The organism is Streptomyces sp. NPDC048411, assembly GCF_040704695.1.
Lineage (GTDB): Bacteria > Actinomycetota > Actinomycetes > Streptomycetales > Streptomycetaceae > Streptomyces.
Genome location: NZ_JBEZKL010000044.1, coordinates 1 through 55177, shown reverse-complemented (window position 1 = coordinate 55177; position 55177 = coordinate 1). Strand labels below are relative to the sequence as shown.

Annotated in this window: 53 protein-coding genes and 2 pseudogenes (1 of these 55 cut by a window edge); 25 read left to right on the top strand and 30 right to left on the bottom strand. The window is 69.4% G+C overall.

The genetic code is table 11. The features are described from left to right. The 3 genes in view from AB0915_RS17950 to AB0915_RS17940 are tightly spaced (at most 15 nt apart) and all read left to right on the top strand, a layout consistent with a single transcriptional unit that may run on beyond the window. Window positions 1-1850 carry the 3' portion of an FHA domain-containing protein gene (locus AB0915_RS17950; RefSeq protein WP_366691993.1) on the top strand. 505 nt of this gene lie to the left of the window's left edge, so only the last 1850 of its 2355 coding nucleotides appear in the window; the start codon falls outside the window, past its left edge; it ends in the stop codon at window positions 1848-1850. 15 nt (window positions 1851-1865) lie between these two features. Further along, window positions 1866-2555, top strand: a complete 690-nt coding sequence (locus AB0915_RS17945; RefSeq protein WP_366691992.1) for a hypothetical protein — start codon at window positions 1866-1868, stop codon at window positions 2553-2555. Further along, on the top strand, window positions 2555-3664 hold the full coding sequence (locus AB0915_RS17940) for a serine/threonine-protein kinase (RefSeq protein WP_366691991.1): 1110 nt from the start codon (window positions 2555-2557) through the stop codon (window positions 3662-3664). The genes AB0915_RS17945 and AB0915_RS17940 overlap by 1 nt, the downstream gene beginning before the upstream one ends. Here the strand turns inward: AB0915_RS17940 and AB0915_RS17935 are convergent. Continuing rightward, window positions 3623-4903 (bottom strand): streptophobe family protein, encoded by a 1281-nt coding sequence (locus tag AB0915_RS17935; protein WP_366691990.1) that lies wholly within the window; start codon window positions 4901-4903, stop codon window positions 3623-3625. The genes AB0915_RS17940 and AB0915_RS17935 overlap by 42 nt on opposite strands. A 144-nt stretch (window positions 4904-5047) precedes the next feature. On the opposite strand from AB0915_RS17935, the gene AB0915_RS17930 reads away from it, so the two are divergent. Further along, entirely contained in the window at window positions 5048-6208 is a 1161-nt protein-coding gene (locus AB0915_RS17930; protein ID WP_366691989.1) for a DUF6777 domain-containing protein, read from the top strand. A 335-nt stretch (window positions 6209-6543) separates the two neighbouring features. On the opposite strand, the gene AB0915_RS17925 is transcribed toward AB0915_RS17930, so the two are convergent. Beyond that, window positions 6544-7179 (bottom strand): hypothetical protein, encoded by a 636-nt coding sequence (locus AB0915_RS17925; protein ID WP_366691988.1) that lies wholly within the window; start codon window positions 7177-7179, stop codon window positions 6544-6546. A gap of 487 nt (window positions 7180-7666) precedes the next feature. Between AB0915_RS17925 and AB0915_RS17920 the strand changes: the two genes are divergently transcribed. Further along, a complete protein-coding gene (locus tag AB0915_RS17920; protein ID WP_366691987.1) occupies window positions 7667-8278 on the top strand; it encodes a TetR/AcrR family transcriptional regulator in 612 nt (203 codons plus the stop codon). A gap of 74 nt (window positions 8279-8352) precedes the next feature. After that, window positions 8353-10053: an acyl-CoA dehydrogenase family protein gene (locus AB0915_RS17915; RefSeq protein ID WP_366691986.1), complete on the top strand. Its 1701-nt coding sequence runs from the start codon at window positions 8353-8355 to the stop codon at window positions 10051-10053. Between the two features lie 124 nt (window positions 10054-10177). Here the strand turns inward: AB0915_RS17915 and AB0915_RS17910 are convergent. From AB0915_RS17910 to AB0915_RS17890, 5 genes and pseudogenes are all read right to left on the bottom strand, one after another. Continuing rightward, window positions 10178-10390: pseudogene (locus tag AB0915_RS17910) on the bottom strand (DUF6629 family protein); the annotation flags it as partial. A 19-nt stretch (window positions 10391-10409) separates the two neighbouring features. After that, window positions 10410-11069, bottom strand: a complete 660-nt coding sequence (locus AB0915_RS17905) for an SRPBCC family protein (RefSeq protein ID WP_366691985.1) — start codon at window positions 11067-11069, stop codon at window positions 10410-10412. 10 nt (window positions 11070-11079) lie between these two features. Continuing rightward, on the bottom strand, window positions 11080-12192 hold the full coding sequence (locus AB0915_RS17900) for an XdhC/CoxI family protein (RefSeq protein WP_366691984.1): 1113 nt from the start codon (window positions 12190-12192) through the stop codon (window positions 11080-11082). After that, complete coding sequence (locus tag AB0915_RS17895) at window positions 12185-12601, bottom strand: VWA domain-containing protein (RefSeq protein ID WP_366691983.1); 417 nt, start codon at window positions 12599-12601, stop codon at window positions 12185-12187. Before AB0915_RS17895 ends, AB0915_RS17900 begins: the two co-directional genes overlap by 8 nt. 250 nt (window positions 12602-12851) lie before the next feature. Continuing rightward, complete coding sequence (locus tag AB0915_RS17890; RefSeq protein ID WP_366134816.1) at window positions 12852-13151, bottom strand: DUF1876 domain-containing protein; 300 nt, start codon at window positions 13149-13151, stop codon at window positions 12852-12854. Window positions 13152-13417: 266 nt separating this feature from the next. Here AB0915_RS17890 and AB0915_RS17885 point away from each other — a divergent pair, with 266 nt between their 5' ends. Together AB0915_RS17885 and AB0915_RS17880 are read left to right on the top strand one after the other, a co-directional pair. Beyond that, entirely contained in the window at window positions 13418-14260 is an 843-nt protein-coding gene (locus AB0915_RS17885) for a PP2C family protein-serine/threonine phosphatase (RefSeq protein ID WP_366691982.1), read from the top strand. A gap of 82 nt (window positions 14261-14342) precedes the next feature. Further along, on the top strand, window positions 14343-15338 hold the full coding sequence (locus AB0915_RS17880; protein WP_366691996.1) for an MASE1 domain-containing protein: 996 nt from the start codon (window positions 14343-14345) through the stop codon (window positions 15336-15338). Between the two features lie 15 nt (window positions 15339-15353). Here the strand turns inward: AB0915_RS17880 and AB0915_RS17875 are convergent. Beyond that, window positions 15354-15850 (bottom strand): annotated as a pseudogene (locus AB0915_RS17875) (D-arabinono-1,4-lactone oxidase); the annotation flags it as partial. A 342-nt stretch (window positions 15851-16192) separates the two neighbouring features. On the opposite strand from AB0915_RS17875, the gene AB0915_RS17870 reads away from it, so the two are divergent. Beyond that, complete coding sequence (locus AB0915_RS17870; RefSeq protein WP_366691995.1) at window positions 16193-17743, top strand: sugar transferase; 1551 nt, start codon at window positions 16193-16195, stop codon at window positions 17741-17743. Between the two features lie 91 nt (window positions 17744-17834). On the opposite strand, the gene AB0915_RS17865 is transcribed toward AB0915_RS17870, so the two are convergent. Further along, window positions 17835-18818, bottom strand: a complete 984-nt coding sequence (locus tag AB0915_RS17865; protein ID WP_366691981.1) for a GDP-L-fucose synthase — start codon at window positions 18816-18818, stop codon at window positions 17835-17837. 113 nt (window positions 18819-18931) lie between these two features. Here AB0915_RS17865 and gmd point away from each other — a divergent pair, with 113 nt between their 5' ends. The 5 genes from gmd to AB0915_RS17840 are packed head-to-tail and all read left to right on the top strand — an operon-like array spanning window position 18932 to window position 26496. Then, on the top strand, window positions 18932-19945 hold the full coding sequence (gmd, locus tag AB0915_RS17860) for a GDP-mannose 4,6-dehydratase (RefSeq protein WP_366691980.1): 1014 nt from the start codon (window positions 18932-18934) through the stop codon (window positions 19943-19945). Further along, the gene (locus AB0915_RS17855; RefSeq protein WP_366691979.1) at window positions 19942-22725 is read left to right on the top strand and encodes a LamG-like jellyroll fold domain-containing protein; all 2784 of its coding nucleotides are present in this window, start codon (window positions 19942-19944) and stop codon (window positions 22723-22725) included. Before gmd ends, AB0915_RS17855 begins: the two co-directional genes overlap by 4 nt. Then, complete coding sequence (locus AB0915_RS17850; RefSeq protein ID WP_366691978.1) at window positions 22725-24977, top strand: LamG domain-containing protein; 2253 nt, start codon at window positions 22725-22727, stop codon at window positions 24975-24977. Before AB0915_RS17855 ends, AB0915_RS17850 begins: the two co-directional genes overlap by 1 nt. Then, the gene (locus tag AB0915_RS17845; protein WP_366691977.1) at window positions 24974-25672 is read left to right on the top strand and encodes a hypothetical protein; all 699 of its coding nucleotides are present in this window, start codon (window positions 24974-24976) and stop codon (window positions 25670-25672) included. Before AB0915_RS17850 ends, AB0915_RS17845 begins: the two co-directional genes overlap by 4 nt. Further along, window positions 25669-26496 (top strand): glycosyltransferase family 2 protein, encoded by an 828-nt coding sequence (locus AB0915_RS17840; RefSeq protein WP_366691976.1) that lies wholly within the window; start codon window positions 25669-25671, stop codon window positions 26494-26496. The genes AB0915_RS17845 and AB0915_RS17840 overlap by 4 nt, the downstream gene beginning before the upstream one ends. 22 nt (window positions 26497-26518) lie before the next feature. Here AB0915_RS17840 and AB0915_RS17835 read toward each other — a convergent pair whose 3' ends face one another. After that, complete coding sequence (locus AB0915_RS17835; RefSeq protein ID WP_366691975.1) at window positions 26519-27685, bottom strand: glycosyltransferase; 1167 nt, start codon at window positions 27683-27685, stop codon at window positions 26519-26521. Between the two features lie 190 nt (window positions 27686-27875). On the opposite strand from AB0915_RS17835, the gene AB0915_RS17830 reads away from it, so the two are divergent. Next, complete coding sequence (locus AB0915_RS17830) at window positions 27876-29306, top strand: hypothetical protein (protein ID WP_366691994.1); 1431 nt, start codon at window positions 27876-27878, stop codon at window positions 29304-29306. Here the strand turns inward: AB0915_RS17830 and AB0915_RS17825 are convergent. The 3 genes from AB0915_RS17825 to AB0915_RS17815 are packed head-to-tail and all read right to left on the bottom strand — an operon-like array spanning window position 29275 to window position 33460. Next, window positions 29275-30519 carry a hypothetical protein gene (locus AB0915_RS17825; RefSeq protein WP_366691974.1) on the bottom strand — a complete coding sequence of 415 codons (1245 nt, stop codon included), beginning with the start codon at window positions 30517-30519 and terminating at the stop codon, window positions 29275-29277. The two genes, AB0915_RS17830 and AB0915_RS17825, sit on opposite strands and share 32 nt — an antisense overlap. Beyond that, window positions 30516-32201, bottom strand: coding sequence for a lipopolysaccharide biosynthesis protein (locus AB0915_RS17820; protein WP_366691973.1), 1686 nt, complete (start codon window positions 32199-32201; stop codon window positions 30516-30518). Before AB0915_RS17820 ends, AB0915_RS17825 begins: the two co-directional genes overlap by 4 nt. Continuing rightward, the gene (locus AB0915_RS17815) at window positions 32198-33460 is read right to left on the bottom strand and encodes a glycosyltransferase (protein WP_366691972.1); all 1263 of its coding nucleotides are present in this window, start codon (window positions 33458-33460) and stop codon (window positions 32198-32200) included. Before AB0915_RS17815 ends, AB0915_RS17820 begins: the two co-directional genes overlap by 4 nt. Before the next feature lie 212 nt (window positions 33461-33672). On the opposite strand from AB0915_RS17815, the gene AB0915_RS17810 reads away from it, so the two are divergent. Next, window positions 33673-34122 carry an adenylyltransferase/cytidyltransferase family protein gene (locus AB0915_RS17810; protein ID WP_266989053.1) on the top strand — a complete coding sequence of 150 codons (450 nt, stop codon included), beginning with the start codon at window positions 33673-33675 and terminating at the stop codon, window positions 34120-34122. Here AB0915_RS17810 and AB0915_RS17805 read toward each other — a convergent pair. Both AB0915_RS17805 and AB0915_RS17800 read right to left on the bottom strand, forming a co-directional pair. After that, a complete protein-coding gene (locus AB0915_RS17805; protein ID WP_366691971.1) occupies window positions 34088-34825 on the bottom strand; it encodes a CDP-alcohol phosphatidyltransferase family protein in 738 nt (245 codons plus the stop codon). The two genes, AB0915_RS17810 and AB0915_RS17805, sit on opposite strands and share 35 nt — an antisense overlap. 133 nt (window positions 34826-34958) lie before the next feature. Then, window positions 34959-35654, bottom strand: coding sequence for a ribonuclease H (locus AB0915_RS17800; RefSeq protein WP_366691970.1), 696 nt, complete (start codon window positions 35652-35654; stop codon window positions 34959-34961). Between the two features lie 140 nt (window positions 35655-35794). Here AB0915_RS17800 and AB0915_RS17795 point away from each other — a divergent pair, with 140 nt between their 5' ends. Then, entirely contained in the window at window positions 35795-35986 is a 192-nt protein-coding gene (locus AB0915_RS17795) for a DUF6381 family protein (protein ID WP_358862302.1), read from the top strand. An 88-nt stretch (window positions 35987-36074) separates the two neighbouring features. Here AB0915_RS17795 and AB0915_RS17790 read toward each other — a convergent pair whose 3' ends face one another. After that, window positions 36075-36203 (bottom strand): hypothetical protein, encoded by a 129-nt coding sequence (locus tag AB0915_RS17790; protein WP_366691969.1) that lies wholly within the window; start codon window positions 36201-36203, stop codon window positions 36075-36077. 510 nt (window positions 36204-36713) lie between these two features. Here AB0915_RS17790 and AB0915_RS17785 point away from each other — a divergent pair. Both AB0915_RS17785 and AB0915_RS17780 read left to right on the top strand, forming a co-directional pair. Then, a complete protein-coding gene (locus tag AB0915_RS17785) occupies window positions 36714-37010 on the top strand; it encodes a hypothetical protein (RefSeq protein WP_366691968.1) in 297 nt (98 codons plus the stop codon). Between the two features lie 147 nt (window positions 37011-37157). Then, window positions 37158-37637: a VOC family protein gene (locus AB0915_RS17780; protein ID WP_366691967.1), complete on the top strand. Its 480-nt coding sequence runs from the start codon at window positions 37158-37160 to the stop codon at window positions 37635-37637. 33 nt (window positions 37638-37670) lie between these two features. Here AB0915_RS17780 and AB0915_RS17775 read toward each other — a convergent pair whose 3' ends face one another. From AB0915_RS17775 to AB0915_RS17750, 6 genes are all read right to left on the bottom strand, one after another. Continuing rightward, a complete protein-coding gene (locus tag AB0915_RS17775) occupies window positions 37671-37910 on the bottom strand; it encodes a DUF6296 family protein (protein WP_366691966.1) in 240 nt (79 codons plus the stop codon). Between the two features lie 293 nt (window positions 37911-38203). Further along, window positions 38204-38713: a DUF664 domain-containing protein gene (locus AB0915_RS17770; protein ID WP_366691965.1), complete on the bottom strand. Its 510-nt coding sequence runs from the start codon at window positions 38711-38713 to the stop codon at window positions 38204-38206. Between the two features lie 84 nt (window positions 38714-38797). After that, window positions 38798-39262 carry a hypothetical protein gene (locus AB0915_RS17765; protein ID WP_366691964.1) on the bottom strand — a complete coding sequence of 155 codons (465 nt, stop codon included), beginning with the start codon at window positions 39260-39262 and terminating at the stop codon, window positions 38798-38800. A 345-nt stretch (window positions 39263-39607) separates the two neighbouring features. Further along, the gene (locus AB0915_RS17760; RefSeq protein ID WP_366691963.1) at window positions 39608-40645 is read right to left on the bottom strand and encodes an ABC transporter substrate-binding protein; all 1038 of its coding nucleotides are present in this window, start codon (window positions 40643-40645) and stop codon (window positions 39608-39610) included. Between the two features lie 45 nt (window positions 40646-40690). Continuing rightward, the gene (locus tag AB0915_RS17755) at window positions 40691-41554 is read right to left on the bottom strand and encodes an ABC transporter permease (protein ID WP_366691962.1); all 864 of its coding nucleotides are present in this window, start codon (window positions 41552-41554) and stop codon (window positions 40691-40693) included. After that, complete coding sequence (locus AB0915_RS17750; RefSeq protein ID WP_037693453.1) at window positions 41544-42359, bottom strand: ABC transporter ATP-binding protein; 816 nt, start codon at window positions 42357-42359, stop codon at window positions 41544-41546. The genes AB0915_RS17755 and AB0915_RS17750 overlap by 11 nt, the downstream gene beginning before the upstream one ends. A 218-nt stretch (window positions 42360-42577) precedes the next feature. Between AB0915_RS17750 and AB0915_RS17745 the strand changes: the two genes are divergently transcribed. Together AB0915_RS17745 and AB0915_RS17740 are read left to right on the top strand one after the other, a co-directional pair. Continuing rightward, window positions 42578-44176: a sensor histidine kinase gene (locus tag AB0915_RS17745; RefSeq protein WP_366691961.1), complete on the top strand. Its 1599-nt coding sequence runs from the start codon at window positions 42578-42580 to the stop codon at window positions 44174-44176. Then, the gene (locus tag AB0915_RS17740) at window positions 44173-44871 is read left to right on the top strand and encodes a response regulator (RefSeq protein ID WP_366691960.1); all 699 of its coding nucleotides are present in this window, start codon (window positions 44173-44175) and stop codon (window positions 44869-44871) included. Before AB0915_RS17745 ends, AB0915_RS17740 begins: the two co-directional genes overlap by 4 nt. Window positions 44872-44877: 6 nt before the next feature. Here AB0915_RS17740 and AB0915_RS17735 read toward each other — a convergent pair whose 3' ends face one another. Genes AB0915_RS17735 through AB0915_RS17710 form a run of 6 tightly spaced genes read right to left on the bottom strand, consistent with a single transcriptional unit; the run spans window position 44878 to window position 50525 of the window. Continuing rightward, window positions 44878-45639, bottom strand: coding sequence for an ABC transporter ATP-binding protein (locus AB0915_RS17735; protein ID WP_366691959.1), 762 nt, complete (start codon window positions 45637-45639; stop codon window positions 44878-44880). Next, entirely contained in the window at window positions 45639-46436 is a 798-nt protein-coding gene (locus AB0915_RS17730; protein ID WP_366691958.1) for an ABC transporter ATP-binding protein, read from the bottom strand. Before AB0915_RS17730 ends, AB0915_RS17735 begins: the two co-directional genes overlap by 1 nt. After that, window positions 46433-47260 carry an ABC transporter permease gene (locus tag AB0915_RS17725; RefSeq protein ID WP_366691957.1) on the bottom strand — a complete coding sequence of 276 codons (828 nt, stop codon included), beginning with the start codon at window positions 47258-47260 and terminating at the stop codon, window positions 46433-46435. Before AB0915_RS17725 ends, AB0915_RS17730 begins: the two co-directional genes overlap by 4 nt. Further along, complete coding sequence (locus AB0915_RS17720) at window positions 47257-48222, bottom strand: ABC transporter permease (RefSeq protein WP_366691956.1); 966 nt, start codon at window positions 48220-48222, stop codon at window positions 47257-47259. Before AB0915_RS17720 ends, AB0915_RS17725 begins: the two co-directional genes overlap by 4 nt. Next, on the bottom strand, window positions 48222-49739 hold the full coding sequence (locus AB0915_RS17715; RefSeq protein WP_366691955.1) for an ABC transporter substrate-binding protein: 1518 nt from the start codon (window positions 49737-49739) through the stop codon (window positions 48222-48224). Before AB0915_RS17715 ends, AB0915_RS17720 begins: the two co-directional genes overlap by 1 nt. Window positions 49740-49787: 48 nt before the next feature. Further along, a complete protein-coding gene (locus tag AB0915_RS17710; RefSeq protein ID WP_366691954.1) occupies window positions 49788-50525 on the bottom strand; it encodes a DUF1684 domain-containing protein in 738 nt (245 codons plus the stop codon). Window positions 50526-51252: 727 nt separating this feature from the next. Here AB0915_RS17710 and AB0915_RS17705 point away from each other — a divergent pair. Both AB0915_RS17705 and AB0915_RS17700 read left to right on the top strand, forming a co-directional pair. Continuing rightward, on the top strand, window positions 51253-51552 hold the full coding sequence (locus AB0915_RS17705; RefSeq protein ID WP_366691953.1) for a hypothetical protein: 300 nt from the start codon (window positions 51253-51255) through the stop codon (window positions 51550-51552). 214 nt (window positions 51553-51766) lie between these two features. Next, window positions 51767-52201, top strand: a complete 435-nt coding sequence (locus AB0915_RS17700; protein ID WP_366691952.1) for a CBS domain-containing protein — start codon at window positions 51767-51769, stop codon at window positions 52199-52201. 8 nt (window positions 52202-52209) lie between these two features. Here AB0915_RS17700 and AB0915_RS17695 read toward each other — a convergent pair whose 3' ends face one another. After that, window positions 52210-52911 (bottom strand): hypothetical protein, encoded by a 702-nt coding sequence (locus tag AB0915_RS17695; RefSeq protein WP_366691951.1) that lies wholly within the window; start codon window positions 52909-52911, stop codon window positions 52210-52212. Beyond that, complete coding sequence (locus AB0915_RS17690; RefSeq protein ID WP_366691950.1) at window positions 52904-53488, bottom strand: RNA polymerase sigma factor; 585 nt, start codon at window positions 53486-53488, stop codon at window positions 52904-52906. The genes AB0915_RS17695 and AB0915_RS17690 overlap by 8 nt, the downstream gene beginning before the upstream one ends. Before the next feature lie 330 nt (window positions 53489-53818). Between AB0915_RS17690 and AB0915_RS17685 the strand changes: the two genes are divergently transcribed. Both AB0915_RS17685 and AB0915_RS17680 read left to right on the top strand, forming a co-directional pair. Continuing rightward, complete coding sequence (locus AB0915_RS17685) at window positions 53819-54262, top strand: hypothetical protein (RefSeq protein ID WP_366691949.1); 444 nt, start codon at window positions 53819-53821, stop codon at window positions 54260-54262. Between the two features lie 274 nt (window positions 54263-54536). Continuing rightward, window positions 54537-54977, top strand: a complete 441-nt coding sequence (locus tag AB0915_RS17680) for a hypothetical protein (protein ID WP_366691948.1) — start codon at window positions 54537-54539, stop codon at window positions 54975-54977. Window positions 54978-55177 lie beyond the last annotated feature (200 nt).

Below are 55177 nucleotides of genomic sequence, written 5' to 3'. Positions count from 1 at the left end.
TGCAGGCGCATCCGGACGGCACATACGAGATCGTCGACCTCGGCTCACACAACGGGACGTATCTCAACGGCCAACAGGTCGGCCGCGCCCCGGTCGCCGCCGGTGACATCGTCGGTATCGGTCACTCCGAGTTCTCTCTGGTCGGCGACGTGCTGCAGGAGTTCGTCGACACCGGTGAGGTCTCGCTCGATGTGCAGGACCTGGCGGTCACCGTGGACCGGGGCCGCAAGACGCTGCTCGACAGGATCTCCTTCCCGGTGGGCGAGAAGTGCCTGCTCGGCGTGGTGGGCCCGAGCGGCTCGGGCAAGTCCACCCTGCTCAACGCACTGACCGGCCTCCGCCCGGCCGACGAGGGCAGCGTCCTCTACGACGGCCGCGACCTCTACCACGACTACGCCGAGCTGCGCCACCGCATCGGGCTCGTCCCGCAAGAGGACATCCTGCACTCCCAGCTGACCGTGCGCCGCGCCCTCGGGTACGCCGCCGAGCTCCGCTTCCCGCACGACACGGCCCCGGAGGAACGACGGGCCAGGGTCACCGAAGTAATCCGTGAGCTGGGTCTGGAAAAGCGGACGGAACAGTCGATCCACAGCCTCTCCGGCGGCCAGCGCAAGCGCGTCAGCGTCGCGCTGGAGTTGCTGACGAGGCCGTCGCTGCTCTTCCTCGACGAGCCGACCTCGGGACTCGACCCCGGTATGGACCGCTCGGTCATGCATATGCTCCGCAAGCTCGCCGACGACGGGCGTACGGTCATCGTCGTCACGCACAGTGTGCTCAGCCTCGATGTCTGCCACCGGCTGCTGGTCCTGGCCCCCGGCGGGAAGACCGCCTTCTACGGGCCGCCGGACGACGCGCTCGCCTTCTTCGGGTTCGAGCAGTGGCCCGAGGCGTTCGAGGCATTCGAGAACGACCGGGACCGGAAATGGTCGGCGGAGTACCGCGCCTCCCCGTTCCACCGGCAGTACATCGCGAACTCCAGCGCGCAGCCCCGGCTGCCGCACGCCGCGGCCGCCCCGGTCGCGCCGCCGCCGAAGACCCGGAGCAGGGAGGCTCAGCTGTGGACGCTGGTCCGCCGGTACGCCGCCGCGCTGAGCGCCGACCGGACCTTCCTCGCCATCATGATCGCTCTGCCGTTCGTGATGGGCGCGATGACCCGGGCCCTGGCCGGTAGCCGGCTGACCCAGGACACGGCGATCAACGCGCTGCTGATCCTCTGTGTGGGCAGCGTGCTGACCGGCGCCGCCAATGCCGTACGGGAACTGGTCAAGGAGCGGGCGATCTACCAGCGGGAGCGGGCCGTCGGACTGTCCAGACAGGCGTATCTGATGTCCAAAGTGGTTGTCCTGGGCACCGTCACGGTGCTCCAGGCGGTGGTGCTGACCCTGGTCGGTCTGGTGGGCGTCGATCTGAACGCCCCCGGCGGCAAAGGCGTTCTCCTGCCACCACTGGTCGAAATCACGCTGGCCGTGGCCCTGTTGTCGTTCACGGCGATGATGCTCGGTCTGGTCGTCTCCGCGCTGGTGCGCAAGGAGGAGGTCACCATGCCGCTGCTGGTGCTCCTCGCCATCGTCCAGGTCGTGTTCTGCGGTGCGCTGCTGAAACTGCACGGGGTGCCCGGGTTGGAGCAGCTGGCGTGGCTGGTGCCGTCCCGGTGGGCGCTCGCGGCGATGGGCGGGACCATCGGGCTCGCCAGGATCGTGCCGGGAAAGGTGAGCTCGGATCCGCTGTTCGATCACTCCGCGGAGGCGTGGCTGCTGAACATGGGCATGCTGGTGGTGCTGTCGGTCGTCTTCGGACTGGTGGTGGCGCGGCTGCTCCGCCGGCACGAGCCCGTCATCATGCGGAAGTAGCGGAGGCGGGAGCCCATGGCGACACCGGAATTCCGCCCCACACACGTGGTCCCGCCGGACGGGATGTCCGCCTGGGAAGCGCCCGACGTGGCCCGGCCCACCGAGCCGCTCGACCCGCTGCTTCCCGTCCAGCTGCTCAGCCGGCGGGGCGACTGGGGACAGATCCTCTGCGCCAACGGCTGGTCGGCATGGGTCGACGGCCGGCTGCTCGTCTCCGTCCCCCACGGCCCACCGGAGTCCGGACAGCCGCTCGCGCGCACCGCGGACCCCCGGCCGCTGATGGCGCGGGTCCAGGAGTCGCTGACCCAGTACCGGCGCGCCTCGGAGGAGCTGGCCGAGGGCCGGATCGACGGGGAGACCTTCCGCCGCCGGACCCAGGGGCTGCGGGTGGGCATGGTCGCCGACGGCGAGGCGATGTGGCTGTACGACGCCGAGCACGAACGCTGGGTGTACTGCGACGGCACCCAGCTGACTACGTACGCGGCCTCGGAGGGTCCCGGTCGGCCGAGCAGTGCCCCCACGGACCGCGGAGCGGGCGAGGCGCACGCACCGGAGCCCGAGCCGACGCGGATCGTCGACCCCGCGCGGGTGGCCCCGTACCGCCCGGCGGATCCCGCCGATGCCGAGCCGACACAGCTCCTGCGGCCCGTCGACCGGTCCGGGGCGGACACCACGCATCCACCCACCCGGACGGGTAACGCGTGATGTCCCCCGCACCCGCGCTGGGCCCCTCGCACTCCCCCGCCCCCCGGCAGGACACGGCGCTGCCCGTGGGCCGCCCGTCCGATCTGCTCGGCAGACAGATCGCCGGCTACCGGGTGGAGGGCGAGATCGGCCGCGGCGGCATGGCCGTTGTGTACCGGGCCAGGGATCTGCGACTGGACCGCACGGTCGCCCTCAAGCTGCTCGCCCCGGAACTCGCCCGCAACGACACCTTCCGCAAGCGGTTCACCCATGAGTCGCGGGTGGCCGCCGCGATCGATCATCCGCATATCGTGCCGGTCTTCGAGGCCGGGGAGACCGAGGGCATCCTCTACATCGCGATGCGTTACGTCGCCGGGCAGGACCTGCGCGCCCTCATCGACCGTCAGGGGCCGCTGCCGATCGGGACGGCGGTCCGGATCGCCACGCAGGTGGCGTCCGCGCTCGATGCCGCCCACGACCACGATCTGGTGCACCGGGACGTCAAACCCGGCAACATACTGGTCGCCGCGGGCACGGACAGCGATCACCCGGAGCATGTGTACCTCACGGACTTCGGGCTGACGAAGAAGTCGCTGTCGCTGACCGGGTTCACCTCGGTGGGCCAGTTCGTCGGCACGCTCGACTATGTGGCGCCTGAACAGATCTCCGGCCGCCCGGTGGACGGCCGATGCGATGTCTACAGCCTGGCCTGTGTCGTGTACGAGACGATGGCCGGTATGCCGCCCTTCCAGCGCGACGACGACATGGCACTGCTGTGGGCCCATCAGTTCGACCCGCCGCCACCACTGACCGGACGGCGCCCCGATCTCCCGGCCACCGTCGACGAGGTACTGGCGAAGGCCCTGGCCAAGAGCCCGGACGACCGGTACGACTCGTGTCTGCAGTTCGTGGCGGCACTGCGCGGTGCGGCCCGGGGCGCGGTGCAGAAGAACCATCCGCCGACGCAGGTGGACATGCGGATCGGTGCCTGGGCCGCGGGGGCAGGGGCCGAACCACCACCGGCGCCGCCGCGGTGGGCCCTGCCCGTGTTCCCCGGGCTGGTACAGGAGGCGAAGTCCGTCACCGCCTCAGCCGTCCGCCGGGACTTCTCCCCGCCGGTGGATCCTTGAGGCGAGCAGGCCGCCGAGGAAGCCGGTGACCAGCCCCCACGCGACGGCGACGACGAGCGCGGATCCCAGTCGCGGACGCAGCGTCACCTCGCCGCCGAGACCGCCGCCGAGGTCCCCGATGCCCAGCAGTGACAGGCCGTAGTGTGCCGAGACCCTGGCGACGAGACAGACGGTCAGCACGGTGAGGAGGAGCGCCACCGCCATGTGTACGGCGTGCTGCCACGGCCGCATCCGGCCGGGCGAGCGGACCGCCATGAGAAAGGCGGCAGCCAGGGTCAGCACGGCTGCGACGACGACCAGCCACCAGGCCCGACTGTCGTGGTCGGCGAGCGTGGAGACGCTGAGGACGGAAAGGTCCGGCGTGCGCAGAACCGAGTCCAGCACCTGGGGCATGGGCAGCCCGAACGGCCCGTCCACCCTCCCCTCCCAGATTGCCCCGAGCCCGAGCGTGTACGCGAGCCAGACGAGGTTCGGCAGCCCCAGGAGGATCACGGCGACCGTCTCGGCCGGGTGGCCCCGGGTCACCATGACGACGAGTCCGACGATCACGCCCAGGACGACGTACGCGAGCAGCAGCGCCACCATCGCGTACGCGGCCGGGCGCACCGACTCCTGGAAGCGCAGCAGGCGGGCCGGGAGCGGGGCGCTGCGCGACACGGCGAGAGCCAGGACGAGGACGCCCACCAGCCAGAGCAGACCGAGGAGCAGGGTGAGCGGGACGTCGGTCCTGAATCCGACCTTCGGCGAGGCGTCCGGCAGGTCACCGATGACAGCCCCGGTCGGATTCTGGACAGGAATCTCGAAACTCTGACGGGCCAGGAGCGACAGGCCGATCAGGACCAGCGCCCACAGCACCGCCACCCGGGCGGCCCAGCCGGCCAGTTCGCGTGCGCCCGCGACCGCCCGGTGGCGCAGGGGCCGCAGAAAGCCGGCGGCGATGACCAGGGCCCCGGCCAGAGTCACGGACAGGGGAAGCACCGAGAATTCCGCATGGGTCCTGACCAGTTCCCCGGCGTTTCCCGAGAGGGAGACGGAACCGCCGGCCGCCATCACCACGACGGCCGCGACGACACGTGCGAACGCGCCCCCGGGGAGACCGCTCGCACCTGCCGCCCAGAGACCGAGGGCAGCGGTGGCTGCCATGACCACGAGACCGGCGAGCACGGCCAGGACAGCTTCACCCCAGCCGTGCGCGGCGCGCGGCACTCCGCTGCGGTCGATGGATCCCTGGTGGCTCACGCTGCCACGCTAGGCAGGAGCGCGGCCGTCCGCCCCTTGGGAGGGCCCGACGGCGTCAGCTTGCGGGCCGCGCGAGTACCCGGCTCACAATGGGCAGGTAACGGAAGAAACTGGGACTGATCCCTCCGTTGGGAAGAAGAGCCCATGAGTGCCCAACCGCCGTCGCCAGGCCGCCCGGCAGGCCCCCCTTCCGGCCCGCTCTCGGGCCCCCCTCAGCAGGGTTCCGTGCCGCCACCGCCCGATGTCCCGTCGGGCGGTGGCGGCGGTGGATCCGCGGGTGGGCCGCCGGTACCGGGCGGACCCGGTGGTCCGGGCCGCCCCTGGTGGCGTTCCGTACCGAAGGTGGCGTCGATCGGCGCCGTCCTCGTGGCCGCGGTGATCCTGGCCATCGTGCTCACCCGCTCCGGCGGCGGTTCGGTGGCGGCCGGTAAGGTGTTCCTGCAGCCGGCGGGGTCGGCCGGGCAGGATCCGTTCACCGAATCGACGGCGCGAACCAGCGCCCCGGCGACGCCGACCCCAGTACCCAATCCGTCGGAGACCCGGGCCAACGTCACGCAGGGTGTGGACGGGGCGACCCCCGGTCTGTACGGCGGCACCCGCAAGGTCGCCAGCTGCGACGTGGAGAAGCAGATCACCGCGCTGACAGCCGATCCGGACAAGAACAAGGCCTTCGCCTCCGTCCTGGGCATCGATCCGTCCGGCGTCCCCGACTACCTGCGGGCGCTGACCCCCGTCCAGTTGCGGATGGACACCCGGGTCACCAATCACGGCTACCGGAACGGCGCCCCCACCAGCTACCAGGCGGTGCTTCAGGCGGGCACGGCCGTTCTCGTCGACGACCACGGTGTGCCGCGGGTGCGCTGTGCGTGCGGAAATCCGCAGCTCCCACCGGTCGCGGTCAAGGGCACCACACGGCTGAAGGGCGAACCCTGGCCCGGATTCAGCTCCTCGCACGTCGTGGTGGTGAGACCCGCTGCCCAGGTGGTGGACGTGTTCATCATGTTCGACCCGCAGTCCGGGGACTGGCTCGCCCGCAAGGCGGGTGACACCGGTGGCAGCGACAAGAAGACCGAGCCGCCCGCCGAACACACACCGTCACCCTGCCCGTCCACCGGCCCCTGCCCGTCGACTTCGGCGTCCTCGAAGTCGCCGGCGACCGAGTCCCCGTCCTCGCGCACACCCGCATCCGCGCCGCCGAATTCACCGGCCCCGCCTTCCCCGAAGCCGACGGCCTCCGCGCCACCGCCCTTCACCGAGTCGCCCGCGTCCCGGCCGACCCCGGAGCCGGCAACACGGAGTCCCTGACACCGCAGGCCTCCGCGGCGTCCTCCGTCCCCAAAAGCACGTCCGAGGCCGGCGCCTTCTCCTAGGACCTTTTTGCGCGGTGTCGCGGGCCATTCGGGGATGCGGGTGAGCCACGACAGGCACTACCGGCCCGAGGCGTTCCATGACGAGGAGGAGGGGTGCTGTGAGCTCGCGCCGCGGGCGGTGTCCGGCGCAGGGGCCCATGGACCGCTGCACCTGACTCGGGCGGCGCACCGCGGCCGGGGGCCGGGGTGCGCCGCGGACGGATGGGGCGGAGCCCCGCTCCCAGGTCAGGGAGCAGGGGTCAGAGGGTCAGGACAGGTGGATGCAGGGGGTCAACGACGACCGTCGTTGTCGCGGTCCTTGTGGCCCCAACCATCGTGGCCCCAACCATCGTGGTCGCGGTCCTTGCGGTCGCGGTCCCTGTGGTCACGGTCCCTGTGGTCACGGTCCCTGTGGTCGCGGTCCTTGCGGTCGCGGTCCTTGCGGTCACGGTCCTTGCGGTCACGGTCCTTGTGGCCCCAACCATCGTGATCGCGGTCCTTGTGGCCCCAACCATCGTGGCCCCAACGATCGTGGTCGCGGTCCTTGCGGTCACGGTCCTTGCGGTCACGGTCCTTGCGGTCACGGTCCTTGTGGCCCCAACCATCGTGATCGCGGTCCTTGTGGCCCCAACCATCGTGGCCCCAACGATCGTGGTCGCGGTCCTTGCGGTCACGGTCCCTGTGGTCGCGGTCCTTGCGGTCACGGTCCCTGTGGTCGCGGTCCTTGTGATCGCGGTCCTTGTGGTCGCAGTCCTTGTGGCCCCAACCGTCGTGATCGCGCATCTCATGGCGGACGACGCCGGAATACGAGTTCGACCAGTCATAACCGCGGTCGTTGTCGTCGGCGGCGGCCGGGAGAGCGGCGGCTCCCACCAGCGCGCCGGCAGCAATAACGGCAGCAGCGAACCGCCGTGCGGAACGGGACATGAAAACCCCTCAGGTGCAGGCCCGGACCGTGTGGCCCGAGCGTTGATCGATCCCGGCGTGATGCCGAGAGCGCACACTTTGGCCCGATCGCCCGATTTGTGGCAGACGCCTCGATACGTGTTACGAAATGCAGACATTTCCGTCACACACGCATGCACTTGGCACGCATTCAACTACCCGGGTACCTGTCAATCACTGACCGCTGCACCCACCCGTTCGGGACCGGCACATCCGGCACGGCGCGCGCCACGTCAACCCGCGCGCACCACGGCTCACCCCTGCGTGACCGACACGGAATTCTGTAACAGCCGTCGCCCACCCGGCCTCGAACGAGCTTTCCATTGGCCCGGAAAAAGAGAAAGGGGGTTCTAACCTCTCTGCCGCCACCGACTGCCGCCGACAGTCGCTGGCAGTCGCCGATCATTGCGCGGCGGACACAACGGTGGTTCAGTGGGAGCTGAAGTCATGAATCGAGGTTCAGAGCATCGTGGCCTACCGCCCCACCGCCCGTACCGAGGCGACCCGGCTCGCGCATCGCCAGCGGCTGCTGGACGCCGCGCGGCAGCTGCTGGCCGAGGGCGGATACGCCGCGGCCAGCATCTCCGCGCTCGCCGAGCGGGCCGGAGTGGCCACCGGCAGCGTCTACAACCATTTCGCCTCCAAACAGGAGCTGCTCGCCGCGGTCTTCCGTCATGTCGCAGGTCATGAGCTCACCGCGGTGCAGCAGGCCGTGGGCGCCACACGAGGGGCGGCGGAGCAGTTGCGCACCCTGGTCGAGGTCTTCGCGTTCCGGGCGCTGCGGACACCCCGCACGGCCTGGGCTCTGCTTGCCGAGCCGGTCGATCCGCTGGTCGAGGCGGAGCGGCTGACCTATCGCCGCGGCTACCACGCCCTCGCCGAGACGGTCATCGCCGCGGGGATCGAGGCCGGCGAGCTGCCCGCGCAGAACGCCCGGCTCTCGGCCGCCGCCGTCATCGGGGCGATCAGCGAGGCGCTGCTCGGTCCGCTCTCCCCGGTGGGCGAACGCACCGACCCGGAGCCGGTTGTGGCGGACATCGCCACGCTGTGCCTGAGAGCGGTGGGAGTGGGCGGCACCTGACCGCTCCCACCGCACCGCCAGAGCAACCTCCCGGCCGAAACTCCTCACCGCCGACGTCAGACAGGACCGCCGACATGACCGTCACCGCACACTCCACCGACCTCCGGTCAGGGGCTCCCGCACCGCACCCCACCCACGAGGTCACCAATCAGGCGCCGCCCCGGACCGGCCTGGACGAGTACGGCACCAATCCGCCGCTCGTCGAGGCGGTAAGGGCATTCGGCGCGGCCTGGCACGAGCCGGAGCTCCATGAGATCGGCAGCCTGGTCGGCTCGGAACCGTTCCAGAACAATGCGGAGCTCGCGCACACGTCACCACCTGTGCTCCGCACCCACGACCGGTACGGCAACCGCGTCGACGAAGTCGAGTTCCACCCCGCGTACCACGAGGTCATCGGCGCGGCGGTGGGATACGGCACGCACACCGCGGCCTGGGCCGATCCGAAGCCGGGTGCCGCGGTCGCGCGGGCGGCGTCGTTCATGCTGTTCGCCCAGATCGAGCCGGGCCACGCCTGCCCGATGTCGATGTCGCACGCCGTGGTCCCGGTACTGCAGCGCGACGGCGAGGTGGGCCGTGACTGGCTCCCGGGCCTGCTGAGCCGCTCGTACGACCCGCGGCTGATCGCCCCGGGCAGCAAGTCGGGGCTGACGTTCGGCATGGGCATGACGGAGAAGCAGGGAGGTTCCGACGTCAGCGCCAACACCACCCGCGCGGTTCCGGTGCCCTCCGACTCCGACGGCCGGGCCCACCTGCTGACCGGCCACAAGTGGTTCTTCTCGGCCCCGCAGTCGGACGCCTTCCTCGTTCTGGCCCAGGCCCCGGCCGGGCTGACCTGCTTCCTCGTGCCGCGTGTGCTGGCCGACGGCACCCGTAACACCGTCCGTATCCAGCGGCTGAAGAACAAGCTCGGCAACAAGTCGAACGCGTCCTCCGAGGTGGAATTCGACGGAACCTGGGCGGTGCGGGTCGGCGAGCCCGGTCGCGGCGTTCCCACCATCATCGAAATGGTCAACCACACCCGTCTGGACTGTGTCCTCGGCACCACCGCGGGCATGCGCCAGTCGGTGTCCGAAGCCATCTGGCACGCGCGGCACCGCAGCGCCTTCGGTGCCAGGCTGGTCGACCAGCCCGCCATGACAGCGGTCCTCGCCGACCTGGCCCTGGAGACGGAGGCCGCGACCTGGACCTCGCTACGCCTCGCCCGGGCGTACGAGACCGGCAGCAGCGAGTCCGAGGCGATGTTCCGCCGACTGGCCACCGCGGTGTCCAAGTACTGGATCTGCAAGCGCGGTCCGCACCACGCCTACGAGGCCCTGGAGTGTCTGGGCGGCAATGGCTACACCGAGGACTGGCCACTCGCCCGGCGCTACCGCGAGCAGCCCGTGATGGCCGTGTGGGAGGGCTCCGGCAATGTGATCGCGCTCGATGTGCTGCGTGGTATCGCCAGGACCCCGCAATCCCTGGATGCCTTCTGGGCCGAGCTGGAGACCACGGCCGGGGCCAGTGCTGTGCTGGACGCGCATGTGCGTCGGGTACGTCAGGAGCTGGTCGCGGATCTGCGCGATCCGCTCGCCGCCGAGCTCCGCGCGCGGGCGACGGTCGAGGGCATGGCGCTCGCCCTGCAGTCCTCGCTGATGGTGCGGCACGCTCCGGCGCCCCAGGCCGAGGCGTTCGTCGCCGCACGCCTGGGCGCGGACCGCGGTCACCAGTACGGCATCCTGCCGCGCGGCACCGACTCCACCGCGATCGTGGAGCGGCACTTCGGCGCGCGTTAACTCGGTGTCCATGGAGTCGAGATCCCGCACCCTGTGGCTGCGTACCGACCGTTCCTGGCCGGGCGGCACGACGGGGCAAAGCCTGCCAGGAGGGGCACTGGTTCCGTGCCGGCGTCCGTGGATCCGCAGCCGGCCGGCCTCGCGCCCGGCCGAGGAGGACGACCGAACACACCGCCGCGAACGCGCACCAGGGCGAGACGGACTCCAGCCGCCACAGCGCCGCGCACCCCCCGGCCCCGACTGCGACCAGGACGCCGAGCAGCCGGAGCAGCCGGTCGCCGGAAAGCAGCAGGGAGCCGACCGTGGCCACGAGGTAACCCACGACCAGCAGTTCGGAGTGGGAAGGTCGAGGACACTCACGGGCACCGGCCGTGGCCGGCCCGCCGGCGGCAGATCCCGCGCAGGAGAACCACGGCCAGCGCGACAAGGGCGGCCGCGCCGAGGACCGCCGCCGTGCGTTCAGCCGCCGGTGCACTCGCCGTGCGCAGCCGATCGATCGGTTCCGCCTCGTACATGCCTGTGCCGCCGGCCCCGAGCGGTGCCGCGGGTTCGGGTTCGCGCGCAGCCACTGCCGCCTCCGACAGCTGCGCGGAAAGACAGCCGGCGAACTGCCCGATGAGCCTGTCGCTGACGTCGCTCATCACCCCGCGGCCGAACTGGGCCGGCCGTCCGGTGACCGTCAGGTCGGTGTCGACCGTGACGGTCGTGCCGCCGCCGCGCTCGGCGAGCGTCCCGGTGACGGCGGCCGCGGCCATGCCCTGGCCCCGCACCTCCTTGCCTTTGGCAGCCAGCACGATCAGGTGCTCCGGTTCGTCCTTCTCCAGGAAGGTCGCCGTGCCGCGGTATGTCACGGTGATCGGCCCCACCTTCACCTCGGCGGAGCCCTTGATGGTCTCGCCGTCGAAGTCCTCCACGGTGGCGCCGGGCATGCAGCGCGAGACCCGCTCGATGTCGAGCAGCGCCCGCCACGCCTCGTCAACCGGTACCGGAACGGTGAATGAGTGGTGCAGCTGCACGGTCTCCTCCTCACACGGACTTCGGTCGCGGCCGGTGGATCGCCCCGGCCGTGTCCGCCAGGGGGGCGCCGGTACCGCCCCAGCGCAGCGCGACGATCTCCGCGGCGATCGAGACGGCGACCTCCTCGGGGGTGCGGGCGCCGAGGTCGAGGCCGATGGGCGAGCGCAGTCTCGCGAGCTCCGCCTCGCCGAGTCCGGTCTCGCGCAGCCGGGCCAGGCGTTCCTCATGGGTGCGGCGGCTCCCCATCACGCCGATGTACGCGGCCGGGGAGCGCAGGGCCACCTCCAGCAGCGGGACATCGAATTTCGGATCGTGGGTGAGTACGCACATCACGGTCCGCTCGTCGGTGCCGGTGTCGCGGAGGTAGCGGTGCGGCCAGTCGACGACCACCTCCGCCCCGGCCGGGAAGCGGCGGGGATCGGCGAAGGCCGGGCGGGCGTCGCACACCGTGACCCGATAGCCGAGGAACACGCCGATGCGGGCCACGGCGGCGGCGAAGTCGATCGCACCGAAGACGAGCATGCGCGGCGGCGGCGCGAACGACTGAAAGAACACCGTGACGTCGTCCTCGCGGCGTTCGCCGCGCGGTCCGTAGTGGCGAAGGCCCGTTGCCCCTTGGGCCAGTTCGCCCCGGGCGTCGGCGGTGACGGCGACGTCGAGGCCGCTGGTGCCCAGGGAGCCGGACACCGTGTCCGGCCATACGGCGAGCGCGGCGCCGCGCGGGGCGGGGCCGTCGGTCACGGTGGCGACCACCACCGGACGGTGTGCGGCGACCGACGCGGCGACCTCACCGAACGCGGGATCGGTGACGGCCGACACGGGGCGTACGAGGAGGGTGATCTCGCCTCCGCAGGTGAGCCCGACGGCGAAGGCGTCCTCGTCGCTGTAGCCGAAGGTGTGGAGCTGTGCCTGTCCGGTCTCCACGACCTCCTTGGCCAGGTCGAAGACGGCGCCTTCGACGCAGCCGCCGGAGACGCTGCCCACGACTTCGTCGCCGGGGCCCACCGCCATCGCCGCCCCGGGGCCGCGGGGCGCGCTGCGGGTGACCGCGACAACCGTCGCAAGTCCGAACGGTTCACCGGAGGCGTACCAGCGGCTCAGCGCCGGGAGGATCTCACGCATGGCACTCACCGCTCGCCGGTGCGGCTCCGCCGACGACGGCCGCCAACTGCTCCAGGACCTGCAGGCTGGATCCCTCGACGAACGCGTCCACGCGGGGCAGCGCCGCAGGCACGCCGACGGCCCGTGGTTCGTCACCCGGTCCGGCCCGGCGCGGGTTGGACCGCACCACCCGGTGTGCGGGCCGGCGCAGCCGCCGCATCCGATCCGCGAGCAGGGCGTAACCGCGCAGCCGCCCGTCGGAGAGCACGACGACCACGGTTCCACGCGGTGGCGCACCGCCCGTGTTGAGGAAGGCACCCGGCGTCCCGCCGCGCCGGATGCCGCCGCTCCGCCCGGGGACGGCGGCCGGTGCCGTGTCCGGATCGCGGTGCGTCATTTCGCGGGTCAGTCGGGTGCCGATCGTGAGCATTTCGATGAGATACGGGTCATACGTCCTCCGGAGGGACAGGAACAGCCGTGAAAGGATGGGGAACCCCCGCTGTCTCCCCCTCCGCCCTGCAGCCGCGCGCACCACGGCCACACCGGCCACGCCGTTCAGCACGCCCGCTCGCCGCGTTGGCCGAAAGCCCTGGTAGCTCCGCTACGAGGGCTTTCGGCCGCCTTGCGATGGCACGCACCGGACGGCGCTCCTCATGGGGTAAAAATTGCCGGTCACGGCACTAGCTCGACACGTCGGTCCAGGCGTACGGCTTGCCGAGGGGACCCTTCGGGGGTCCGGCACCCACTGACTCCATTTCGCGGTCCGCCTCTCTCATCAGCTGGCCGGCGACATCCTTCATCGCGCGGCTCGCCGCGAGTTCGTCACCGATGATGGGGATATCCACGTCCGTCGGGTTGCAGCGCGCCACCCCGTGGCCGGTGAGCTTCTCCGAACCAGTGTCCAGAACGGCTTCGGCCTTGGTCGTGCCTCCCTCCTCGGAAAGATCGAGGCGGAGATTCCATTCCAGCGTGCGTGTCATTGCGCACCTCCTCGCCCGCGTCCGGCCACGGTGAGCCGCCACGACGCGGTTCTCTCTTCAGCATCTCTCCACCCGAGTCCGTTCGCGCGCTCCCGGCCCGGTCCCTTCGGGTCGGCGCGACGTGATCCCCCGACGGCGGCTCGCACTGCAGGGTGTTCAACGTCGAAATATGATGCGGGTAGCCGGAAGAGGGCCTCACAGTTCCGTACCGCCACGTCGGGCCCTGTGTGTTGCGGCTCGCGAACGAATGCACTGCGGAGCGGCCCATGAACCGGCGTCGTCCTCCCGCTTCGGTGAGTGCGGAGGAACTGCTCACCACATTGCAGCAGCTCACTGCCCGGGCGCGGCAGGAGGTGCAACTGCACCAGGCGCGCGTGGAGCTGGCTGAGGCGTTGCAGCGCGAGATGCTGCCGGCCACCTTGCCCACCCGCCCCGGTCTGCAGACGGCGGCCCGTTACGCGCCGGCCCGCAGTGGCCTGGACATCGGTGGCGACTGGTACGACGGCTTTCCGCTGCCGGACGGCACGCTCGCCTTCACCATCGGGGACGTACAGGGCCATGACGTCGAAGCCGCCGCGTTCATGGGGCAGATCCGGATCGGGATGCGGGCGATCGCCGCCACGGCCTCGGATCCGGGCGAGATACTGAGCCGCACCAATGATCTGTTGCTGTCCGTCGACAGCACGCTCTTCGCGACCTGCACGTTCGTCCGTCTCGACCCACACACGTGGGTACTCGACACCGCGCGCGCCGGACATGTGTTCGGGGTGTGGGCGACGGTCGACGGACGCTCCGGCATCTCCGAGGACGCGGGGGGTCTGCCGCTGGGCATTCAGGCCGGTCCGCAGTATCCGGTCACGCGGCACCGGCTGACGACCCCGGGGGCGTTCGTGCTGCTCACCGACGGGGTGGTCGAGGGGCCGTCGTTCCCGATCGAGGAGGGCCTGGACACGGTGGTGCAACTGGTGGCCTCACGCGCCGCGGCCGGGGCCGACGAGCTGGCCGACGCGGTGCTGCAGGCGGCGGAACGCACCGGGCACGAGGACGATGCCGCGATACTCGTCCTGCGTCACGACGCGTCCCGAGCCGCCCAGCACGACGACCGGTGACGCCGGGCAGCACACGTGAGCATCCGCGAGCCGAGCGTGTCACACAGCCGCCGCCCCGGGCCCGCGGTGTCTCATGAGAGCTGTGATCCGCAGTGAGGGAACCAGAGGTACGGCGGTGACTGCCCTCAGCATCCTGGCGGTCGCCGCCGCCTATTACGGTGCGGGACAGATCGGTCTGCTCAGGCAGGTGACCATCCACGGGGTCAGAGTCACCCCCCTTTGGCCACCGACGGGCATCGCGCTGAGCTCTCTGCTCCATCTCGGCCTGCGTATCTGGCCCGGTATCGCTCTTGGCTCCTTCCTCGTCGTCGCCACCGTCACCGGCCCGGTCGACCTCGCCACCCCCGGCATCGTCGCAGGCAGCACCATCGCGCCGGTCTGCGCGTACCTCATGCTCCGCAGGGCCGGGTTCCGGAAGGAACTGGACCGGCTGCGCGACGGGGTGATCCTGGTCTTCCTCGGTGCGATGGCCGGGATGCTGATCAGCGCCACCATGGGCACGGGCATGCTGGCGGTCACCGGCAGGCTGCCGCTCAGCCATTTCTGGCCGGTCTGGGCGGCCTGGTGGGCGGGGGACGCCATGGGCGTCCTCATCGTCACCCCCCTGCTCCTCGTGTTGCACAGGGCGCGGCGGCCGCGGCGGACCGACCGGTGGGTGGAGGCGATCGCACTGGCAGTCTTCTGCGTCGTGATCGGCGTGGTGGCCACCAGAAGCTCACTGTCGATGCTCTACCTGACGTTCCCGGTGCTCATCTGGGCAGCGCTGCGCTTCCAGCTGGCAGGCAGCGCGCCATGTGCCCTGGTGCTGTCCGTGCTGGCGATCACCGCGGGCAGTGAGAAAGTGGGACCGTTCACCGGTCACACGATCCTTGAGATCATGCTCAATCTGGCGGTCCTCAACGGCGCCATGGCACTCACCGCACTGCTGCTGGCGTCGATCGTCAGCGAGGACATGAACATCCGGCGCAGAATCGAGCAGGCCTGCGAGGAGCTCGCCGAGGTGGTCGACCATCTCGCACCGGGAAGATCGGCGAACGCGTGGCCGCCCCGCTACCGGGACGAGCGCGGCGGCCGCTGACCTCCACACTGTGCGTCACTGCGGGAAGTGGCGGTCCAGGAAGTCGTTGCGGAAGGTGCCGGACGGGTCGTACCGGGCCATCAGTTTCTCGAAGTCGGCGTACTTCCCGTACAACGCGCGCAGCGTCTCGGGCGCGGTCGTGCACACCTTGCCCCAGTGCGGCCGGGCGCCGAACGGTGCGAGCGCCTCCTCGATCGCTCCGAGCACCGGCGTGACGGCGGCCGGGTCCGCGACCCCTGTGAAGCGGAAAGCCACCGCGCCGATGCCGCTCGCGGGGCTGAGCCACAGGTCGTCGCGGGCCACAGTGCGGATCTCGCCGATCTGCAGCAGCGGGGCGATCCGGTCCCGGATCCGGTCCAGTGCCGCAACCCCGCCGCGGCGTCGCGCCGTGCCACGAAGTACTCCGACTGCAGCTCGTCCCCGTTACTGGGGGTGAAATCCAGCCGGAAGTGGAGCAGTCGCCGGTGCCAGGCGTCGGGGACGCCCTGCTGCCGGGTGCAGCCCCGGGCGGGCCTGCCATGGATCTGGTGGCGCCACGCCTTCTCTCTCTCGTCGCCGGCGCTCGCAGCCTCGGGTGATTCTCCCAGGTGCGGGGGCGGCACCGTGAGGACGTGACATGTCCGCACATAATCCCGGGGCGGAACCCGCCAAATGCCAACAGCCGACCGCAGACCTCCTGTATACAGTGCGGAACGGGACGAGATCCGAGCCATCGTTTATGTCTGAACTTCACGAGAACTCCAGCGAAATGGCACGTGTGTGGATATCGTGCAGCCAGCGAGGGCGCATCCGCCAGTCCACGGGATCGGCGGATGCGTCCCGTTTGTGGAGATGCAACTGTGACTGGGGGGTTCATGGGGCATGTCGAGCTACCCGAATCCGACATACCGGGATCCGTGGGACTGGCGGGGCCGCCACGACCACGGGCCACTTCAAATCGGCCTCGCAGCAGGGAACTTGAGCGGCTGTGGAGTGCCCCGACCGTACAGCGCGAGCGTTCTGACCAGACGCTCGCACCGAAGAGCAGACCGGGCCGGTACCTGCCACTCGTCGTCGGTGCCGATCTTCTCGGGCTGGGGATACCGGCCTGGCTCATCCTTCGTACGGGTGGGCTCCCGCGGCCCCAACTGGCGGCGCTCGTCGCCGCGTTGGTCTGGGTCGGAGCCCGGCTTGCGCGTGGCCGGTACACAACCAAGCGGCCGAGGGGACTCCGGGGTGCACTGACCGTGCCCGGGGACTGGCTGCTGCTCATCGGCGCACTGGCCGTCCTCAGCACGGTCTTCGGCGAGCCGGTAGGGCCGGTGATCGCAGTTGAGGCGCTCCTGCCCGGCCTGCTGGTGACCGTGGCCGTTTCGCTCGTGCGCCAACTTCCTTGGCCAGGAGCGCGGCAGCGCGCCGAGCACCGGGTGCTGGTGGTCGGTGAGGCTTCGGGGGTGGACCGGGCGGTGAGGCTGCTCGGTTCCCGAACGGACCACGCGTACAACGTCGTTGCTGCCATACCCGTAGGAGAGGCATCACTCGGCTGCGAGGCTCCGGTCCCGGGGCACCTCGCACCGGCTCCCGCCGACGACGACGTGTCGACGGTGCTGGGCGGGGCCTTCGCCCACGCGGCGGACCTGGCCCTGGTGATACCCGGACCACAGCTTTCCGGGGAGCGGCTGCGGCAACTGTCCTGGGGCCTGCACGACGGGGGGCTGCAGCTGTCCGTGCTGTCGGACCTCTCGGAGATCGAGGCAGGCCGGGTCCGGCCCGCCTCGGCGGCCGGACTGACGCTGCTGCACATCGTGCCGCCGCTCCGCCGGGGGCCACAGATGGCCTTGAAGGCTGCAGTGGACCGCACGGGTGCGGCGCTCGGACTGGTGCTGCTGGCACCGTTGTTGCTCGTGATCGGGGCAGCCGTACGGCTCACCTCCGAGGGCCCGGTGTTCCACCGCCAGATCCGCCAGGGTCGGCACAACCGGCCGTTCACCATGTGGAAGTTCCGCACCATGGTCGAGGACGCCGAAACGCACAAGGCGGAGCTCGTCGCAGCGAACGAGAACGACGGTGCGATGTTCAAGATCCGCCGCGATCCCCGGGTGACGCGGATCGGCCGGCTGCTGCGCCGGAGCTCGCTCGACGAGCTGCCGCAGCTGCTCAATGTCGTCCGTGGCGAGATGTCCCTGGTGGGTCCTCGTCCGCCTCTTCCGGAGGAGGTGTCCCGCTACGACGAGCGCGAGCTCCGACGGCTCGCGGTCCGGCCCGGGCTGACCGGGCTGTGGCAGGTCAGCGGGCGTTCCGACCTCTCCTGGCAGGAGACGGTTTCGCTCGATCTGTGGTACGTCGACAACTGGTCGGTGGCCACGGATCTGGGGCTCATGGTCCGTACGCTGCGCGCCGTCACCGACGGCCGCGGGGCGTACTGAGAGCGGCGGGGACCGGATGCGGAAGATGACCCTCGGCCGGGCGGGCCGCCGCCGCTCTGCGGCGGCGCGCCCGGCCGGGCACGGAGCGCGGTCAGTCCTGTGCGCCCTGGTGGTCCAGCCACCAGGCGTAGGTTCGGGCGATGCCGTCGCGCAGCGGAATCTGCGGCTTGAAACCGAGGGAGGAGAGGCGGGAGACATCGAGAAGCTTGCGCGGGGTTCCGTCGGGCTTCGTCGTGTCCCACGAGACACGGCCTTGGTAGTTCGTCACATCCTGGATGGCGGCAGCGAGTTCACTGATCGTCAGATCCTCGCCGCAGCCGACGTTGACGGGTTCGTCACCGTCGTAGCGCTCCAGGAGCAGGAGGCATGCGGCAGCCAGGTCGTCGACGTGCAGGAACTCACGCCGGGGGCTGCCGGAGCCCCAGAGGGTGACCTCCGGTGCGCCGTCCCGTTCCGCCTCGTGAAAGCGGCGGATCAGGGCGGGCAGGACGTGCGAGGACTCCAGGTCGAAGTTGTCGCCGGGTCCGTAGAGATTGGTGGGCATGGCGCTGATGTACGAGGCGCCGTACTGCCGCCGGTACGACTGGGTCTGCACGATCCCGGCGATCTTGGCAAGCGCGTAAGCCTCGTTGGTCGGCTCCAACGGGCCGGTGAGCAGGGCGTCCTCGCGGATCGGCTGGGGAGCGCGCTTGGGGTAGATACAGGACGAGCCGAGGAAGAGCAACCGCTCGACCCCGGCGGCGTGCGCACCGGCGATCACACTCAGCTGGATGCGCAGGTTGTCCTCGAGAAACTGCACCGGATACGTGCTGTTGGCCATGATCCCGCCGACCTTGGCTGCGGCCAGCACCACGGCGTCCGGGCTGATGTCACGCAGAAAGGCCTCGGTCGGTGCGGCCTCGCGCAGATCGAGCCGGTCACGGCCGCGGGTGATCACCTCGTGGCCTCCGGCGGTGAGGCGGCGCACCACCGCCGAGCCGACGAGACCTCGGTGTCCCGCGACGAATATGCGGGAGCCGGGACGTAGCAGGGGGCGGACGGATTCCGGGGGAGGGCCGGGGAGATCAGTCGTCATGGTTCGGATTGTGCCAGTAACTGTATGTCGCGGTGACGTGTTACCGCGGATCGCTCACATCACGATATTTCGGTGCACCAACAGCAACACAGACGACCACAGGAGGGGGAGTCGTGGCGAAGACCGCGCTCATCACCGGCGTGACCGGGCAGGACGGCTCGTACCTGGCCGAGCTGCTGCTCGACAAGGGGTACACGGTCCACGGCCTCATACGCCGCTCGTCGAGCTTCAACACCGAGCGGATCGACCACATCTACCAGGGCCCGGAGGAGGAGGACCGGTCCTTCGTCCTGCATCACGCGGATCTCGCCGACGGAGTCGCGCTGGTGAACCTGCTGCGCGACATCCAGCCCGACGAGGTCTACAACCTGGGTGCGCAGTCGCATGTCCGGGTCTCGTTCGACGCGCCGCTGTACACCGGCGACATCACCGGGCTCGGCACCATCCGGCTGCTGGAGGCGGTCCGCGCCAGCGGCATCGACACCCGGATCTACCAGGCGTCGTCGTCCGAGATGTTCGGTGCCACTCCACCGCCGCAGAACGAGACGACCCCGTTCCATCCGCGCAGCCCGTACAGCGTCGCCAAGGTCTACTCGTACTGGGCGACCGTCAACTACCGTGAGGCGTACGGAATGTTCGCGGTCAACGGGATCCTCTTCAACCACGAGTCCCCGCGCCGCGGCGAGACGTTCGTGACCCGCAAGATCACCCGCGGCGTGGCGAGGATCAAGGCGGGGCTCCAGCAACACCTCCACCTCGGCAATCTCGATGCCGTACGGGACTGGGGTTACGCCCCCGAGTACGTCGACGCGATGTGGCGGATGCTGCAGTGCGACTCGCCGGACGACTACGTGGTGGCCACCGGTGAGGGGGTCAGCGTCCGGCAGTTCCTGGAGTTCGCCTTCGAGCATGCGGGGCTGGACTGGCGTGACCATGTCCGTTACGACGCGAAGTACGAGCGTCCCAGCGAGGTCGACGCCCTGATCGGCGACGCCACCAAGGCCGAGGAACTGCTCGGCTGGAAGCCCGTCGTGAAGGCGCAGGAGCTGGCCAGGATCATGGTCGAGGCGGACATCCGGCAGCTCTCCGACCAGCTCACCGGGGCAGCCGTGCGGGTGGACCGATGAGAGCGCCAGGACGTCTCGGACGCAGTGGCGTGTACGCCGCCGTCCTCGCGCTCGCCGCGGGCGCCCTCACCGCCTCGGCGGCCACCGCTCCCCCGGCTGCGGCGCTGACTCCCCCGGTCGGCTTCACGGCCGACAACCTGACCACCTATCAGACCAACGGGATCGTCTGGGCGCTCGCCGAGGCGAACGGGGTGGTGTACGCGGGCGGCACCTTCGCCAACGTACGGCCGGCCGGTGCCCCGGCGGGCAGCAGCACGACGCCCGCCGTCAACTTCGCCGCGTTCAACGCGGCCACCGGGGCGCCCACCGGCTGTTCGCTCTCCTTCACCCGCAGCAGCGGCACCGCCACGGTCCGGGCGTTCGCGCTCTCCCCGGACAAGTCCACGCTGTACGCCGGTGGATATTTCAACGCCGTCAACGGGACGGCTGCCAACGGTCTGGTGGCCATCAACACCGCGACCTGCACCCTTCGTCCGGGGTTCGCGCCGAACTTCGGGGCGACCGTGCGGGCGCTCGACGTGGCCGCGAACGGCACGGTCTACGCCGGCGGCGACTTCCAGACGATCAACGGCCAGACCCGGCGCTTCTTCGGCGCCGTCACCGCGGCCGGTGCCGTGACCGCGTGGAACCCGGACGCCGACGATCCCGGCCGGGCGATCAAGATCACCCCGGACGGCCGGAACGTCCTGATCGGCGGCGACTTCTTCACCGTTGGTGGCGCCGCCTCGCACGCGCTCGCGGTGACCGACGCCGGCTCGGGCGCTCTGACCCGCGCCTACACCGGCAACTTCATCCCGTCCACCGCGGTCATCAAGGACATCGTCACCGACACCGCCTCCGACGGCTGGTACGTCGCGGGCGAAGGCACGGGAGGCGGCTCCTTCGACGGTCGGCTCGCGATGCGGCTCGGTACGTTCGACCAGCGCTGGCGGGACACCTGCCAGGGGGCGACCCAGACACTGCGGGTCTACCGGGGTGTGCTGTACGCGGGCAGCCATGTCCACGACTGCTCCACCATGGGCGGCTTCCCGAACCAGGTCCGCAAGCATCTCACCGCCCAGTCCGTCGACAATCCGGCGATGCTCGGCTGGCTCCCGGATACCAATGACGGGATCGGTGAGCCGGTCGGGCCGCGCGCCCTGACCGTGTCCTCCCGCGACGGCCGCGACTTCCTGTGGGTGGGCGGCGAGTTCACGACGGTCAACGGGGTCGCCCAGCAGTCACTGACCCGGTTCGCGAACACGCCCGACACGGGCGCGCCGTCCGTGCCCGCCGTCAGTGTCTCCGCTCCCCGGCCCGGTGAGGTGAAGGTCCGCTGGCGGTCCGGTCTGGATCTGGACGACAGCCTGCTCACCTACCGGGTCTACCGCGACGGCGGCTCGACGCCCGTGTACACCACGCAGGGGTCCTCGCTGTTCTTCAGCCGTCCGCAGCTGACGTTCACCGACACCGATGTGGTGGCCGGCCGGACGTACTCGTACCGGATCACGGCGAGCGACGGGACCAACACCAGCGCCCTGTCGGCCGCCGCCTCCGTCACCGCGGCCGCGTCGGCGAGCCCGTACCAGGAGCGGGTGCTCGCGGACGGTGCCGGTCTGTACTGGCGCTACGACGAAGCGGGCGGGGCGTTCGCCGCGGACGCCTCGGCCGGTGACGACGGCGGGGTGTACATGAACGCGCCGACGTACCGGTCCACCCCGTCCGCGGTCGCCGGTTCGGCGGCACTGTCGCTGAACGGCACGGACGAGTACGTGTACAGCGACCGTCTGCACCACTACACCTCGCCGACGCCGTATTCCATCGAGACATGGTTCCGGACGAACACCACGCGGGGCGGCCGGATCGTCGGCTACGGCAACAACATCGGCACCGCCCAGGGCCACACCAGCAGCATCTCCGACAAGCTCGTCTACATGACCGATGACGGGCGCCTCGCCTTCGGTGTCCAGGTCGGCAGCACCAGCAGCAGGCCCACCCTCACCACGACGGCTTCCTACAACGACAACACCTGGCACCATGTCGTCGCCACCCAGGGACCGTCGGGCATGCGGCTGTACGTGGACGGGGCGGCCGTCGGCTCCAACACGACCGCGGGCAACCGCTCGTACAACGGGTACTGGCGGGTTGGCGGCGACGCCATGCCGACCACCTGGCCGAACCGTCCCACCAGCACCTACTTCGCCGGGCAGGTCGACGAGACCGCCATCTACCCGTCGGCGCTGACCGCCGCCCAGGTCGCCGCGCACCACGCCCTGGCGGACACCCCGCCCGGCCCCGGCGACACCACCGTGACGCTCACTCCGGACGACGACGCGTACGTCAACAGCGTCGCCCCGAACACCAACTACAACGACAACCAGCTCGCCTCGCGCGGCACCACGGCGTATCTGAGCTATCTGCGCTTCACCGTGCCCGCGGCCCCGGCCGGACAGGTGCTCAAGAGCGCCCGGCTCACGTTCCGCACGTCGTCGGACTCGACGGCGGGCTCATCCGACAGCCACACCGTGGTGCCGGTCACCGGCACCTGGACCGAGTCGGCGGTCACCTACAACACCCGGCCGTCGCTCTCCCCGACCGTGCTGGGGACCATCACCGGCGCGGCCTCGGTCTCCACCGACTACTCGGTGGAGCTGAACGCGCCGGCACTGGGCGGAGCACTCGGCTCCGTCTACTCACTCGCCCTGACCAGCAGCGGGACGGACAGTCTCCGCATCTGGTCGAGCGAGGTATCAACCGCGGCCTACCGGCCGCAGCTCGTTCTCACCTTCGGAGCTGAATGATGAACGGAAGTACGGGGCGCAGACGTGCGGGACGTGGCCGGGTGCGTGCCGCGTCCGCAGCGCTCTGCCTGCTCGCCGGAGCCCTGACCGCGACCGCGGTCGGGGCCTCCCCGGCGGCGGCTCTCACGCCGCCGGTCTCCCTCACCGCGGACGACCTCTCCACCTGGCAGACCAACGGCATCGTGTGGTCGATGGCCGCCACGGGCGGGGTCGTCTACGCCGGCGGCACTTTCTCCACTGTCCGTCCGCCGGGCGCGGCGGCGGGCACGTCAGAACAGCCCGCGGTCAACTTCGCCGCGTTCGACGCGTCGACCGGCGCACCGACCGGCTGCAGCCTGTCGTTCACCCTCTCTTCCGGAACAGCGACCGTACGGGCCCTCGCACTCTCCCCCGACAACACCACGCTGTACGCGGGTGGGCAGTTCGGCGCGGTGAACGGGGTCGGCGTCAGCAATATCGTCGCGATCGACACGGCGACCTGCATCCCGCGCCAGGACTTCAAGGTCGCTGTCTCCGCAACCGTCCGGGCCCTGTCCGTCACGGACGACACCGTCTATCTGGGCGGTGACTTCAACTCCGTCGCGGGGCAGACCCGGAACAAGTTCGCCGCGGTCACCACCAACGCCCAGCTGAAGCCGTGGACGGCCAACACGGACGAGGTGGGCCGGGCCGTCCAGGTGACACCCGACGGACAGCATGTGCTGATCGGTGGCGACTTCTTCACCGTCAACGGCACCACGTCGCACGCCCTCGCCGTCGTGGACGCCACGACGGGTGCGATCACCAAGAGCTACCCGGGCTTCATCCCGAACGCCTCCACGGTGCAGGACCTGACCACGGACGACACCGGCTTCTACACCGCCAACGAAGGCACCGGAGGGGGTGTCTTCGACGGACGGATCGCGCTGAACCTCAGCAACTTCGAGCAGCGCTGGCGGGACACCTGCCTCGGCGCCACGCAGGCCGTGCTGGTCCACGACGGGGTCCTGTACAGCGGCAGTCACGCCCATGACTGTGCCAGCATGGGCGAGTTCCCGGACCAGCCGCGCAAGCATCTCCTCGCCCAGTCGGTGAACGATCCGAAGCTGCTGCCGTGGTTCCCGGACACCAACGACGGCATCGGGGAGCCGGTCGGGCCGCGGGTGATGGCCCAGACCGACCGGGGCGGGCACCACTACCTGTGGGTCGGCGGTGAGTTCACCACGGTCAACGGCGCCGCCCAGCAGGGCCTGACCCGGTTCGCCGACGGTCCGGACACCGGAGCCCCGTGGGTGCCCAACGTCAGCCTCTCCACGGTCGCCGCGGGCACGATCGAGGTCAACTGGCAGACCAGCTTCGACACCGACGACGGCGAGCTCACGTACCGCATCTACAAGGACGGTGCGAGCACCCCCGTGTACACGACCACGGGAAGCTCGGTGTTCTGGGACCGGCCGCAGCTGAGGTGGACCGACACCGACGTGGCTCCGGGCGAGACGCACACGTATCGGATCAGCGCGAGCGACGGCACCAACACCAGCGCCAAGTCCCCTGCCCAGACCGCCACTGTGGCCTCCGCGGCCGAGAGCTACCCGGCCAGGGTGCTCGCCGACGGCGCGTCGCTGTACTGGCGGTACGACGAGGGGACGTCGACGTTCGCCGCCGACACCGGGACCGGCCTGGACAACGGCTTCCTGCGCAACGCCCCGTCCTACCGGCAGACTCCGGCCGCGGTCTCCGGACCGTCGACCGCGATCGGCTTCAACGGCACGAACCAGTACGCGTACAGCAACAGACGGCACGCGCAGCCGGCCAAGTTCTCGGTGGAGACCTGGATCAAGACGACCACCACCAAGGGAGGGAAGGTCATCGGCTTCGGCAACCTGACCATGCAGAACAGCAACCAGTACGACAAGCATGTGTACATGCTCAATGACGGGCGGCTGACCTTCGGCGTCTACAGCGGCGGCACCCGGACCATCACCACCTCCGGGGCCTACAACGACGGCGCCTGGCACCATGTCGTCGCCACCCAGGGCAGCTCCGGCATGGCGCTGTACGTGGACGGGCAGCTGCGCGCGTCCAACATCCTGTACACCGCCAACGAGAGCTACAACGGGTACTGGCGGGTCGGCGGGGACAACCTGGCCAGTTGGCCGAACCGTCCGACGAGCGACTTCTTCGCCGGGCAGATCGACGAGACCGCCGTCTACCCGACCGCGCTCAGCGGCTCCACGATCAGTGCCCACTACGCCCTGAGGACGGGTGGATGAGGTATCCGTTCCTGGCCGGCGCCGCCGTCGTCGTACTGACGGCGGCGCTGGCCGCCTGCGGATCGTCCTCCGACGGGGACCACCGGGAGGCGGGCGGTGCGAAGCCGTCGGGCGCCGAGTCCCCCGTCGCGGGGGCGGCGGCCGGGCCCGACGCCGACGCGTCCGCCGGCCCGTCGGCGAAGAAGACGAGCGAACCACCGAAACTGCCCACCGACGAACTCACCCCGGCCACCGGCTCCTTCACGAAGAAGCAGAAGGAGTATCTGGTCGACCGGGTGCCCAAGGGCATGGATCCGGCAGCGGTGCTCCAGACCGGCCAGGAGACCTGCGACAAGCTGTCGTACCTGCTCAAGGTCGACAAGGACCTCGCGGTCGCGGCCATCGTCACCGGTGAGGTCGCCGGTGCGAAGCCCGCTGCCGCGCACCTCTGCACCGACCACCAGGACCTGGTGGACCGGGCCTCTCTGGGGTACGCCGACGGCACGTACAGGAACCAGCAGATCCGGCCGGGCCGCTACTACGCCGTCACTCCCACGAAGAGCTGCACCTGGCAGGTCACGGGGGCGGGCGGCAAGAACCTGGCGTCGGGCACCTCCGGCTCCGGGAAGCGGGTGGGGATCACCGTCGCGAAGACGGCCCGCGCCTTCACCTCCACAGGCTGCTACGCCTGGCTGCCCGAAGGAGACAAAGAATGAGCAAGCTGCCGATAGCCGTGGCGATCCCCACGAAGAACGAGGGCCTCAACATCGCCGAGGCGGTGAAATCGGTCCTCGGTCACTTCGAGGCGGTCGTCGTCGTCGACTCGCACAGCACCGACGACACGGCGAAGATCGCCGAGAGCTGCGGCGCCGAGGTGGTCACGTACACCTGGGACGGCGGCCATCCGCGGAAGAAGCAGTGGTGCCTGGAGAATGTCCGCACGGACCTCGACTGGATCCTGCTGCTCGACGGCGACGAGCGGCTCAGCCCCGGTCTGCTGGACGAGCTGCGGCAGATCTTCGCCGATCCCGGGGCACCGAAACCGGCAGCGTACGACATCCCGCTGGGCTACTGGTTCTCGGGGCGGAGGCTGCGCCACGGGTACACCATCCGCAAGCGGTCCCTGACCGACCGGACCCGGTGCCACTATCCGGAGGTCGGGGATCTCGCGGCGCCCGGCATCGGCGAGGTCGAGGGGCACTACCAGCCGGTCGCGCCGACGGCGGGTACGCTCCGCAACCCGATCGAGCACCAGGACCTCGACCCGGTGTCGGCGTGGTTCGAGCGGCACAACCGCTACTCGGACTGGGAGGCGTGGCTGGAGCACCATCCGGACGTCAAGGAGCAGGTCCGGAAGGTGAAGTCGCGCCAGGGGCAGCTGTTCCACAAGGCGCCGTTCAAACCACTGGTGTCGTTCGCGTACATGTATGTCTACCGGCGGGGCTTCCTCGACGGGCGGGCAGGCTTCGACTTCGCACTGGCGATGAGTTTCTACCGGTGGCAGATCGCCCTCAAGTCCCGTGAGAGCAAGGTGGGATGAGCCGGCCGCACCGTCTCCGGTGTCAGCGGGCTGCGGCCTTCCGGCGGACCACGTCCTCATAGGTCCGCCGGAGGGTCTGCCCCACGGCCTTGATGGTGAAGTGCTCATTGACCAGCTGCCACGCGGCGTTTCCTGCTTCGGCGTTGGCCTTCGGCTCCAGGAGTTCGAGGATCGCCTGCGCGACCTTCTGGGCGTTGGCTTCGTCCTCGCCGACCCGGCTGTCGATCACCCGGCCCGCCCCGGCCTCCGCGACATCGGGGCCCAGCCCGCAGGTGCGGGTGATCACCACGGGCGTACCGACCGACATCGCTTCGAGGACCGAGACCCCGAGGGGTTCCTCGATCGACGGCAGTACGTACACGTCGGCGCGCCGTCCGGCGGCGAGAACCTCTTCGTGGCCGAGCGGTCCCACATGGTCGAGCGACTCCAGCACGCCCAGCCTCGCGGCCAGTTCCAGCGTTCCGGGGAGCGCTCCGGTGTCCGGTCCTGCCAGCACGAACCGGGCTTCCGGGTACTTCGCAAGGACTGCGGGCATCGCGGCGACGAAGTCCTCCGGGCGCTTGCGCTCCTGGATCCGGGCCAGGAAGAGCACCGTGGGCGGCTGCCCAGGGTCCCGGGTGGGCTTGCGCTTCTGCGGGCGCACGCCGTTGACCAGCCGTACGGTGCGGTTGAGCGGCACCGGGGCGGCCACGGCATTCACATCGAGGCGCTCCATCTCGGTCAGGTGCAGCACCGCGTCGGCGCCGCGCAGCACCTTCCGCACGCCCAGCAGATCAGTCAGCTGGGCGACGCGCTTCTCGGTTGGGTCCACCATGCCGTGCGTCTGGACGACGAGCGGGCGGTGCAGGGCCAGCGCGAGGAGGGCGGCGGGCAGCGTCACCAGGTCGCGCATCAGATGGACATGGACGATGTCCGCCCCGCGCATCCTGCGCCGGGCGGCCAGCAGCAGCGCGCCCGAGGTGATGCCGCTGACCTCGAACATCGGCAGGAGGTGGCGGGCCCGGAAGAGGTGGGCGGGCACGCCCTCGACCTCGCTCGGCAGCTCGCCGTCGAAGCCGTCGCCGAGCGCCATGATGCGGGCGTCGTCGCCGTGGGCACGCTGGACCTTCGACAGGTTGAGCGCCACCCGGGTCGGACCGCCGAACGCATGGTCCGGAGTGTGCAGTGTGACGATGTGCAGGATCTTCACCAGGGTTCCCCTCGACCTCGGCCTACTCTTCACAGAGTAGTCATCCTGATTACCCCAAGTGGGTTGATTCGTTAGAGTGTTCACCGGTCCACGGAACGGGGGACGTATGACGTCCGTGCACGAGACGGCGCCGTCCCCACCCCTGCAGCGGGGTGGCGGTGGCCGGCGGGTCCAGCCTCCGGCGAAGCCTATGTCCTGGGCGATGCTCTCGCGGGCGCTGGCCGTACCGCTCATCCTCGGCCTGGTCTGTTTCCTGCCCGCAGTGATCGCCGCCCAGCCGGGCACGGGCATCCGCGACACCGCCTACTGGCTGCAGCTCGTGCTGACCTGCTATGCGGGTGCGCGGCTGGCCACAATGATCCTGTCCACCGGACGGCGGCTGCTCCAGGGCGTCTTCTGGATGTTCGTGTACATCGCGATGGGGGTGGCTCCGTTCGCCCAGGCGGTCATCGGCCAGACCCCGACGCCGATGGTCGGGCCGCGGTCGGACCTGGTGACAGCGATCTCGCTGATCCTGGTGGGCTGCGCGGCGTTCGACCTCGGTGCACTGCTGGCGTCCCGGCGGCCGCTGCGCCGTCGCACAGCGATGCGCAACGGGGGCGGTCCGGCCACCGCGCACCGGATCAGGCTGCGGCTTCTGGTGCTGCTCGCGTTCGCCGCGAGCGGGTACTACATCCTGAAGCTCGGCGGGCCCGCCATCTTCTTCACCAGCCGCCAGGAGATCAGCGCCACCGTCGCCGTCAGTTCGGTCGCGTCCCCGGAGTCGAACGTGGGATCGGCCTTCCTCAAGGGCTTCGGTACGGTGCCCGCCCTGTTGGCGCTGCTGTTCTACACCCGTCGGCTGGTGACCTCGCGGCGGGCCCGGCGCTCCCCCTCGACGGTTCTGGTCTGGCTGGCGCTGGCGATCCTCAACCTCATCGTCAACAACCCGATCTCCAATGCCCGTTACTGGTTCCTGACGGTGCTGGTCTCGCTCCTTTTCACCGCGTTCCCGAGCAGCGCCGCGATGTACCGGTCGATGCTCGCGATGGGGGTGGTCGGGGCTCTGGTGCTGTTCCCGTACGCGGACCGGTTCCGGTACGACGACGCCGGGTACCGGCCGGTGCAGTCGTCGTCCGTCTTCGAACCACTGGCGACGAAGGATTACGACCAGACGGTGATGTTCGCGAACACCATCTCCTGGGTCGACACCCGTGACCACACGTATGGGCGTCAACTCGTCGGCTCCGCACTGTTCTTCGTGCCGCGGGCGGTGTGGAGCGGCAAGCCGGAGGACACCGGGGTCCGGGTCGGCCAGTGGATGGGGATGAACATGACCAACCTCTCGGCGCCGCTGTGGACCGAGTTCTGGGTCGACTTCGGCGCGCCGGGGATGGTCGGCGGTCTCGCACTGATCGGGTACGCCGCCGCGCGCACCGACCGCCGTTACGCGCTGGCGGTCTCCCGGGACGGTCCCGGGCCCGGAAGTGTCCTGGCCATCGCGGCGCCGCTGATCGCCGGGTACACGTTCATCCTGCTGCGCGGACCGCTGCTGCAGTCCGCCGGGAAGCTGGCCATCGGAGCCCTCTGTCTGCTACTGGTCACGAGCTTCAGGGGCCGGGGCGGGCCGCGGACACGCTGACCGGAGGCGGCGCGGGTGCGGTGCGGCGGTGCAGCCCGGCCACCCGGATCCAGGTCGCCACCGCCTTGCAGACCGATCCCAGGCACAGCCCCCAGGCGGCACCCGGCACGCCGCCGACCGCGTAGCCACCCGCCAGGAACGCGACGGCGGCGAGCGAGAACACCACCTGGATGGAGAGGGTGGTGCGCGGGTCCAGCATCCGCAGCGCCAGCAGCCCGCAGGTGCCGACGGCCATCGCCGTGTACTGGCTGCCGGTCGCCGGCAGCAGTGCCGCCGCTGTGGGCCAGGTGTCGCCGAGCAGATGGCGGCCGACACCATCGGGCAGCAGCGCGAGCGCGGTGGCCCAGACCGCGGCGGTGGCCGCCAGGACCGCGGCCAGACCGGCGATGGCGCGTATCCGGCGCCGCTCGGAGCCGATCCGTCCGAGCAGGGGCGGGCCGAAGCTGGTGGCGGAGGTGAACAGCACGTTGAGTGGTCCGAAAAGCGTGGTGGCGCCGCGCAGCGCGCCGACGACCAGGGGGTTGCCGAACACACCGAGTCCGAGAACGGAGAGCTGGCTGGTCGCGTTCCCCACGCCGAACTCGACCACGAACCGCCGCCCGAGGTGCCCTCGCCCCATCAGGACCTTCAACCTCCGCTGCGTACCGGCGACGTAGCGGCGCAACAGGACAGCGGAGAGCAGCAGCGCGGGCAGCGCGGACAGCCCCCAGACGGCGACGAGCCGTGCGGCCGGGGCGCCGTACGGCTGGACGGCCAGGGCACCCAGCACACAGGCGAGCCGCAGCACGTCGCTCGCCAGGGCCAGGTGCGGCCGCTGCAGGGTGGAGAAGGCGTAGCGCATGGCGTCCTGTCCGAGAACGACGGGCAGGACGAGTCCCAGCACCATCAGGGCGCGTGCCGTGTCCCCGGGCACGAACAGGCAGACCGCGGCCAGCAGCGCGCCGAGGGCCGACGCGGCGAGCAGGGTGAACGCGACCGCCGATCTGCAGGCGCCGCGCACCTCGTCGTCGGCGCCGCGCCGCAGCACGAGCGGCTGTCCGGTGTAGGCGCCGGAGATCCCCAGCAGCACCGTGAAGACGAGGTACACGGCCGAGAAGCGGGCGAAGTCGGCGACGGTGGAGAGCCGGGCGGCCACCACCAGCACCAGGATGTTGGTGAGGGCCGCCACCCCTTGGTCCGCGACGGAGCTGGCGACTGCGGCGCGTGCTCTCACCTGCGCCCTGCGGAGGTGTCGAAGGTGCGCAGCCCGAGGGTTTCGGTGGGGTCGCCGGTGTGCTGAGAGCCCTCGGGTCCACCGCGGCCGTCCTGACCCGGCCGTCCCCCGCTGGTGCGGCGCCTGCCGGACTTCCGGCGCGCCCTGCGCTCGAAGCGGCCGCGCCCGGGATGCAGCAGGGTTCCGAGTACGGTACCGCCGGCCGCGCCGATGATCTCGCGGATCCGTTCCAGGTCGCTGCGGTGGACTTCGCGCGGGTCGCAGACCACCACGACGCCCTCGACGCGGTCGATGAGGGCGACGGCGTCGGCGTACGACAGCACGGGCGGCGCCAGCACGATGACCACGGATCCGGGGCGGTCCGCCTCGGCGACGATGCGGCTGACGGGCGCCGAGGTCAAGGCGCGCGGCACATTGTCGATCCGGCGTCCGGCGATCAGGGCGAAGGCGCCGGAGCCGGGCACGTCCACGTTCGTACGGCTGTCCGACGGCCAGGCGCGGTCGTCACCGTCCGCGGCCCAGCGGGGCCTTCCCTGTACGGCCGGGCCGAGGTCGCGGGCCAGGGACGGGGTACGGAGATCGGCCTCGACGAGGAGTACGTCACGGCCCATTTCGGCGAAGGCGGCTGCCAGGTTGACCGCCGCGGCGGTGGCCGCTTCGTTGTCCCCGCGCGGAGCTGTGACGAGGAGGCGTCGGCGCTGTTCGAACGACGGGTCGTAGGCGAGCCGGAACGCCACCGCCCGATATTCCTCGGCGAGCCTGCTGCCGCTTCGCCCGATGGCGAGCAGCGCCCCCTGGGAGCCGCGTTCCTTCGGCAAGGTGCCGAGCAGCGGGGCGCCGAGCGAGCGGACCAGCTCCCGGGTGGAGCGGACCGCCGGGTCGAAGACGAGACGCACCCAGGACAGCAGCAGACCGAGCGCCAGTCCCACGACGCCGCCGAGCCCGAGCAGCAGGGGCAGTCCCGCCCCCGTGGGCCTCTCCGGTGCGACGGGCTTCTTGTTGAGATAGCCGGGCGTGGTGTCCAGTGCGCGCAACTCCGATATTTTTCTGCTCAGTTCGGAGATTGCGACCACCAGGTTGGCGCGGGCGCTGGTCACGTCGTCGCCCCTGGTCCCGGTCGACTCGCCGGCCAGCTTGTCGCGCTGTTCGGTGAGCGGCTTAAGCTGGGCGCGGTAGCCGTCGACCATGTTGCCGATGCTGTTCTCGGTGCGCTCCCTTCGTATCTCGAGATAGGCGTCGGCGAGTGCCTCGGCCCGCTGCTTGGCCAGAGCGGGGGTGCGGGCGGTGTAGGAGAAGCGCAGCACGAGGGTGTTCGGCGGGTTGGTGACCTGAAGACCGGCGAGCAGTGTCCCGACCTTCACCCGGTCGTCGCTCCGTGCCAGGGAGCGGGCGGCGATGGTGCCCACCGCGTCGCTGATCGCGGTCTGCCGCTCGGAGCCGATGTTGATCCCCTTGTCGGCGGAGGCGCCGGTGGCGAAGGGGTCGGAGGTGGCGTTGCGGACGAACACCTCGCCGGTGGCCGTGTAGCTCGCCTCACCGCTGAGGGCGAGCCAGCCGCCGCCGAGCAGTCCGACGACCACGCCGACGGCGAGGAGTGTGCGGTAGCGCAGGAGTTGCCTGAACTGGTCGCGCAAAAGGGCGGGTTCGTCCTGCTCCTCCAGCGCGCGGATCGGATGCGTCATCGGCGTGGTCTCCCTTGTGGGTCTTCGAGGACCTCGGTGAGCAGGGCGTCGAACCGGGCGAGGCCCGCTTCGCGGCTCAGGTGACGTGCGACGTACTCCGGCCCGCGGGCGCCCAACGCGTCCGCCTCGGCCGGTCCCTCGACGAGCTTCCGTACGGCTGCCAGCAGCGCGCCGGGGTCCTCGGGTGCGACCAGGATCCCGGCACCGGAGCGACGCACCTCCTGGGCGGTGCCGCCCTCGTCGGCCACCGAGGCGACGACGGGGCGGCCGGAGACGAAGTACGAGGTGAGTTTGGACGGCACGCTCATGTCGAGCACGGATGCGCGCTGTGTCACCGCGAGGACGTCGGCGGCGGCGAGGACGTCGGTGAACTCGTCTGCACCGGCGGGCGGCAGGAAGTCGAGGTTGGGCAGGCCGGCCGCGCGGGTGCGCAGTTCCTCGCGCTGATTGCCGTCGCCCATCAGCACGACGCGCACATCGGGGGCCAGTCGGGCCACGTCGACGAGGACGTCGAGTCCCTGCTTGAGTCCCATGTTCCCGGAGTGCAGCACCACCGGGGTGTCGGCGTGCCAGCCGAGCCGGGCGCGGGTGGCGGCACGGTCGGCCGAAGGCCGCTGGACATGACTCCAGTTGGGAACCAGACGGACGCGTCCCGGGTCGACGCCGTAGGCGGTGACACGGGGGACGAAACTCTCGTGGATGACGCCGACGAGGGAAGCGGAGCGGAGCGCGTACCGCTCGGCCCTCGCGGCGACGGCCGCCGCCCGGTCCCCGCCGCGGATGCCGCTCTGCGCGGCGGCGGCGCCCATCAGGTCCTGTACGACGGGTATGTACGGGACCCGGTGGCGGCGGGCCAGCCTGGCGCCGATGACACCGCCGGCCAGGCTCGGCATCTGGGAGACCACCGCGTCCGGCCGGGACCCGGGCGGTGCGAGCAGGCCGTGCGCGAGCACGGTTGCCTCGAACGCGCCTCTGCGGAGGGCGGTCTGGCGGGGCGGCACATAGTGTCTTCGCCGGTGGACCAGCACCCCGGCGCGTTTCTCGGCAGTCCGCCAGACCCCTCGATACTCGGCATCCATGCGCCAGGAAGGGTAGTGCGGCATGCCGGTGAGGACGTGGGTCTCCGCTCCGGACGCGGCCCAGTGCTCGGCGAGTTGTGCGGCGTACGGGCCGATTCCGGTCAGCTCCGGCGCATAGTTGGTCGACACCACGAGAAGCCTGCGATACGCGAACGGCTTGTCGTGATCAGCATGGGACATCGGACGATCACCTTCCCCCGCTACAGCCTCTGTTCCCCCGAGGGAACAACCCCAAAAGTGAGCTTATCCGTTCACGTGATGCGCAAGTGGTCTTCACAGTAAGGTCATTGCACCATCAGCACGGATACCGATATCCCGCAGGACCGGATGCCATGTCCGGACACCTGTGACCGGAACACGGACATCATGTTCACCGTGGGGGGAGACAACGGATGGTGCACAGGGTCGGCTACGCGCCGGGGGTCTACGACCTGTTCCACGTAGGGCACCTGAACATCCTGCGGCATGCCCGCAGCCAGTGCGACTACCTCGTGGCGGGGGTCGTCTCGGACGAGATGGCCGCGCTCGCCAAGGGCCACAGGCCGGTGATCCCGCTGCCGGAGCGGCTGGAGATCGTCCGCAGTGTGCGCTATGTGGACGCGGCGTTCGTCGAGACCGTTCCCGACAAGGTCGAGACGTGGCAGCAGGTCAGGTTCGACGTCATTTTCAAGGGGGACGACTGGCGGGGCACGGAAAAGGGGGAACGGCTCGAACGCGACTTCGCCGAGGTCGGTGTGGAGGTGGTCTACTTCCCGTACACCGTGCACACGTCCAGCACCCAGCTGCGCCGGGCGCTGGACACCCTCGTCAGTCCTCAGCCCGGAGCACTTTCAGCTCCCTGAACCACTTGACGAGGAACGCCACGAGGAACAGCGCGTGCACGACGGCGAGTGCGGCATAGCCGATACGGAACGCGGTCTCGTCGCCGTACAGCAGAAACACCAGGCAGAACACCCCGTAGTCGGCGGGGAGCAGTGCCACGGCCCGCACCCGGGACACCGGGGCCGGGGCCGTGGCACGGCCGGCCGGTGCGGGGCGGGCGGCCGCCTTGCCGAGCTGCTCGCGCAGCAGCCCGGCGCAGAAGGTGAGCACCGCGACGAACAGGAAACCCAGCGGCAGCAGCAGCCATCCCTCGCCGGGCAGCTGCGCGAACCGGTGGAACGAGATCAGTACGGCGGTGTGTACGAGGATCAGCTTGGCGCAGTCCACGACATGGTCCAGCCACTCTCCGTCCGGCCCGCCGCGTCCGGTCAGCCGGGCGAGCTGCCCGTCGGCCGAGTCGAAGGCGAAGCCGACGGCCAGCCCCGCATACACGGCGAAGGCGAGCCCCCAGGAGGGCCGGACCAGCGCCACCGAGGCAACTGCGGTGAAAGTGAAGGCCGCACTGACCAAGGTGACTTGATTGGGCGTGAGCCCGATCCGGTAAGCGCCCGCGGCAAGCACACGCCCGGCCGGGCGGTTGACGTACCGCGAGTAGAGCGACACACCTTTTGCGGTCTTCTGCGCGCCGCGCAATTCGCGCAGCACCGTGCCCGTGGATCCCATCCGCCCCCCAGCGTCCAGCCGTTCCCGCAGCGCCGGCGGAACACCGAAAGCGCTGTGGTCGGAGCCGCATCATGGCACGGAGAACCTCTGTCAGGTGAGCACTCCCTCGGTCCCGGCCCGGCAGGCTGTCGGCTCAGGCGGGCGCGGACCTGCATTCCGGGTGGCCCCATCCGTTCGGATTCTTCGCGATCATGTCCTTCGCCGCGTACGGCTTTCCGCAGTGGCAACGCCCGGCGAACTTGGCCCGGATGGTGCCTCCGGTGCGCGTGGGGCGTGCCGCGCCCGCCGTCTTCCTCTTCGCCGCCGCGCCGCCGCTTCGGCTCTCGGTCGCCCTGGCCGGTGCGGGCGTCGGCGGCGGGGAGCCGTGCTCCGTACCAGCCGCCTGCTGCGTCACGGCTGCCTCGCTGGCCGCTTGGTCGGCAAGGGCGTTGAGCGGATCCCCGTCCACCTGATGGGCCGGCACATAAACGAAGCGGACGGTCCGGCCGCTCAGCAGACCGTCGATGCGGACCACCAGCTCCTGGTTGGCCACGGGCTTGCCGGCCGAGGTCTTCCAGCCGTTGCGCTTCCACCCCGGCAGCCACTTCGTCACCGCGTTCATCGCGTACTGCGAGTCCATCCTGACCTCGGTCTCCACGGCCGGATCCGTGGCCTCCAGCAGCGACTGGAGTGCGGTGAGCTCGGCGACGTTGTTGGTCGCGGTGCCCAGCGGCCCCGCCTCCCAACGCTGCGGAGTCCCCTGCGCATCGGCCACGACCCATGCCCAGGCCGCAGGCCCCGGATTCCCCTTCGATGCCCCGTCACACGCGGCGATGATGCGCTCGTTCATACCCTTGATCATGCCAGCGCCGATCCGGTCCACGGACCCACAGGCGGCCGGTAACGCAGCGTAACGGTTCGGCATGCGGTGAAAGCCGGACGCTGGTTCTCTGAATGAGCCCGCTCTTCCCTACCGTCCTAGGAGTGACGATGAGCGTTGCAGGCGAAACCAGTGGCCGCGCCCAGGAGATGCGCGACAAGGCCCGGCATCTGACCGAGGCCGCGGAGCGCGCGACCGACCCGGAGCAGCGTCAACGGCTCCAGGAGAAGGCGCGGAAGCTGCAGGAGCAGAGCGAGCAGCTCGGCAACCTGGGCTCCGGCGACACGCGCCGGCCCAAGTAAGCAGCCGTACCACGTGAATGGTCGATGGTCTGCCGCTCTTCCATGAGTGAGCGGCAGGCCATCGGCCTCGCTTCCGTTCAGCCACGATTCAGACCCCGACACGTGCCGTGGCCGCGCTTTGCTTCACGTACTCCGGGTAGCACCGGGTGAAGCGGACCGCCAGAACCAGCAGGGCGACGGGGATGATCCAGTTGAGCCGGCCCGTCCCGGACGTCATCGGGCCCGCGTCGGTGCGAGAATCGCGCAGACCGCGAACACCACGCCCCGGACGAGGCGTTCTGGCTCCGACAGACGGCGAACGCCTACGACACCTTCCCCGGTGGCGGCGACGTCGTGCTGGAGTACATCCAGTGGGCGCACCTCTCCTTGGGCGCCCCGACCAGGGAGAACGCCCGAACCCCGGCGGTCTGTGCAGGCGTCCACCGACCGTTCGGCGGCACGGTGCACCGTACGCAACTGGACGCCTCGCGCATCGAACTTCTCTGGATCGAAGAACATCTGATCAGTCATCAATAACATCCTTCGCCGTCGCCGCGGGGGCCGGCGAGGTCCACCCGCCGCCCGGCGAGTGCGACGCGATCCACCAATAGGACACCGAGGGCAGTACCGGAACTCGAAGCCGTGGGGGAACACCACCGACCGTACAGAAGCAAGCAGTTGACTGATCGTCATCTTCGCCGACAACCCGGGATCGGCTTCGGTCGCCCGGGTCCGCGTCTCTGTACACGTGCCGCTGGGCCTGCACGGCAACTGGCTCCCCACCGAGGAGCGGACGCTCGAAGACGGTGACCGGCGGTTCGTCAAGGCGGCGGTCACGGAAACCGGCCGGCGGTCGCTCGACCGTGGCTGGGCCTTCCAGCGGGCGGTACCGCTCAGGGCCTGCTCGAACGCGTGGAGCACTCGGGTGACCGGCAGCGCCCGGAAGCGCGCGATGGCGCTGTCGGGACTGGAGCGGTTGCGCTTCGCGTACAGCACCTCGCCCCCCATGCCGACATCACCACTGCACACCTGTCACGCACAGTGATCCCGCGGAGTGGTTCACGACGATGCGCCGGTTCGCTGCCGAATGGCGGACGGCAGCCCGTCCCCTGTTCTGCACCGGGCAGCGATGAGTTTTCGGCGCTGAATCAGTCGGTATCGGTGGACATACCCCTATGCCGAGGAGGCAACGATGACCAGCGAAGGCTTCACCACGTGCCTGTGGCTCGACGGGCAGGCCGAAGATGCGGCGGACCACTACATGTCGATCTTCAAGAACTCGAAGCTCGGCAGGGTGGGCCGCTACTCCGAGGCCGGGCCGGGTCCGGCCGGTTCCGTTATGGCCGTCGAGTTCGAGATCAACGGCCAGAAGTTCGTCGCACTGAACGGCGGACCGCAGTTCACCTTCAACGAATCCATTTCGTTCCAGATCCCCTGCGACGACCAGGAGGAAGTGGACTACTACTGGAGCAGGCTCTGCGAAGGCGGCGAGGAAGGTCCTTGCGGGTGGCTCAAGGACAAGTACGGCGTGTCGTGGCAGGTCGTGCCGAACGTACTCATCGACTGGATCGGCGACCCTGATCCAGTGAAGGCGAGCCGCACCACCGAAGCCATGATGACGATGAAGAAGCTCGACATCGCCGCACTTCAGAAGGCCCACGCGGGGGTTTGAGGTCCACAGGGCAGTCGAGGCCGCGCGGTCTCCTCAGGGCTCGGTGTGCTCGGTGACCGCGCGGACCTGCGGTGTTCCGAACACCTGGTGTCCGCCCGTGGCCAGCATCCGTATCTCACCGAGTTCGCTGATCTCCGCGCGGACGATTCCCGTCTCGTCCTCGTAGATGGGGTAGCCACCGGCCCCCTCTTTCGCGGTGCGCCGAACGATCACGGTGTCGTCCTCGACGGCGGACGCCTGAAATACCAGCTCATAACATTCCGGGTAATCCATGGGTGGCTCCGGACCAGAATCGGCGGCTGCGAGTGCCCTGCCTGCGTCTTCCATTGTCGCCCACAGCAAGGCGACGTGCCTCAGGACGGTTCCGTCGCGGTCGAGGAGTCGGCCTGCCGTGGAGCCCTGGAGTGCCTTGCCGCCGGTGATGGATGCCGGCGAAGGGGCGGCTGCACAGGCGGCCGGCACCGCGGCCGACGGCTGCAGTGGTGCCGCACCGCACCCGTCACCATGACGGTCGGCCGGGCGCACGGTCCAGGACCCCTGGGCAGCCGCCCCGTAGGCGTCCGGTTCTACCGACGCTCGAGCGAGCCCCGAACGAATGCGGCCTGGCCGACATGCTGCAGGTCGTCCGCGATGACGCTGATCAGCCGGACGCCGAGGGTGACCGGCGGCGACCAGGCCTCGTCCACGACGCGTTCCAGCGACCTGGCGTCCAGCCCACGGATGAAGTCGACGCTCCGCCCGTGGACCGCGTCGTGGTAGCCGAGCAGCAGTTCTGGCGAACCCACCTGCACGGACGCGACCTGTTCACTGCTGTGCCCGTATCCGGTGGCTCCCTCCTCGAAAGGCAGGTCGAATCGGGCGGCCCAGTCCTGGGAGAACCAGACCTGTTCCACATCGAACGCGTCCGAGACATGGTCGTCCTGAATCCGGGTGAGGTGCCACACCAGCCATGCGATCGAGTTGGCGCCCTCGTCGAGCCGCACGTGCAGGTCGTCGGCGGAAAGACCCTCGACCGCCGAGTGCACCGATTCCTGGACTCGTGTGAACGCATCCGCCAAAAGGTCCGCGCTTTTCATGCGATCACCATCGCCGCTTCCGCACCTGGGCCCTGCCATCGACACGCGTCGATGAGCGCCGCCGGTCCGGCGCCGGTCGTCCCGTCAGTGCCGTCCGCACCGGCGCCGCCGACGCCGGGTCGTGCACCCGCCTCCCCAGCGTGAAGCCGCGCCCAGGAAGCCGATCCCCATCCCCAGCATCCACGAGTCCTTGGCCAGCGGGATGCCGATCTGCGTAGGTCGCAGACTGCCGGGCTCCCGCATTCCGGGGATCCGGAGGTACAGGCCGACCAGCCCGCCGGAGAACCCGGTCAGGGCAAGTCCGGCCAGTGGGGTCGGAACGAAGGGAGCAAGCAGTGTTCCGCCGACCGCGATCTCCGACCAGGCGAGCAGCCGGGTGAAGCGCTGTGCGTCCAACTTCTTCAGGAACGGGTAGGCCACGCAGGCCGTGCCGTGCACGCCCGCGGCCGTCTCCTCGTCCGCTTTCAGTTTGCTCAACCCTGAGTTCAGGATGAACGCTCCAGTGGCAAGGCGCGGGGCCACATCGCGTGTTTCCACTTTCATGATCATGAGAGTCTCCGTCGATCAGCTGCTCGGCCCCTCGTCGACCTTAGCCAGAAGGCGGCAAAGGCGCCTCGCGGAGAGGTTCCGCCTCTCGGTGCTGGATCACGCGTGCCGTCTCTGCCCGGGCGCCCATCGGTGTCGCTTCGGCCGCGTGCCGCGCGTTCCGCCGTTCGCAGGAAAGCGGAACCCCCGGGGGAACGACGTGTCCGCCGAGGCGGGTCGTTCGAGTGCGGGGGCTCCGCCGACCAGTGGGTGCGTCATTCAGGTCGTCGCGTGAGCCGGAGGCGCCTGCGCACCGGGACTTACCGGCGAGCCGGCCCGCCGGTGCGCAGGCGCGATCGACGCGTGCGGTCAGCCCGCGTTCTTGACGAACTCGGTGGTGTAGGTCTTGTCGAGGTCGACCTTGGCGTTCTTCAGGTTCGGGTTGAAGGACTTCAGCACGCGCTCGACGGTGGCGGGGCCGTCCGCGGGCATGACGCCGTCCGTGGTGAACATGGGCAGCGTGCTCTTGATGGCCTGCGCGTAGAGAGCCGTGCCGCCGCCCTGCGCGTAGTCGGCGGGCATCTTGGCCGCGATTTCGTCGGCGCTGTGCGTAGACATCCACTTCAGCGTCTTGACGAAGGCGTTGGCCAGCTTCTGGACGGTTTCCTTGTGGCTGTTCACCCACTCGGTCTGCATGTAGAGGCTGGAGGAGGGGTAGAGCCCGCCGAGCGCCTGCTTGGAGCCTTCCGGGGTGCGCATGTCGATGAGAATCTTGCCGAGCTTCTTGTCCAGGATGGTGGCGACGGTCGGGTCGGTGGTCATACCGCCCTGGATGGAGCCTTGCTGGAGGGCGGAGATGAAAGTCTGCCCCGCTCCGACCGCGACGGGTGTGAACTGACTGGTCTGCACACCGCTGTTGACGGCGAGGTACTTCGTAAGGAAGTCGGTCGAGGAGCCGATGCCCGTCACTCCGAGCTTCTTGCCCTTGAAGTCCTTCGCCGACGTGATGTCGCCCGCCGCCTGGTTGGAGACGATCTCGACTTCGCCGGGAGCGTGTGAGAACTGCACGACCGACTCGACCTGCTTGCCCTTCACCTGAAGGTCGAGGGTGTGGTCGTAGAAGCCGACGGTGCCCTGCACATCACCGGAGACCAGGGCCGTCTCGGCCTGGACGCCCGCGGGCTCGGTCAGAAGCTGGACCGAGACCCCTTCGTCCTTGAAGTAGCCCAGGCGCTCGGTGAGCATCGCGGGCAGGTAGATGACCTTGTCGAGGCCTCCCACCATGATCTTGACCTTGACGTCCTTGTCGCCGGAGGCGGAAGTGGAGTCTCCGCCACATGCGGTCAGAGTGGTCAGGGCGAGTGCGCCTGCGACGGCGGCGGCCGAGATCCGGGTGTATCTACGCATCAGTTTCACGTCCTTGTGAAGAAGTAAATGGGATGGCGGGCGGTGTCAGCGTGAGGTGTCGGCGTCAGCGGGTTTCCAGCGGAAGAGCCGCTTCTCGAGGAAGGTCAACAACCCTTCGGCCAGCAGCGCGACGATCGCCAGGATGACCATGGCGGCATAGACACCGGCGGCGTTGAAGGTGCCCTGGGAAGCGGCGACCAGCAGCCCGAGACCCTTGGTGGCGCCGATGTACTCGCCGACGATGGCGCCGATGAGCGCGAAGCCGAAGCTCACGTGCAGGCTGGTGAAGATCCATGACGTGGCCGAGGGGATGACCACCTGGAAGGTGACCTGGCGGTTGCTGGCCCCCAGGATGCGGGAGTTGGCGACGAGGTTGCGGTCCACCTCCCTGGCGCCCTGGAAGGCGTTGAAGAAGACGGGGAAGAACACGAGGACGACCGCGGAGGCCACCTTCGAGGCGGGGCCGAGGCCGAACCAGATCAGAAAGATCGGGGCGAGCACGATGCGCGGCAGGGCGTTGAGCACCTTGATGTACGGGCCCAGGACATCGGCGGCGAAGCGGATCCGGCCCAGCGCGATACCGAGCAGCACACCGGCGATCACGCCGATGACCCAGCCGAGCAGCGCTTCGTAGAGCGTGTACCAGATCTGCTCCCACAAGGAGCCCTGGGCGGTGCCGTCGACGACCCAGGTGCGGATCTGGTCCCAGATCTTCGACGGCATGGAGAAGTTGAACGGGTCGATGACCGCGGTCCGGGCCATCCACTCCCACAACCCGATGACCGCGAAGAGCAGTGCGATCCGGCTGCCGAGCACCAGGAACCTGCGGTTGCGGCTGGCCCGCGCTCTGGCCTGGGTCCGCTCGGTCTTGGTCACGGCGGCGCTCGCGGTGATGGAATCAGGCGACATGGAGAGCACCCCTCTCGCGGGTGATGCGAACCTCTTCGCCGAGCGAGGACCAGATCTCCCGGTAGATCTCGAGGAACCGGGGCTCCAGACGCACCTGTTCGACCTTGCGCGGGCGGGGCAGGTCGATTTCGAAGACCTCCTTGACGGTGGCCGGTCCCGCGGTCATGACCACGACTTTGTCGGCCAGCGCTATGGACTCCTCCAGGTCATGGGTGACGAAGACGACGGAGGCGCCGGTCCCGGCCCACAACTCCAGCAGTTCGTCCGACATCAGTGCCCGGGTCTGCACATCAAGTGCGGAGAAGGGCTCGTCCATGAGCAGGATCTCGGGATCGTTGACGAAGGTGGCCGCGAGCGCGACACGCTTGCGCTGCCCCCCGGACAGCTGGTGGGGATAGCGGTCCTCGAAGGAGGACAGGCCGACCCGGGCAAGCCACTCCCGGGCTCGTTCCTTCGCCTCGGGCTTCGGTACGCCCCGGAAGCGGGGACCTGCCATCACGTTGGAGAGCACGGTGCGCCAGGGGAAGACCGCATCCTGCTGGAAGACGAAGCCGACCTTGTCGCCGATGCCGCGCACCGGCTCACCGGCCACCAGCACCTCGCCCTCGGTGGGCTCCTCCAGGCCGCTGACCAGGGTCAGCGTGGTCGATTTGCCGCAGCCGGTAGGTCCCACCACGGCAACGAACTCACCGCGTCCGATCGTGAGGTCCAGATCTCGTACGGCGGTGTGGAGCGCCCCCGACGGAGTCCGGAACGCTTTGCTCGCCCCCCGCAGCTCGATGGCGGGGCTCGTTTCGCTGTTCATGGGGCGGGACGCTAGGCGCGTCCCGGCCACGGCGGCACCCTTGCGCTCACAACTCCGGCTTCTGCCCATAACCCGCGGTTCTGCTCGTTCTGCTCACGCTCACAGCACGAAAGCGCTACGAGGACTAGTCAGAGGCGGCAGCGGCGTTTACGTTGCGTTCACACAAGGCAAAACGGAGCTTCGGGTTCCAAGCTGGCGGAAGGGCAGAGGACGAACGCATGCGGATTCACTGGCCCCGCCGTGTCTTCGCGCAGGTCCTGCTCACACAGGTGGCCATCACGACCGGGGTGGTCATGCTCGTCACCGGGCTCTTCCTTGCCCCGCTCAGCCACCAGCTGGACGACCAGGCGATGCGTCAGGCCCTGTCCATCGCCCAGACCACTGCCGCCGAACCCGGGCTGGTGCACCAGCTGACGAGCACCGAGCCCAGCCCCAACGGTCCGGTACAGGCCGAGGCAGAGCAGATCCGGCAGGCCACCGATGCGCTCTACATCGTGGTCATGGACACCCGCGGGGTCCGCTGGTCGCACACCGACACCCGACAGATCGGCAAGCACGTCTCCACCGATCCCAGCACGGCCCTGGCCGGCCGGGAAATCATGCAGATCGACAACGGAACCCTGGGCCGCTCAGCGCGCGCGAAGGTCCCCCTCCGCGACAGCCGCGGGACCATCGTCGGTGCCGTCTCGGTGGGCATGGCCTACGACAGCGTCCGCGAGCGCCTGCTCGGAACCATTCCCGGGCTTCTGCTCTACGCGGGGGCTGCGCTTGCCGCAGGGGTGCTTGCTGCCCTGGCCCTCTCGCGACGCCTGCAGCGCAGCACGCACGGACTGGCCTTCGCCGACATCTCAGCGCTGCTGGACGAGCGCGAGGCCATGCTGCACAGCATCCGCGAAGCAGTTCTCGCCCTCGATGCCCGGGGGCGGATCCGTCTGCTGAACGACGAGGCGCAACGCCTGCTGGAACTGACCCAGGACGCCGTCGGACGTTCGCTGGGCGAGGTGCTGCCCCCAGGCCGTGCGGCAGAGGTGCTGGCCGGGCAGGTCGACGGCGCGGACCTGCTCACCGTCTGCAGGGGACGCGTGCTGATCGCCAACCGCATGCCGACCGGTGACGGCGGCGCTGTGGTCACCCTGCGCGACCGCACCGAACTGGAGCTGCTCGGCCGCGAACTGGACTCCACGCACGGCCTTCTCGACGCGCTCCGCGCCCAGGACCACGAGCATGCCAACCGGCTCCACACCCTGCTCGGGCTGCTGGAACTCGGGAGGCACAACGCGGCGATGGAGTTCGTCGTGGAGGTGGCCCATGGTCAGCGGGCGTCGGCGGAGCAGGTCGCGGAACGCGTCAATGACCCCCTGCTGTCCGCTCTGCTGGTGGGCAAGTCGGCCATCGCGGCAGAGCGGGGCGCAACGTTGTGCATCTCCCCCGGCACCCTGCTTCCCGACGTGGTGGTGGACCCGCGCGATCTGGTGACCGTCCTGGGCAACCTGATCGACAACGCGCTGGACGTCGCTTCCGTCATCGAAGTCGAGCTCTTCGCGGAGGGCACCACAGCGGTCCTGCGGGTCAGCGACAACGGCCCTGGCGTAGCGCCCGATCTGCGCGAACAGATTTTCACCGAGGGCTGGTCCACCAAGGAGTCCCCCGCGCATCGGGGCCGTGGGCTCGGCCTGGCACTGGTACGCCGTCTCGCGGAGCGTTACGGCGGCGTGGCCCGCGTCAGTGCCAAAGCCGGCGGTGGCGCGGTCTTCACCGTTGTCCTGCCCGAGACACTCGCCGTCCGGAAGCTGACCGAAGTGGGAGAGTTTCAATGATCGACGTCCTCGTGGTGGACGACGACTTCCGTGTGGCCGAGATCAACTCGGCGTACGTGGCCAAGGTGCCCGGCTTCCGCGTCGTCTCTCGCGCGCACACCGCCGCCCAGGCACTGTCTGTGCTCGAGCGCGAGCATGTCGACCTCATACTGCTCGATCACTATCTTCCGGACGAGACGGGATTGACGCTCGTACGGCGACTTCGCCAGCGCGGCCACACGGCAGACGTGATCATGGTGACGGCCGCTCGGGATGTCACGACTGTGCAGACCGCCATGCGCTACGGCGCCCTGCAGTACCTGGTCAAGCCCTTCAGCTTCGGCGGTCTGAAGTCCAAGCTGGAGAGCTACGCTGCCCTGCGCCGCACTCTCGCAGGCGTGGGGAGCGGCCGGGGCGAGGCCGGGCAGGAGCAGGTCGACCAGATCTTCGGGGCGCTTCGTACTCCGCAGGCCGCTGCCGCGGCCGGCCTGCCCAAAGGGCACTCCGCGCCCACCGCCGACGTCATCCGCCACGTCCTGTCGGCAGCCGACGAACCGCTGTCGGCACACGAGGTCGCTGTCCGCGCCGGATTGAGCCGCTCCACGGCCCAGCGATACCTCAAGTATCTGGAGAGTGCGGGTCGCATCAGACTCAGTCTCAAGTACGGCGACACCGGCCGACCGGAACACCGCTACGCGTGGGCCAGGGCAAGCTGAGCTCCTCTAGGGCAGACGCGGCACGCTGTCGACCAGGCGACGTGTGTACGGGTGCGCGGGAGCACCCAGCACCTGTCCGGTTTCGCCCTGTTCAACAATGCGGCCGCTCTCCAGGACGGCGGTGCGTTCGCACAGCGAGGCCACTACCGACAGGTCGTGGGAGACCATGACGAGAGTCAGGCCCTGCTCCTGCTTCAACTCGTTCAGCAGGTCGACGACTTTGACCCGGGTCGTGACGTCGAGTGCGCTGACGGGTTCGTCGGCGAGCAGCACCCGCGGGTCGCACACGGTCGCGCGCGCAATCGCGATGCGCTGGCGCTGGCCGCCGGAGAACTCGTGCGGATAGCGCTCGGCGGCGTCGGCCGGGAGTCCGACCCGTTCCAGGGCTTCGGCCACCTTGGGCGCGGCCGTGCTCCGGCTGTCGATACCGAGGGAGCGCAGTGGTTCGGACACGATGCTGCCGACGCGCCGACGCGGGTCCAGCGACGAGTACGGATCCTGGAAGACACACTGCACACTGCGCCGGAAACGCCGCATCTGCTGTCGGTCGCGCGGTTTCAGCTCGTCGCCGTCGAACCGGACGGTGCCGGAGGTCGCCCGGGCGAGCCCGAGCAGCAGCCGCAGCAGAGTCGTCTTGCCCGCTCCCGATTCGCCGACGAGGGCAAGGCTGTGCCCGGTCTCGACGGTGAAGGAGATGTCCTCGACGACGGGTGCGGTGTGTCCCCGGTAGGCGAAGGAGGCTCCGTTCAGCTCCAGTACGGGCGTCATCACGCGTTCCTCAGGTCAAGAGCCGATTCCAGCTGCCGCGCGCTCGCCACCAGCGCCTTGGTGTACTCCTCACGCGGCTCCCGCACGATCGTGCGGACGTCGCCCTCCTCCACGGCGCGGCCGTCCTTCATCACCACGACGCGATCGGTGACCTTGGAGACGACTGCGAGGTCGTGGCTGACGAAGAGAACGGCCATGTCCCGTTCCCGTACGAGGGTGTCGAGCAGGTCGAGCATGTCGGACTGCACGGTGACGTCGAGCGCGGTCGTCGGCTCGTCCGCGATGAGCAGCTTCGGGTCGCATGCCAGTGCCATGGCGAGCGCGACGCGCTGCCGCTGCCCGCCGGAGATTTCGTGCGGGAAGGCGCGGGCGATGCGGTCGGGCGCGGGCAGCCGCACCTGCTCCAGCGCGTCCATGACGGCCCGCTTCAGTTCGGCGCCCCTCAGCCCTCGTCTTCTGCCCAGCGGTTCGGCGATCTGCCTGCCGACGCGCATCAGCGGATCGAGTGCGGTGAGCGGCTCCTGGAAGACGATGGCGGCGTCCCGGCCGCGTACGCCGGTGAGCCGCTTCTCGCTCGCGCCCACGATCTGGGTGCCGGCGAGTTCGACACCGCCGGTGGCCGTCATGCCGTCGGGCAGCAGGCCGAGCACGGCGAGGGTGGTCAGCGACTTCCCGGAGCCCGACTCTCCGATGAGGCCGAGTCGTTCGCCGGGTGCGATGGTCAGCGAGAGGCCGTCGACGAGCGTGCGCCCGTCTGCCGTACGGATCCCGAGGTCGCGCACGTCGAGGATGTTCATGCGCGCCTCCGTCGGGCCGCCGGGTCGAGGGTGTCGCGCAGTCCGTCGGCGATGAGGTTCACGCCGATGACGAGCAGGACGAGCAGGATGCCGGGGGCGAGCGCGCCGGCCGGGGCCGTGGTGAAGGTGGCCTGCGCCTCCTGGAGCATGCGGCCCCACGAGGCGTTGGGCGGCGGTGCTCCCAGACCCAGGTAGGACAAGCCGGCCTCGGCCAGCACCGCGAGCCCGAACTGGAGAGCCAGGTTCACCACGAGCGTCGGCCAGATGTTGGGCAGCACATGCCCGGCCACGATCCGCGGCCACGAGGTGCCGGACGTGCGCGCGGCCGTGATGTAGTCCTGCGCCAGGATCCGCTTGACCAGGATCCGCACGAGCCGTCCCACGACCGCGCTCTGCGCGAGGCCGATCGCCAGCACGGCCGACCCCAGTGTGGCCGAGTGGGCGGCGACGATGAGCATCGCCAGCAACAGCGTCGGGAAGGCAATCAGGATGTCGAGGAACGCGGAGAGCGTGTCGTCCAGCCAGCCCTGGGCGAACGCGGCCAGCACCCCCAGCGTGACGCCGACCGCGGCCGCGATGAGGACCGAGCCCAGGCCCGCCTCGAAGGCGACCCGGGAGCCGGTCATCAGCTGGGTGAACAGATCACGGCCGAGCTTGTCGGTGCCCAGCAGATGTCCCGCGCCGGGGCCCGTCAGCCGTCCGCCGGATGTGTCGTCGGCGGCGTACGGGACCCAGAGGGCCGAGACCAGCGCAAGCAGAGCGATCAGGCCGGCCAGTACGCATCCGACGCTCAAGGTGTACGAGCGCTTCGTCGACTGCTTCATCGGGTACCTCCCGAGAGCCTGCCCCGCAGCCGCGGGTCGATGATCCGCTGCACGAAGTCGGCCGCGAAGCCGATGATCAGCACCGCGAGCGTGGAGACGAACAGCACGCCCTGGATCACCGGATAGTCGTGCTGTGCGATGCCGGTCGCGAGCAGTGAGCCGAGGCCGGGAAGCGCGTACACCGACTCCACGACGACCGCGCCCAACAGTGTGGACGCCAGCTCGATGCCGAGGATCGAGATCACCGGTACCGAGGCGTTGCGCAGCCCGTGCCGCCACATGGCCTGCCCGAACGACGAGCCCAGCGCTCGCGCGGTACGCAGATAGTCGCTGTCCAGTACGTCGAGCGTGGCCGACCTGACGTAGCGGATCAGTGAGGCGCTCATCACGAGTGCGATGGTGATGACGGGCAGGGTGAGTGAGCGGATCGCCTCGGACGGCTGGGACCAGCCGTCCTGCGGGAAGCCGCCCGCGGGAAGCCAGCCGGCGTTCAGGGCGAACACGGCGATGAGAATCATCCCGAGCCAGAACACGGGCACGGCGATGCCCAGTTGGGAGACTCCACTGAGCAGCGCGCCGTACCAGGTCCCGCGCCGGTGCGCAGCCACGAAGCCGACCGGGACGGCGATGAGGACTGCCAGGACGAACGCGGCGAGCGTGAGCGGGATGGTGACGTTCAGCCGCGAGCCGACCTCGGGCGCGACCGGCAGCGAGCTGACGAACGACGTACCGAGGTCACCGCTCGCCAACTGCCCGATCCAGTGCACGAACTGTTCGGGCAGCGGCTTGTCTGAGCCGATGGAGTGCCGCGCCGCCGCTATCTGCTCGGGGCTGGCGCCCACCGAGGTGAGCGCGTTGGCGGGGTCGCCCGGCAGCATCCGCAGCAGCACGAACAGGACCACGCTCGCGAGCGCCAGCGACACCAGCAGGAAGGCGAGACGGCGCAGGAGATACCGCGCCATCAGCCCTTCTCGATGTCGTAGGCGAAGAACTGCGAGTTGAGTCCGTTGACCGGGTACCCCGAGAGCTTGCTGTTCGCCACGACGATCTGCGGGTACAGGTACAGCCAGTCGCTGGCCGCGTCCTCGGCGGTCCGGCGGTTGACCTTCTTCAGCAGCTCGGTCTGCTCAGCCGTGCCGGAGGCCTGCTCGGCCTGTTCGACCCACTTCGTGACCTGCTTGTTGTCGTAGCCCCAGTAGAAGTCGGGGTTGCCGTACCAGACCAGGTCGCGGTCGTTGACGTGTTCCTGGAGCGTGGCCGTGAAGTCGTGGTTCTTGTAGACCTTCGTGTACCACTCGTCCGGCGTGATCGTGTTGATCTTGACAGTGATGCCGACCTTGGCGAGCTGCGACTTGATGAAGGTCGCCGCGGTCGGGTGCGGGTCGTAGTTCGGGGTGTCGAGGGTGAAGGTGAAGCCGTTCTGGTATCCGGCCTCGTCGAGCAGCTTCTTGGCGCGCGCGGTGTCGTAGCCGTTGACCTTGGTGAGGTCCTCGTACCAGGGGTCGGTGGGCGGCACCATCGAGCCGATGAGCTTGCCGTAGCCGCCCCAGACCGACTCCAGGAGCTTCTTGTCGTCGATGGCGGCGGAGACGGCCTGGCGGACCTTGACGTCCGTGAACGGCTTGGCCTTGTCGTTGAAGGCGAGGAGCAGCTTGGTCGTCGAATCGCCGTTGTTGACCTTGTAGTTCTGGTTGCTCTTGAACTGGTCGAGGGCGTCGGGCGACTGCTCGCTCGTGACGACGTCCACGGCGTTGGTCAGGAGCGCGTTGTTCAGTGCGGTCGCGTCCTTGTAGTAGTGGAAGACGACCTGCTTGTTCTTGGCAGCTTCACCCCAGTAGCCGGCGAACCGGTCGAGGCTGAGAGCGGAGCCGTGGGTCCACTTGTCCAGCCGGTACGGGCCGGTGCCGTCCTCGCTCGTCTTGAGGCCCTCCGCCGCGGAGTTGATGATCCACACGTAGGAGAGGTTGTAGACGAAGGAGATCGACTTCTTCGACAGGTGGACCTTCACCGTGCGCGCGTCCGGTGTCTCGAAGGACTTGATGACCTCGAGATTGCTCTTGCGCGCGGACTGCGAGTCCTTGGTGATCACCTTCTCCAGGCTGTACTTGACGTCCTGGCTGGTGAGTTTCTTGCCGCTGTGGAACTTCACGCCGTCGCGGAGGGTGAAGGTGTACGTGAGTCCGTCGTCACTGACCTTGTAGTCCTGGGCGAGCAGGTTCTCGACCTTGCCGTCGTCGGTGAGCTTGAACAAACCCTCGTACACATTGCCGTTGAGCGCCTCGGTGACGCCCTGACCACCGCCCGCGGTGTTGTCGAGATTCTGCGGCTCGTAGAGCGAACCGATGTTGACCGTGGCGTTCTTGTCGTACGCCCCTCCCGCGGCGCCGCCCCCGTTGGAGCCCCCGCCGCAGGCGGTGAGGGTCAGGGCGAGGGCAGCGGCGGTGGCGCCGCCGTACAGGGAGGTCTTCTTGATGCTCATCAGGAGAATGCGCTTTCGTGCTGCGAGGCGGGAGTGCGAGGGGGGTGATCAGTGCTGCGCGAGGAAGCCGTCGCGGAAGACGGGGCGCTTCTCACCGGCCTCGACGGGCAGGTGGAAACGGTTCTGCCGCGGCGGCATCGGACAGTTGTACTGGTCGGAGAATCCGCAGGGCGGCACAAAGGCGCGGTTGAAGTCGAGAAGGACACGGCCTTCGCCGACGTGGGTGACGAAGAGGAAGCGCCCGGCGCCGTAGGTGGTGTCGCCGTTGGTGGGGTCACCGAAGACGAGCAGCAGGGTGCCGTCGTCGTCGAAGGCGCTCAGCGTGTAGTCCCGGCCGTCCAGGGTGAGCACGATGTCTCCGGGCACGGCGAGGTCACGGGTGCCGCCGTTGTCCCGGATGTGCTCGAACCCGACCCGCCGGGCACCGGGCACCGGGGTGTACGAAGCCTCCAGCACCCAGGCCGGGTCGTACGGGAAGACATCGGTGTGATCGAAGTTCTGGATCGCGGGCGACTGCGCGTCCCAAAAGCGCAGACCGTGCTCGGGACCCCCGGTGACGAAGTCGGTGCGCTCGACTGTGGTGACCGTCACCGTCTCCGGCTGTCCGGCACGGGCCGCATCGAGGTCGGGGCGCTCACCGGCGGGGGCCCAGCGGGTCTCGACGAGAGCGAGGTTCCCCGCGGGCGAAGTGACCGAGCGGCGCCGCTCGGCGCGCCATGCCTCCCAGTCCGCGGCGGGGTCGGTCGGCTGATCCGGGACGGCGGCGTGGGACACGGCTTTACTCATTCACGTAGAAGATCGCTGGCTGCCACACGTCGAATGTCACACTGCGTGAAGTTCAGCCCAAAGGACCTTCTTTATCTTCCATAAGGCGAGCTAATGTCAAATTGGACTGCATAGTGAGACCGGGGCGGGAGCCGCAGGTCAGCCTGGCCATCGGCAGGCAGGCATCGAATCCGAACCGCTGTCGATGTCACAGTCGCCCCCGGCCGACCGAATCGACAGCGCGCGCACACCGAGGGTGACCTGAGCCCCGCCCTCGTCGATGCCGAACATGCCCGCCGCCCGCCGTCGTCTCCGCGTCCCTCCAACCGGGTCCCGCCATCCCCTGCGGCGCGGCCGGATGCGGCCTCGCCTCCGTCCGGCGTTCCTGCCGATGCGAATCACACCATCATCTGACTCACCATCAAGAAGCTTGCTGCGGAACTCCTTGGAGGCAGGAGCAGCGTTCGGCGCGCGCGACTGCTCGCATGGGCCGGGAACGCAGGCAACGGGGTACGAGCGCAACGAGAGGCGGTCCCCGCCAGGGAGACACGCCTTTCGACGGGTGTCAGGCATGCCGTCACCGCCGGTTCGCAGCCTGGCGCGCATCTCGTACCGCGCGAATCGCCCGCCGGGCCGGTGGACGCATGTCGGCGATGCTCGGCATGCGGCGTGCGGCCTGCCGGAGCACGCTGGTCCTGAGGCTGCTTGTCTCCTCGACCGGCAGCCTGCCAGGAAAGGGGTGGCAGCCATGTTCGCGAGGCTGAGCACCTATCAGGGTTCACCGGTTCCCGCGGAGGGAAACCTGACCGCGAACTGGGAAGCGATTCTCGAGCAGATCCGAAAGGATTCCGGCTTCCGGGGCGTGTACTACCTCGTCGACCGAGCCTCCGGGAAGGCCACGTCCCTGACGCTGTGGGATGACGAGCAGGCCATGCAGGCCAGCGAGGGCCGGGCCACCCGGCTCCGCGAGGAAGTCGCCCACAGGGAAGGCCAACGGATTGTCTCGGTCGAGCGCTTCGAGGTGGGATTCGGCCACGTGGAGCCGTAGCGGTCAGCGGTCCGGATGTCGACCGCGCCGCACAGTCGCCGGGCCGACACTCACGGGCGACGGCCCATGACAGGTTGCGCGAGCGCCCGGATCCGTGCCCTGCCACCGCCGATTCGGGATCCACTCCTTCGCCGATACATCCGGGGAGCGACGCTGAGCCATTCGTGTTGTGATCGAAGACGGAGGGGAAATGCTGTCGAGGACGGAGGAAATCATGGCTGCCAAGCTGCGAGCGCGAGACATCATGTCCAGTGGCGTACAGTGCGTCGGCGCGCACCAGTCACTGCTCGATGTGGCGACAATGATGCGCGATCTCAACGTCGGTTGCCTGCCCATCTGCGGCGACAACAACAGGCTCACCGGCTTGATCACCGACCGTGACATCGTCATCACGTGTTGCGCCGAGGGCGTCGACCCAGCGACCGTGCAGGCCGGGTCCCTCAGCGCCAAGGTCCATTGGATCGATGCCGAAGCGGATGCCTCCGAGGTCCTGACGACCATGGAGGAACATCAGATCAAGCGGCTGCCGGTGATCGATGTCCAGGGCGGCCACCGCTTGGTCGGCATGATCACGGAGGCCAATCTCGCGAAGAACCTGAGCGACGCACAGATCGCCGAGTTCGCGAGCCGCGTGTACGCGACCGCTTAGACGTCCGGTCAGTAGGACTGTCCGACGGTGGCGTCGGCGAGCACGGAGCCGTCAGCGGTGAGCAGGCGGACGCTGGTGACCGGCGCCGTGCCGGCGGGGTAGGGCGCGCCCCAGGCGCCGTAGCCCTCCTTGCTGAGGTTGAAGGAACCGACCTGGACGGTGGAGCCATCGGCTCGTTGCACCTCGCACCGGACGGTGCCGGAGTGTCCTTCGGCGTCCACTGCCATGTACAGCCAGGGCGAGGCTCCGGTGTAGAGGAAAACCTGCCCGCGCGACTCGCCCCCGTGGGCGAGTCGGGCGGTGAGCAGCTGCGGCTGCACCGGAGAGACGATCGGCGCGACCGGGGCGGGACGGCCGACGGATGCGCCGAGCACCCAACCACCGCCACCCAGGGCAAGGCCCGCCGCGGCTGCGGCCGCAGCGAGGGCGAAGCGACGCCACCGTACGCGCCGGAGCGGTCGTCGCCCGGAGGGCAGTCCCAGCCGGTCGATCACCCTGTCCTCGAAGCCGACCGGCGGTTCGCTTCCCGGGACAAGATCCAGCAGTGCATCCGCCGTGACCACCAGCTCGTGGATGTATTCGCGGCAGGCGGGACAGTGCTCCAGGTGGTCCATCGCCCCGGCCCGCTCCTTGGCGGGCAGAACGCCGAGCGCCAGCTCCGCACCGATCTCCCGGAGCTGCTCACAGGTGAATCCACGGGCATCAGTCATCGTGGTCCGCCTGCCTGGTTGCGAGGGACGCGCGGAGCTTTCCCATGGCTGCCCTGATCCGGGTCTTGGCGGTACCGAGCGGGATCTTCTCGAAATCGGCGACCTGCTGAGCCGTCATCCCGTAGATGCCGGCCATCACCAGAGCACGTGCCTGATCGCGCGGCAGCGCGGCAACCGCTCGACGTAGTTCCGCTGCGGCTTCGGCGGAGAGCGCCTGCCGCTCCGGCGTGCTGGTGACGGTCTCCATCATGTTCTCCAGGTCTGTGGGGTCGACTGGAGTGGTCTTGCGGGCACGTACGGCGTCGATCGCAAGGTTATGTGCGATGGCCGCCAGCCAGGTGGGCACCGATCCCCGGCGCGGGTCGTAGACCTGAGCGTGTCGGCAGGCGCGCTCAAAGGTCTGCTGCGCGATGTCCTCGGCGAGCTGGATGTCTCCGACCACAGCGACGGCCACGCCGAAAACCCGGCGCTGGAACCGCCGAACGAAGGCCACGGCGACCTCGGGATCGCCGGTCATGAGGCCGGCCAGCAGCGCTTCGTCGGGCACCCGCTCCAGGGGAATGCCAATCCTGCGCATACTCCCTACGTAACACGAGCCCCCAGGGATTGCCTCCGCCCGGCAACCCTCGGCGCTGCCGGAGAACTGGGACAGAGCCCGCGTCGCGGTCCATGTACTGGAGCCTCCTGGCGCGAACGCGCCACGCCGACTCGCCCGGACCGGGCCGATCATGAACCCTTGGCCCGGCAGCACCGTAGGTAACACAGGCACGCTCTTACGAATGACAGTGGCCGACCGGTCCCAGAACCGGAAGGCTGGGCGGGCACCGGAAGCGCCCCGGCGTGGCCCGGTCCGCAGCCCCTGCGAGAAGCACGGCGGCGTCGGCCGCCTCAGACCCCTGGAGTCGTGATGACGTCTCGCACGACCCACCTCGCACTGCGCGGGACCGCGGCGTTCTGCGCCCTGGCCAATGCGGTGATCCATCTCTCGCTGGTCCCCTCCCACCTGGAGGAGATGCCCTACATCGGCGTCCTGTTCCTGGTCGGCAGCGTGGTGATGCTCTGCGTCGCCGCGGGACTCGTCCTTCAGAGGCAACCGGTCGGCGTCTGGCTCATCGGGGCAGCTACCAGCATGGGCATGATCATCGGATTCCTGCTGTCCCGCACCGTCGGGTTGCCGGACTATCGCGAAGCCGGCTGGGAGCCACCGTACGGCGTCCTGTCCCTGCTGGTGGAAGGCATCTTCGTTCTCACCTTTCTGGCCTGGCTCAAGGAGGGCGGCGCCGGGCGGGTTGCGGATCTGCGACTCCGAGAAGCTCCCCGCATGAAGGCTCCGCCGGCGCGCTTGCCGTAAACGGGGACACGGCCCCGCTTCGTCACCTCCGACGCCTTCACGGAGTCCGCTCGCGCACGTACAGGTGTGCACATTTCTGCCACTTTGCGAAGTTGTTACCTGTGCGGGTGGTGCACCCCTGAACGCGGTCGTAGCGTCGATACCGGAACAACCGTTGAGAAGGGGCCGGCAGCGCCGTCCAGTGTCTGCTCCGAAGTCGCGGATCGCACCCCGGGGCGGACCAGGCGGTACAAGTAGGCCAGATGGGCTCGGAGAGAGACGGCTGGGAGCGGACATGCAGAGACACAAGCTGAAGGCAGCGGTATTGATCTGTGCCGCGGCATCGCTCGCAACAGCGGTCGCACCGGCATCCGCTTCCACAAGGACACGGTCACCCGCCGACGTGGTGATCGTCGACTGCTTCTCGCATCCTCAAGTACGCCCGAACGAGTTCTTGATCGCCTGCGGGGATGGCAACAGCATCCTCACCGCACTGCGGTGGTCGGACTGGAAACCGAATTTCGCCGCGGGCCGCGGGCTCAACGTGGTGAACGACTGCCAGCCGTACTGCGCCGCGGGCACGTTCCACCCCTACCCCGTGACCGTCAGGCTCGACCGCTCGGAGCCGCTGAACAAGAATCCTCACCAACGGCACTACACCCAGCTCCGCCTCGTCTTCACCGACAGCAGGCCCTCGGAGATGCCCAGAGTCGTGACATACCGGCTCTGGAACTGACGCCCCATCCCCTGACCGGCCATCGGCCATGGCGCCTCTCGGACACGCCCCGAGGGGCGCCTTCCCGTTTCATCGGCGTGCCCCCTCTCCGGAGCCAACAGCCCTCTAGGGCGTGTTTCGAAAGTAGCGTCGTCCGCCCGTAGGGCGGGCCAGGCGGCGTCTGGTGCGTGCGATCGCAAGGCGGAGGGTCGCCCCGATAC

Excerpts from the sequence above, each read along its gene's own strand:
- AB0915_RS17945 (WP_366691992.1), top strand. The coding sequence starts at position 1,866 with ATGGCGACACCGGAATTCCGCCCCACACACGTGGTCCCGCCGGACGGG.
- AB0915_RS17940 (WP_366691991.1), top strand. The coding sequence starts at position 2,555 with ATGTCCCCCGCACCCGCGCTGGGCCCCTCGCACTCCCCCGCCCCCCGG.
- AB0915_RS17930 (WP_366691989.1), top strand. The coding sequence starts at position 5,048 with ATGAGTGCCCAACCGCCGTCGCCAGGCCGCCCGGCAGGCCCCCCTTCC.
- AB0915_RS17925 (WP_366691988.1), bottom strand. The coding sequence starts at position 7,179 with ATGTCCCGTTCCGCACGGCGGTTCGCTGCTGCCGTTATTGCTGCCGGC.
- AB0915_RS17915 (WP_366691986.1), top strand. The coding sequence starts at position 8,353 with ATGACCGTCACCGCACACTCCACCGACCTCCGGTCAGGGGCTCCCGCA.
- AB0915_RS17900 (WP_366691984.1), bottom strand. The coding sequence starts at position 12,192 with ATGCGTGAGATCCTCCCGGCGCTGAGCCGCTGGTACGCCTCCGGTGAA.
- AB0915_RS17895 (WP_366691983.1), bottom strand. The coding sequence starts at position 12,601 with ATGCTCACGATCGGCACCCGACTGACCCGCGAAATGACGCACCGCGAT.
- AB0915_RS17890 (WP_366134816.1), bottom strand. The coding sequence starts at position 13,151 with ATGACACGCACGCTGGAATGGAATCTCCGCCTCGATCTTTCCGAGGAG.
- AB0915_RS17885 (WP_366691982.1), top strand. The coding sequence starts at position 13,418 with ATGAACCGGCGTCGTCCTCCCGCTTCGGTGAGTGCGGAGGAACTGCTC.
- AB0915_RS17870 (WP_366691995.1), top strand. The coding sequence starts at position 16,193 with ATGGGGCATGTCGAGCTACCCGAATCCGACATACCGGGATCCGTGGGA.
- AB0915_RS17865 (WP_366691981.1), bottom strand. The coding sequence starts at position 18,818 with ATGACGACTGATCTCCCCGGCCCTCCCCCGGAATCCGTCCGCCCCCTG.
- AB0915_RS17855 (WP_366691979.1), top strand. The coding sequence starts at position 19,942 with ATGAGAGCGCCAGGACGTCTCGGACGCAGTGGCGTGTACGCCGCCGTC.
- AB0915_RS17850 (WP_366691978.1), top strand. The coding sequence starts at position 22,725 with ATGAACGGAAGTACGGGGCGCAGACGTGCGGGACGTGGCCGGGTGCGT.
- AB0915_RS17845 (WP_366691977.1), top strand. The coding sequence starts at position 24,974 with ATGAGGTATCCGTTCCTGGCCGGCGCCGCCGTCGTCGTACTGACGGCG.
- AB0915_RS17840 (WP_366691976.1), top strand. The coding sequence starts at position 25,669 with ATGAGCAAGCTGCCGATAGCCGTGGCGATCCCCACGAAGAACGAGGGC.
- AB0915_RS17830 (WP_366691994.1), top strand. The coding sequence starts at position 27,876 with ATGTCCTGGGCGATGCTCTCGCGGGCGCTGGCCGTACCGCTCATCCTC.
- AB0915_RS17820 (WP_366691973.1), bottom strand. The coding sequence starts at position 32,201 with ATGACGCATCCGATCCGCGCGCTGGAGGAGCAGGACGAACCCGCCCTT.
- AB0915_RS17815 (WP_366691972.1), bottom strand. The coding sequence starts at position 33,460 with ATGTCCCATGCTGATCACGACAAGCCGTTCGCGTATCGCAGGCTTCTC.
- AB0915_RS17810 (WP_266989053.1), top strand. The coding sequence starts at position 33,673 with ATGGTGCACAGGGTCGGCTACGCGCCGGGGGTCTACGACCTGTTCCAC.
- AB0915_RS17805 (WP_366691971.1), bottom strand. The coding sequence starts at position 34,825 with ATGGGATCCACGGGCACGGTGCTGCGCGAATTGCGCGGCGCGCAGAAG.
- AB0915_RS17800 (WP_366691970.1), bottom strand. The coding sequence starts at position 35,654 with ATGAACGAGCGCATCATCGCCGCGTGTGACGGGGCATCGAAGGGGAAT.
- AB0915_RS17795 (WP_358862302.1), top strand. The coding sequence starts at position 35,795 with ATGAGCGTTGCAGGCGAAACCAGTGGCCGCGCCCAGGAGATGCGCGAC.
- AB0915_RS17790 (WP_366691969.1), bottom strand. The coding sequence starts at position 36,203 with ATGACGTCCGGGACGGGCCGGCTCAACTGGATCATCCCCGTCGCCCTG.
- AB0915_RS17780 (WP_366691967.1), top strand. The coding sequence starts at position 37,158 with ATGACCAGCGAAGGCTTCACCACGTGCCTGTGGCTCGACGGGCAGGCC.
- AB0915_RS17775 (WP_366691966.1), bottom strand. The coding sequence starts at position 37,910 with ATGGATTACCCGGAATGTTATGAGCTGGTATTTCAGGCGTCCGCCGTC.
- AB0915_RS17770 (WP_366691965.1), bottom strand. The coding sequence starts at position 38,713 with ATGAAAAGCGCGGACCTTTTGGCGGATGCGTTCACACGAGTCCAGGAA.
- AB0915_RS17765 (WP_366691964.1), bottom strand. The coding sequence starts at position 39,262 with ATGATCATGAAAGTGGAAACACGCGATGTGGCCCCGCGCCTTGCCACT.
- AB0915_RS17760 (WP_366691963.1), bottom strand. The coding sequence starts at position 40,645 with ATGCGTAGATACACCCGGATCTCGGCCGCCGCCGTCGCAGGCGCACTC.
- AB0915_RS17755 (WP_366691962.1), bottom strand. The coding sequence starts at position 41,554 with ATGTCGCCTGATTCCATCACCGCGAGCGCCGCCGTGACCAAGACCGAG.
- AB0915_RS17750 (WP_037693453.1), bottom strand. The coding sequence starts at position 42,359 with ATGAACAGCGAAACGAGCCCCGCCATCGAGCTGCGGGGGGCGAGCAAA.
- AB0915_RS17745 (WP_366691961.1), top strand. The coding sequence starts at position 42,578 with ATGCGGATTCACTGGCCCCGCCGTGTCTTCGCGCAGGTCCTGCTCACA.
- AB0915_RS17740 (WP_366691960.1), top strand. The coding sequence starts at position 44,173 with ATGATCGACGTCCTCGTGGTGGACGACGACTTCCGTGTGGCCGAGATC.
- AB0915_RS17735 (WP_366691959.1), bottom strand. The coding sequence starts at position 45,639 with ATGACGCCCGTACTGGAGCTGAACGGAGCCTCCTTCGCCTACCGGGGA.
- AB0915_RS17730 (WP_366691958.1), bottom strand. The coding sequence starts at position 46,436 with ATGAACATCCTCGACGTGCGCGACCTCGGGATCCGTACGGCAGACGGG.
- AB0915_RS17725 (WP_366691957.1), bottom strand. The coding sequence starts at position 47,260 with ATGAAGCAGTCGACGAAGCGCTCGTACACCTTGAGCGTCGGATGCGTA.
- AB0915_RS17720 (WP_366691956.1), bottom strand. The coding sequence starts at position 48,222 with ATGGCGCGGTATCTCCTGCGCCGTCTCGCCTTCCTGCTGGTGTCGCTG.
- AB0915_RS17715 (WP_366691955.1), bottom strand. The coding sequence starts at position 49,739 with ATGAGCATCAAGAAGACCTCCCTGTACGGCGGCGCCACCGCCGCTGCC.
- AB0915_RS17710 (WP_366691954.1), bottom strand. The coding sequence starts at position 50,525 with ATGAGTAAAGCCGTGTCCCACGCCGCCGTCCCGGATCAGCCGACCGAC.
- AB0915_RS17705 (WP_366691953.1), top strand. The coding sequence starts at position 51,253 with ATGTTCGCGAGGCTGAGCACCTATCAGGGTTCACCGGTTCCCGCGGAG.
- AB0915_RS17700 (WP_366691952.1), top strand. The coding sequence starts at position 51,767 with ATGGCTGCCAAGCTGCGAGCGCGAGACATCATGTCCAGTGGCGTACAG.
- AB0915_RS17695 (WP_366691951.1), bottom strand. The coding sequence starts at position 52,911 with ATGACTGATGCCCGTGGATTCACCTGTGAGCAGCTCCGGGAGATCGGT.
- AB0915_RS17690 (WP_366691950.1), bottom strand. The coding sequence starts at position 53,488 with ATGCGCAGGATTGGCATTCCCCTGGAGCGGGTGCCCGACGAAGCGCTG.
- AB0915_RS17685 (WP_366691949.1), top strand. The coding sequence starts at position 53,819 with ATGACGTCTCGCACGACCCACCTCGCACTGCGCGGGACCGCGGCGTTC.
- AB0915_RS17680 (WP_366691948.1), top strand. The coding sequence starts at position 54,537 with ATGCAGAGACACAAGCTGAAGGCAGCGGTATTGATCTGTGCCGCGGCA.